The sequence below is a fragment of the Vibrio sp. D420a genome (assembly GCF_030248625.1).
Taxonomy (GTDB): Bacteria; Pseudomonadota; Gammaproteobacteria; order Enterobacterales; family Vibrionaceae; genus Vibrio; species Vibrio fortis_A.
Map to the genome: position 1 here is coordinate 1 of NZ_JAHGAN010000018.1, position 56,879 is coordinate 56,879.

Consider the following 56,879-nt stretch of genomic DNA (forward strand, 5'->3'; position numbering starts at 1 on the left):
TTGGGCTTTTTTACGTTTGAGCGATTGCATTCGGCCTTCGGTCGAAAGAGTCCCGCAAAAGGTTTGCCCGTTGTCCGCAACCAAAGCCACTCCACCATTTGTTAGAAAGCCTAGTCTTATGACTAGGCATTCGTCGTTTCTGAGGATCGGTATTCTAGTCTTGGACCAACGAGTCCTAGTGTGACCTTAGGCACTTATAAATAAGCCTTACTAGAAATTGCAGGGCTTCTTTATATCTATCAGAAACATTTGTGCTGTTAGAGAGCTTGCGGATCGCATGCGAACGCACAGCAACTCAACAGTGTTGTGATTTATTAGAAAGCCTAGTCTTGCGACTAGGTTTTTGTTGTTTCTAGGGAGAGGTATTTGGGGATTCGACTAACAAATCCCAGCCAATTAAGAACCATGTTATGTATTAAGGAGCATCTTTAGATTTAGATATAGCTGTGATTGTTGGCGTCTATACAATCTATACATATGGTAGCTCGCCATCTCTAAGCCACATATTCTAACTAGCTCTCAGCCAGACTCTCTTTCTATTTAGCGCTATACCTAATAGCTAAGCCATCGTCATTCCCTAGACTGACGAAGGAAGGAGTAGGGAATCTAAACTCCTGCAGATATATAGAGTAAATTCTAAAGATAGATTAGTCGCGTAAGAAGTAACACACCCAACAATGGCTTGGTGTTATACCAAGGGTTATTTGCTATTTATCCTTTCGATATAGGCAAAGATATCTTTTACATCCTTCTCATTTAAGACGGAACTCCAAGCGGGCATACCTTCATTACCATTTAACACGGTGTCGATGAGTTCTGCTTCACTTTCAAACCAAGAGTTCAATCCATCATAAATGTTCGAGGGCTGCTCTGGGAGCGCTTTTCCCGCAATACCATCACCATGGCCAAGATCGCCATGGCAGGACACGCAGAGACTCTTATAGGAGTTCTCACCAGCTTCTATATCTAAGTTAGCTGCGTATGTATTGAAGCCAATAAAGCTAGTAAGTAATAGGGTGGCGAACTTTGACATGATGACTCTCACTCATGGTGTAATTTGGGAATGAAGTAAGAGTACGATAGGTGGTATGAATATTATCTGAATGAAATGTACAAAAAAGCCGATGCATCTCTGCATCGGCTTTGTGGTGTTGTCATTACGTTTGTTATGCCGACTTCACTAAGCCTAAAGCCTTACGTGAAACCTCATGGGCAGCTTTGGTTAGGTTCTGTTTCTCAAGAGCATCAGACAGGTAACCATAATCTGAAACGTTGGAACGAAGCTCTAGCGCTTTTTCAAAGTGCGCTTGCGCTTCTGTCCACTTTTGCTCTCTTAGGTAGAACTGCGCTAGAGCACTGTGAGCTTCTGCGTTGCTATCATCTTTCTTCACTGCTTTTTCTAGCATAACAACCACAGGGTGGTGGTCGGCTAGGTTAAGTTCTGGAAGCAATGTGTATAGCTCGTTTGATTCGCTCTTAGCAATGTTCTCTTTGATGACGGTGAATGCTTCTGAGTCTGCCTTACGAGCAATTAACTGTTTAACAAAACAAGAGACAAGGTGTGTACTTTGTTTTTGCTTGCGAGATAGCTTATTCCAGTGACTGATAAGTCCCTCGCTACCCTGTTGCTTAGCGACATCGTGCAGTAGACCACATTGTGCTTTCTGTTCTAATGCGATTTGTTCTTCTGCTGTGATTAGCTTGCTTTTAACCAATTTTGGCGTCAGTTCAATCAGAGGCTGCCATAACTTCAGTTCAACGTAAGTTGTCTTTAATAGACCTAGAACAGCAGTGTTGCTTGGGTAAGTGCCTTTTAGAGTCGACAGAGTATCAAAAGCGGCTTCAAAGTTTCTCTCACTGATCTGCTGCTTAGCTTTAGTTAGTTCAACAGCAAGCTGAGAGTTATCTTGTTGGCTAGCAAGTTCGATGTACTTATCACGCTCATCTTTATTGCCTTGCTCATGTGCAGCTTGTGACGCTACTAGGTAGCAAAGCAGTGGCATGTCGTGGTGATTAGCCCAGCGCGTCACTTTTTTCTCTGCGCCTTTCCAATCACCTTCAAGCAGTTTAACGATACCTTCATTGGTGTAACGACGTGAACGTTTTTGCTTACGCACACTGAACCAGTTCCACGTAGTAGAACTTGCATATACCACCTTCTTAAACAGGTACTCAAGGCCAAAGAGTGCGGCCAATAGCGCGATCACAAAGATAACCAAGGTAGTCACACTCATCTCAATTGTTTTATTGGCAATAGAGATTAGAACGTAGCCTTGTTGTCCCGAGAACTGTGTACCGACAAATAGACCGGCGCCAAGGACTAAGAAAAGAAAAATCCAACGAATCATTATTTCTCCTCCTTGCTCGTCATTGTAGTGACTTCACGACGTAGACGGTCACGAATGACATCTGAAAGAGAGCTTTGAGACTCAAGCTTCACTGGATATTTTACAGTAATGTTTTGTTCGCTCAGTTGCTTGATGGCTTTCTCAAACTCGATTACCGAATTGTTGTCTTGGTTCAGGTATGCTGTTGACCACTCGTTCGCAGTTTCTAGCGCTGCGGTATAGATATCACCTTGCTCTTTGTAAACCGCGCGGATTGCTGTCTCAAGCTTACCCTTGATGTTTTCTCTTAAGTAAAAGTGTTGCTCTGGAGAAAGTAAGGGTACTACATCGCCATCACGGCTACGGAAAGTGATGAAGTTACCTGAAAAATCTTTTAATGAAGTCATCAAATTGGTTTGCCAGTCGTTGATGTCTCCAGAAACCACTTCTTTTTTCTGTTCCGGTGCTTCAGGCAAGATTGCATTTGCCAGAGGTAGAGTATCGACTTGTTGTTGCAGGCTGGTTAGGCGTAGCACTAAGCCGTCACGATCGATCAGTGGGATAGTGCGAAGCTTAGTTATATCGTTGGCCATGGATTGGCGCAGTGACACTAGGCTTGGATCGTTCAGTGCAGCAATGCGTTGGTCAGCACTTTCCATTAGCTTAGTTGCACTGACAGCGTCGTGTTCTAAGAACAACTTACGCCCTGCTAGTTTTACTAGGTAATCTGCCTCTGCAAGTAACCAATCATTTGGTCTGCGACCTTTCACGTCAGCGACAGCAAGCTGTAGGCTTTGAATGCTTTTCTCTTGTTGAGCTTGTACAACCTGTGTTTTTTGAACAGCCTGAGATGCCTCTTGAATGGTCTCTTGCTTCACAGCTTGAAGGTCTTTGTTAACTGCCGATTTGGTATTTTCCAACTGAGATTGAAGGGCTGCAATTTGCGCCGAGTATTCAGCATTTTTTTGCTGCATTTGGAAAGCGATACCGCCGCTGAAGATAATAGAAATCGCGATGGCAATTGCACCAAACTTGACGCCACGCTTGCCTTGCTTTTCAGCTTTAGTGATTAGCTCATTTTCTTCCGACGTTGTTTGAGGCTTGGTTTGTGGCTCTTCTGGTTTTGGGGCCTCTGCTTTTGTCTCTTCAGAACTTTCAGAGACAACATCATCTTGAACTACCGGCTGAGTTTCTGGACTTTTTTCAGGTTCAATATGCTCGTTATTTTTTTTGCTTGTCATGCTTATTTCCTGTTTCTAGCTAAGGCTGGAGAGCAGCCAGTAATATTGGGTTTGTCGCACTTGTCGTATTCGTAACTGTTGAATACCCAAGCTGTTGGGCTCGTTCTGCAATGCGTTGGCTCGGGACAAATAGATGTCTTGTGAAAAGCCAATTCGAATACTCATCAGGCATATTGGAGGTAAAGTACTCCAATTGCTCCTGACTGGTGATGACAATTTTTGAAATCTTTTGTTCAACCCATAGAGGGTAAGTATTGTGGTGGTTTATCGGAATATATTCTCTACGGTAGGTCTCACAATAGGAGACTTGTGCTCCCTGATTGACAAGAGATTCGCGTATTAGCTCGCGCCCACCGTTTCCACGCAGTATTAAGATCGCCTTATCTTGCACATTTCTTAGCTCTGGCAGCCTAAGAAGGTGTTCACTATCACTCACTTGTGGGTAGTTTACTTTTTGTTTACAAGCTTTGCTTAAAATGTGCGCGGTTTTTTGACCAACGCCAAGGTATAGAGCCGAACTGGGCCAACTTTGGTTACTTTGTGCAAGAATTCGTTGAGCTGAGGTCACGGCGTGTTGACTGACAGCAATGATAATATCGCTGGTTTGTAACAGGTCAGAAAGCGGTTTGGAGGGAGAGTTGTCAACGATGCGAATCAGTGGATGATGGATCGCAGCGATTCCATCATCCACGAGCTGTTGGCAAAGCGCTTGCCCTTCAAGACCAGGGCGAGTTACCAACACCGTCATGATTAGTCTTGGTCAGCGTAAAGCTTAGTTAGGATTTCACGGGCGCCATCATCAAGAAGTTGATTCGCAAGCTTAACACCTAATGCTTCTGCGTCTTTACGTGGGCCTTTGATCTCACCGCGTACCATTTTTGAGCCGTCCGGTTCGCCAACAAGTGCACGTAACCAGATGTCATCACCGTCGAGTAGTGAGTAACTACCGATTGGCACTTGACAACCGCCTTCTAGAGTTAGGTTCATTGCACGCTCACACAGTACGCGATCAGCCGTATCTTGGTGATTTAACGGCTCTAGCAGTTTGATTAATCGTTCATCATCCAAACGACATTCGATACCAACAGCGCCTTGACCAACAGCCGGAAGAGACTGCTCTGGCTCAATGAAGCTGCGGATACGTTCTTCTAGCTCTAGACGTTTTAGACCTGCGGCAGCAAGGATGATTGCGTCGTATTGGCCATCATCGAGTTTGCCTAAGCGCGTACCAACGTTCCCGCGTAGTTCTTTGATTACAAGGTCTGGGCGATATTCCATAAGTTGGCATTGACGGCGCAGACTACATGTACCAACAACGGCACCTTGAGGCAGCTCATCAATGTTGTTGTAGGTGTTAGATACGAAAGCGTCGCGTGGGTCTTCACGCTCACAGATCGTCACCAGACCCAAACCTTCAGGGAAGTCGACAGGCACATCTTTCATTGAGTGAACCGCTAGGTCAGCACGGCCTTCTAGCATCGCGACTTCAAGCTCTTTCACGAACAGGCCTTTACCGCCAACTTTCGCCAACGGCGTATCGAGAATGATGTCGCCTTTAGTAACCATGGTCACTAACTCAACTTCTAAACCAGGGTGCGCAGCTTGAAGGGCATCCCTTACAAAGTAGGCTTGCCAAAGAGCAAGTGGGCTTTTTCGAGTGGCGATACGGATTGGAGTTGATTGTGTCATGGTGATTCCGATATGAGTCTGTAATAGCCTAATCCTAACACTCTGGGCTGAAAATTCTTACTGTTAGATCATTGCGAGCTTTGATAGATAAAGGAATTTCATTACTTCACCAAAATAGTGTGATTGGTATCTCATTTGAAACATGGGCTATTATTAGAAATAGTCAATAAAGAGGACACTACCATGCCGTGGATTTAGCGTTTTTTCCTAGACGAACAAAGGTGGCAGCATCGCCAGCTTTGCTTTACCATTAAAGGTAAAAGTGTTAAATTGATCACGTTTTGTTGTTGCTTTCGTTCAGTAACTAAACAGAAGTGCATTTAATCTCAACCAAGGACTTACCTTGCAGGCATACACTCAGACTTTGATTCAGCGATTGGATAATCTAAATCAACAGCGCATTGATCGTGCGTTGGCGTTGATGGATTTGCAAAGTCAGCGCGTATTCCATCTTATCCCCGCACTGCTTCACTACAACCACCCAATGATGCCTGGTTTTTATGACCAACAAGTTCCTTTTGGAATTCGTAGCTTCACGCCTAATGAATTCCAAAAGCAATTTGTCGAAGATACTGAGCTGACGTTAGGCGGTAAGCTCGCCGAGACGGATAGCCCTGAGATCCTTGGTCTCTACACCATGGGCAGTACATCTTCTATTGGTCAAAGTACTTCGAGTGACCTTGATATCTGGGTGTGTGTATCACCGGATATGGATGGTGGTGCTCGCGATAGTTTGACCAACAAGTGTCTATTGATCACCGATTGGGCTCAGACGCTTGGCGTTGAAGCTAACTTCTTCCTGATGGATGAGCAGCGCTTCCGCTCGAACTATTCAGAAGAGATGACTGGTGATAACTGCGGCTCTTCTCAGCATCTACTACTACTGGATGAGTTCTATCGTTCTGCTGTGCGATTAGCGGGTCAACGCCTACTTTGGCAGATCATCCCTCCAGAAATGGAAGAGTGTTACGACGAATATGTGCAGGATCTTTGTAGCAAGGGTTACATCGATTGCTCTCAGTGGATTGATTTCGGCAAATTAAACCGAATTCCAGCGGAAGAGTACTTCGGCTCTAACCTGTGGCAGCTGTACAAGAGTATCGACTCTCCGTACAAATCGGTTTTAAAAGCGATCTTGTTAGAGGCTTACTCGTGGGAGTACCCACATACTCAACTTTTGAGTATCGATACTAAGCGTCGTTTCTTTGCTGATGAACCAGACCTATATGGGATGGACAGCTACTATTTGATGCTTGAGAAGGTAACTCGTTACCTTGAACGCATTAACGATGACACGCGTCTTGATCTTGTTCGCCGCTGTTTCTATCTCAAAACTCATGAGAAGTTATCGCGTGAGGCAGGAGTAGGGTCAGTCGCTTGGCGTCGTGAAGCGTTAACTGAGATGACCCAATCTTGGAATTGGGAACATGAGACCATCGTTGAGCTGGATAACCGTCGTAACTGGAAGGTTGAGCAAGTTAAAGTTGTACACCACGCCCTGTTAGATGCGTTGATGCTCAGCTATCGTAATCTGATTCAGTTTGCGCGTCGCAACGACATCACCTCGGCAATTAGCCCACAAGACATCAGCATTCTTGCTCGCAAGCTGTATGCAGCGTTTGAGGTACTACCGGGTAAAGTAACACTTCTAAACCCTCAGATTTCTCCGGATCTGCATGAGCCCGATCTGAGCTTTATTGAGGTAAGACAGGGCCAAACCAACAAAGCGGGTTGGTATCTCTATAAGCAGCCGTTGATTGCACATCGAATTCTTGGCCAACCATCGCTTGAGCACCATGAGTACTTGAGTAAGTTGGTTGCGTGGTCGTTCTTTAATGGATTGATCACTGAGTCAACACGTCTGCATTCTGTGGTTCGTGATGCACATATTGATATCGATAAGTTCTATCAGATGGTGAGCGACCTGCGTAACACCTTCTCACTGCGCAAGCGCCGTCCGAGTATGCAAGCACTAGCGAGCCCGTGTGAGATCAGCCAGTTGGCGATGTTCATTAACTTTGAGAACGACCCTACCTCAGAATTGAGTGCTCGCTCTTTAAAAGTTGATTTGAAGAGTGCGGATATCTTCAGTTTTGGTGAAGAAGGCCAGAGCCTAGTGGGCAGTGTCGATTTGGTTTACCGTAACTCCTGGCATGAAGTGAGAACGCTTCATTTCCAAGGTGAGACGGCAATGCTTGATGCATTAAAAACAGTACTGGGTAAGATGCACCAAGATGCGTTGCCACCAGAGTCGGTGGACGTGTTCTGTTACAGCAAAAACCTACGCGGCGTGATCCGCAATATGGTTTACCAGCTGCTGGCAGAGTGTATTGACCTACGCTTGAAACCGATCGAGCAAGAGAAGCGTCGTCGATTCAAAGCGATTCGTTTGGCGAACAAGATGTTTGGTCTGTTCTTCGAGCGTCGTGGCGTATCTGTGCAGATGTTAGAAAACTCGGTCGACTTCTATCGCAGCATCTCAACCAATAAGCTGAAAGGCTCGCCCTTGCTAATGCTGGATAAAGAGCAAGAGTACCAACTGCCAGAAGTGGTGGATGGCTTTGCTAGTGAAGGCTTGATTCAGTTCTTCTTTGAAGATACCGATCAGGGTTTCAATATCTACGTATTAGATGAGTCGAATCAGGTTGAGGTTTACCACCAATACAGTGGTCAGAAAGACGAGATGATTGCGAGTGTGAACTCTTTCTACACCTCTGTGAAAGATGATTCTAAGGTGGCGTCGAAGCTGATTAACTTCAATCTTCCTCAGTATTATCAGATTGTTCACCCTGATGATGGGCAATCTTACGTGGTGCCTTATCGTAATGATGCCACGCTCTCTTCGCGTAATTCTAAGATCGCTAACGTTTAGCAACAAAAAAGGAGTGACTGAGTCGCTCCTTTTTACATTGGTCGCTTTGGGGTATCCATTGATAGATTAAACCCAGTCGATCTCTTCACCGGCGTGCTTCTCACACTCAGTTTTCACCATTTCAAATAGCTCCATGCCTGTCTTTGAGCATGTCCATTTGTCTTCAATTAATTTGAAGTGAAAGCCGCCTGACTTAGAGGCTAGCCAGATCTCTTTCATCGGCTCTTGGCGGTTGATGATGATTTGACTGCGGTCTTCAAACTCTAGCGTCATCACGTTGCCAGTCACTTCATAATCGATGTCTGCCTCTGATTCATCGATCGCTTCTTCGATGTTTTGCATCTGTATATCGACTAGCTGATGAAATTCAGTATCGTTCATCCTTTCTATCCTATTGCTTTTCTTGAGTGTGGTGCGATTATAGGGGGCATTGAGTTAATAATCACGATATGCAAAATGAAAAAGTTAATTACCGCTCTGTTTATGTTGTCTGTTATTGGTCTTTCGGGCTGTGGTCAAACTGGTCCGCTCTACTTACCTGATGATGCGCAGCAAAATGAACAATCGCAATAAGTGAATCAACAATGTAGTAGCAATCGTAACGGATAAGGGATAAGAATTTTGGATTACTTCAACTATCAGGATGATGGCCAGCTTTGGGCTGAAAACGTCGCACTTTCACAACTGGCAGAGCAATACGGCACGCCACTGTACGTATATTCTCGTGCCACTCTAGAACGTCACTGGAATGCGTTCGACTCTTCTGTGGGTGAGCACCCTCACTTGGTTTGCTATGCCGTAAAAGCAAACTCTAACCTAGGTGTACTAAATACACTGGCAAGATTGGGTTCTGGCTTCGATATCGTATCTGGTGGTGAACTGGAACGTGTTATTGCAGCAGGTGGTGATCCATCTAAGGTTGTGTTCTCTGGTGTGGGTAAAACAGCTGCAGAGATGAAGCGTGCGCTTGAGTTGAAGATTAAGTGTTTTAACGTTGAATCAGAGCCTGAGCTAGAGCGCCTGAATAAAGTTGCCGGCGAGCTTGGCGTGAAGGCGCCGATTTCTCTGCGTATAAACCCAGACGTTGATGCAAACACTCACCCTTATATCTCTACAGGTCTACGCGACAACAAATTTGGTATCGCTTTTGACCGTGCACCAGCAGTTTACGCGTTTGCTCAGAAGCTAGAAAACCTAGAGATTCACGGCATTGATTGCCATATTGGTTCACAGCTAACAGACATTGAACCTTTTATCGATGCGACGGACCGTTTGTTGGCTCTGATCGACCAACTGCGTGCTGATGGTATTAATATTAAGCATCTTGATGTTGGTGGCGGCTTAGGTGTTGTCTACCGTGACGAATTACCACCTCAACCATCAGACTACGCGAAGGCGTTGTTGGCTCGACTGGATAATCATGCTGATCTAGAGCTGATTTTCGAACCTGGACGAGCGATTGCGGCTAACGCTGGTGTATTATTAACAAAAGTCGAATTCCTAAAACCGACTGAACATAAGAACTTTGCCATCATTGATGCTGCGATGAACGACTTGATGCGTCCTGCGCTATACCAAGCATGGCAAGACATTGTCCCTGTTGTTCCTCGAGAAGGTGAGGCCGTGACTTATGATTTAGTGGGTCCTATCTGTGAAACTGGTGATTTCCTAGGTAAAGATCGTGCGCTTGTTCTTGAAGAAGGCGATCTCCTAGCGGTGCGTTCTGCAGGTGCTTATGGCTTCGTGATGTCATCGAACTACAACACTCGCTCACGTGCAGCTGAAGTGATGGTTGATGGCGATAAAACTCACCTTGTTCGTCAGCGTGAAGAGCTAACGAGCTTGTGGGAACTTGAAAACATTCTTCCGGAGTAAGTTTAAGCGTTATGCACTTCCACTTTTCAAAAATGCATGGTTTGGGCAATGATTTCATGGTCGTGGACTGCATTACTCAAAACATCTTCTTCTCTCCAGACTTGATCCGCCGTTTGGCGGATCGTCATACCGGTGTTGGTTTCGACCAACTGCTGGTGGTTGAGGCTCCTTACGACCCAGAGACCGACTTCCACTATCGTATTTTTAATGCCGATGGCAGTGAAGTCGAACAGTGTGGTAACGGTGCTCGTTGTTTTGCTCGCTTCGTGCGAATGAAAGGGCTGACCAATAAGTACAGTATTAACGTGAGTACCAAGAAAGGTAAGATGGTTCTCAAGATTGAAGAGAACGATCAAATTACGGTTAACATGGGCGTGCCTGAGTTCGAACCAAGCAAGATCCCTTTCAAAGCCAAGCAGCCAGAGAAAACTTACATCCTGCGTACCGACGAACACACACTATTTTGTGGCGCGGTCAGCATGGGCAATCCTCACGTGGTGACCGTCGTCGATGATGTCGATACCGCAGATGTCGATACCATTGGCCCACTGTTGGAGTCTCATGAGCGCTTCCCTGAGCGTGTGAATGCAGGCTTTATGCAGGTAGTGACGCGTGATGAAGTTCGCCTACGTGTATACGAGCGTGGTGCGGGTGAGACACAAGCGTGTGGGAGCGGTGCTTGTGGTGCGGTTGCTGTCGGTATCACCCAAGGCCTGCTGTCTAACGACGTTAAAGTGAGTCTGCCTGGTGGCGACCTCCAGATCAGTTGGCAAGGGCCAGGTAAACCACTGTTTATGACTGGACCTGCAACACACGTCTTTGATGGTCAGCTCTCTTGCTGATCACCATGAATAATAAATAAGGATAGGTTTTGTCTTACGTAGAAGCCGATGCACTAACGGCAGAAGTGGTTGCTGAATATTTGCGTGATAACCCAGATTTCTTCCAAGATAGGAAAGAGCTGGTGGATCGCTTGGCGATTAACAATGTAGAGCAGGGTGCTGTCTCTTTGGTCGAAGTGCAGTTGAAGCGTCAGCGACAACGCATTGAAGAACTTGAAGAAGAGATCACAAGCTTAATGTCACTGGCAGCCAATAACGATAAAACCTTTTATGAGTTTATGGCACTGCAAGATCAAGTGCTGAAGTGTCGTGACTTCATGCAGGTGATTAAAGCGGTAGAGCAGAAAGCGACTGAACTTGGCTTGAAAGCGTATGTGCGTATTCTTTCTCAGAGCGGTTTCTATCAACTCAGTGATGAGGGTTACGCTAAATTCTCGTTGAACCATCTTAATGGTAAAGACGCGTACCTTGGGCGTTTGAGAAAGACTGATCGCCAAGACCTATTTGGCGAACAGCCGGCTCCTGAGCTAGGATCTTATGTAGTGTTACCATTGGCAAAACAGTCTCCGATTGGGTTGCTGGCCTTCTCTAGTGAAGATGGTGGTCACTTTCAGCCCTACATGGACACCCTTTTCTTGCGTCATTTAGCACTCGTTGTTGCTCATATGGCAGAGACCTTACCTTGGCAGATCGATAATGAGCCTAGAGCCCAACACACCTCTTCCCAATAGCCTTCAAAAACCACTTTCTCGTTTCTATGAATACCTGCGAAGCGAGAAAGGTCTGAGCCTGCACACGCAACGCAATTATAAACAGCAGCTAGAAACTATGGCAGCCCAATTGGTGACTCTAGGTCTCAAAGACTGGCAGCAAGTTGACGCTGCGTGGGTGCGCCAGTTAGCCAGTAAAGGCATGCGTGAAGGGATTAAAGCGAGCAGCTTGGCGACACGTCTCTCCTCATTGCGTAGTTTCTTTGATTTCTTGGTGCTGCGAGGCGAGATCTCGGCAAACCCAGCCAAGGGTGTATCGGCACCGCGTAAGCAGCGCCCGTTACCAAAGAACCTTGATGTCGATGAAGTGGGGCAGTTGCTTGAGGTCGATGAAAGCGATCCTTTGGCGATTCGAGATCGTGCGATGATGGAAGTGATGTACGGTGCCGGTCTGCGTCTTGCAGAATTGGTGGGCATCAACTTGAAGGACATTCAGGCGCGTCAGGGTGAGATACGAGTTATCGGTAAGGGTGACAAAGAGCGCAAGGCGCCTTTTTCTGGCCAGGCCAAAGAGTGTGTTGAGAAATGGCTCAAGGTGCGTGGTGAATTTGCCGCTCCTGGAGAGCCTGCACTGTTTGTCTCTAAGCTGGGTACGCGTATTTCTCACCGCAGTGTTCAGAAGCGTATGGAAGAGTGGGGTAAGAAGCAGGCGGTGGCCAGTCATATTAGCCCGCATAAGCTTCGTCACTCGTTTGCGACTCATGTACTGGAGTCCAGTCAGAACCTAAGGGCAGTTCAAGAACTCTTAGGGCATGAAAACATCTCAACAACCCAGATCTATACACACTTGGACTTTCAACACTTGGCACAAGCGTACGATCAGGCGCACCCAAGAGCCCGTAAAAGAAGCAAAGAATAAGAGGCATAGATGCAACTCTACCGTGGATTGAACCCGATTAAGGCGATGACGTTTGACCTAGATGACACACTTTATGATAACTGGCCTGTGATCATGAAAGTGGAAAAGGAGATGGCGAAGTGGCTGTTCAGTGAGCATCCTGTATCGTCAACTTTGTCGCTGGATGAGTGGCACCAAGTGAAGGTTCAAGTCGCGCAGGCCAATCCTGAGTTAAAGCATGATGTGACTTTATGGCGTGAAACGCAGATAAAACACGGGTTGATGCAGCTTGGCTACACAGAGGCGCAAGCGATGGCAGCGGCTAAGTCGGGTATTGAGCATGCATTGTGGTTGAGAAATCAAGTCGATGTTCCTCAAGAGACGCATCGCGTGATGCAAGCCTTGAGTGAAAAACTGCCTTTAGTCGCAATCACTAACGGTAATGTCGATCCACATAAAATTGGCTTGGGTGATTACTTTCAGCTGATATTGAAAGCTGGACCTGATGGTAGAGCCAAACCATACCCAGACATGTTTAACCAAGCGCAACAGCACCTAGGTATTCAAGCCGAACATATCTTGCATGTTGGTGATCACCTCATCAGTGATGTTTACGGAGCTAAGGTCAATGGTTATCAGGCGTGCTGGTTTAATGACAAAAACGTAAATATTCAGCAAGCATCGAAAGCTCGTGTGTTGCCTGATATCGAAATTTCACAATTACGAGATCTTATGCGACTAATTTAATCGCTACTCCAAGCTTATGTCGCATTTATCATAGGGTCTTGTTACATTAAGTTCCGTTTAAGAAGCTATTTTGGCTTTTTTAATCGGCAGCTGCTTTCATCGTATTAATATCCACTAAAGCCGTTGTCCTCTCTTAATACGATTACAACAAGGCTTGGCATGCATACCTATACTTTTCTCGTAACCTCTGAGGAATCCTTAGAATCTTATCTGCAACAAAAAGAGTGGCATGCCAATAAACAGTACCTTATTCAGTTACACTCGACACTTTCCAGCCAATCTGCGAGTCGTCTAGCCGACATCACACTTACTTATCTCAAAGACGCGACCCTAATTGGTCAGAGCGTTCAGCATATGATTCACAATAATCGTCAGGTGAGTAGTGGAAGTTTACTGATGATCAGTGAGTTTGAGGAGACGACGCTAAGTTCGACGGTTGTGCCATTTAGCGGCAAAACTGGGTTAGACGGATTAGCGCTGGTTAACGCACTGAACCTGACTGAACATAGCCAAACCGTGATCAGTATTTGTGACCAAGTCGAGGGCTGCGATTACCCAATCTATACCGGTTTTGACACACTGCCTTATTCGGTACCGGTCGCTGGTGGTTTGTGTCATGAGAATGCTTATGGCCGTTGGGTGATGTATAACGGTCAGGTCTATCAACACGCTTGTGTTGCGGTGGCACTGCATAACCCTAATTTAAAGGTGTGGTCGGGTGCTTATTCTGAGTGGAATCCGATCGGCATGAAGCTTAGGGTCACTCGTGCTGAAGGGCATCGTTTATACAGCCTCAACGATAAGCCTGCTATTGAGGTATTTAAGCATTACCTCGCCGATGGTAAAGATATTCCCTTTAGCCAGCTAATGAGCTTCCCCCTATATCGTGAATCCGGCAGAAAAAAGGGTATCTCGACTCCGCTGCGAATCAATGATGATGGCAGTATCGAGTTTGATAGCGCTTGGCAAGTTGGTGAAGAAGCTCAGTTCTGCTATAACCATCCGTCACTCACTGCAGAAAAGGTACGTCACGGCGCGGAAGTGCTGGCGATGCACCAGCCGGAGTCGGTGATGATCTACAACTGTGTTTCACGCTTAGAGTTCATTGATAGTCGTACCGAGCTGAAGCCGTTTGAGGGGGTTGTTGATGCATGTGGTGCCTACTGCATGGGTGAGTTGTATCGAACAGACACTCAGCAAGAGATCTTACACCATAGCCTGACTTATGTTGCGATGCGTGAATCTCATGAGTTGATTGAGTATAGCCGAACGGATGCTCATACCGATTCGATGGTGTCGCCTTTGCTTAATTTGGTGAGAAATGCCGTTGCTGACCTCGATCAGATGAACAGCCAGATGGAGAAGAAGCTTCATCAACAAGCGCGTCGCCTCACTGAAAGTTACCGAGTAGATTCTCGTACCGGTTTGCCAAATCGTATTGTGCTTAAGGAGCAGCTCAATAGCATCAAGAGTTCAGAGCATCTGCTTACCTTAAAGCTGACTAACTTCCACCAAGTGAATGAAAAGTATGGTTACCAAGTGGGGGATCAGCTGTTAAGAGACCTCTCTAATCATTTTATTGAACGACTTGAGAATAATGTGAAGCAAGACTCTCTTGAGCGAGTCGAACTGTTTAGCATCGGAGTTGGTGAGTGGGCGATCATTTTTGATGCGAAGGTCGAAAGTGAGCGGATTAAATACCGTTTTGCCCAGTTTGCCGATGACATCGAGCACATCAATTTTGAACCCTATGGTTTGGCGGACGTCGATTATCTCTCTGTGTCATTGTGTGGTGGCTTTGCTAGCCGCTGCGACTTTACTGAAGATAGTGGTGAAGAGATCCTACTAAAAGCCATTGAAGCACGGCGCTATGGGGTGCGTAACAATACCCATATTACTAACGCCAAAGACATTCAGGTTAGTGAAGAAGATCGTAAAGACCAGCTGGGTTGGCTCTCTTGCGTGAGTCGTGCCATTTTAAGTCAGAATATCATCACTTACACACAACCTATCGTCGCTGCTAGCAGCCATCAAGAGGTGAGCCAAGAGTGCTTAGTTCGCATTATGGACGACGGAACCATCGTACCTCCGGGTAAGTTTCTGCCTATCATTGCTGATACTCATCTCTACACGCGCTTAAGTCGCCACATGATTAAGAACACGATTGGTTATATGGCAGACAAACAGGGTGCATTCTCTATCAACTTGTCACCACAAGACCTTTTGAGCGATAAAACCTTGATGATTCTAGAGACGGCGATTCAAGGTATGAACGACCCAACTAGATTGGGTTTAGAAGTGTTAGAGTCTGAGCAGATCAAAGACTACGGGCGGATGATTGAGGTGTGTGACCACTTCAGAGCTTTAGGTGCGCGAATTATTGTTGATGACTTTGGCTCTGGTTACTCTAACATTGATGAAATCATCAAATTAGAACCTCAGATCATCAAGCTAGACGGCAGTCTGATTCGTAACATTGATAAAGACCCCAAACAGCGCAGTATCGCCGCTCAGTTGGTTAAGTTGTGCCAAGTCTTTAATGCTAAGACAGTAGCTGAGTTTGTTCACAATCAACAGGTGTGTGAACTCGCGGAAGATATGGGAATTGACTATCTCCAAGGCTACTACTTTGGCGAACCTAAACGTTTGTTCTAACAAAAAACGTTTCGATTAAAGGCCCTTAATACACAGTGTGATGTGCACACAGATCTCGAGAAATTCGCTGCATATTCTATGATTTATTAAGGAATCATCCTTTACTGAGCTCACAGATCTTACAGGATGATTGTAAGTAATACGTGCAAGGCTTATCGATAATCAGCACAATAACAAATCATTAATGCAGCGATTAATGTGGTTATGCAGTCATTTTCTCTCTTTATACATGATATAGAGCAGCTTGCAGTTGAGTTAGAGACTGTGAGTTTCGCAACCAGCGATACGCTTTTGGTACAGGTTTTCTCTTCTTTTGAGCAAGAGAGAGTAGAGGCTGCGTGTCAGATTATTCACGCGCATTTCCCTGATTGCACTTCCATCGGCTGTAGCGCTGAACATTTTATTGATAGGGGCGAGCTAAGCCATCAAGGATTGTTGGTTGTCTTTAGTTGGTTCTCTTCGACAACGATTAGCTCAGCCGTGGTTCCATATAGTGATGATTTGGTTCGCGATAGCAATAATATGCTACGCCAACTCGAATGCCACGATGGCACTCAAACGGCGATCTGTTTTGTTGATCGTCTGACGCTTGATAAAAACGACCTCTTTTATGCCTTTGAGCGTTCTGACCTCAATATTCCAATCTGTGGCGGTGCCTCTACCATCACTCCATCTGGACGCTGGGTGATGAGTAACGGGCGTTGTTATCAAGAAGCCTATGTGATGGCTGCGCTGCATAGTGAAAAGCTCGCTGTGAATCGCGGTTATTTCACTGAGTGGAACCCCATTGGCAAAACCTTCCGTGTTACTGCTGCTCAAGGTACTCATCTGATTCAACTTGATGGCGTGCCAATTCGTGAGCTTTATAACCGCTATCTTGCTGATGGCCTCGAAGTCCCTTTCGAACAACTGCACAACTTCCCGTTGATGGTTGGAGATCCAAAAAAACAGAATATCTATTTACCGATCAGGATTGCTGATAATGAGGAAATGGAATTCAGCGGCGAGTTTCAAGTCGGTGAAGAGGTGCGCTTTTGCTACGATCACCCATCACTAACCCTAGAACAAGTCAGATTGGGGGTTGAGCAGGTAGCGTTACACTCGCCTGAGTGCTTTTTTGTCTATAACTGCACCTCCCGTTTGGACTTCATTGAAGGAAACCAAGAGGTTGAGATCTTCCAGAAGCTGACCGACACTTATGGCGTTTACTGTATGGGTGAACTCTTCTATGAACAAGGCCAACAACGCTTGTTGCATCACAGCTTAACCTATATGGCACTCAGTGAAGGGGACAACGCCAATTGTCGCCAGTTAAGTAGTCAACCTGCCAGCAATATTTCACCCCTGTTTTCACTGATTCGTAATGCCTTAATGGATGTCGATGACATGAACAACAGCATGGTCAACAAGATTCAACAACAGGCGAGCGCCCTAACCGCCAGTTATCGTGTTGATCGTCGTACAGGTTTGCCTAATCGTAGTGTATTGCGTGAAAGATTGGCTCGAATGGGCGGTGCTAGCCACTTGCTGACGCTTAAGGTCACGACGTTTAGTCAGATTAATGAGAAGTACGGCTATCGCGTTGGGGACAAGCTTCTTAATGACCTGAGTGATCACTTCCAAAGCTCACTGACTCGCTTTTTTGAACAAGAGTGTCAGCTATATAGCGTGGGCATCGGTGAGTGGGCGGTAGTATTCGATAGCTTGGCAAGCGATGAGTACATACAACAACGCTTCTCTGAGTTTGCTGATGAGACCGAGCATGTGAACTTTGAGCCGATGGGGCTTCCTGATATTGATTACTTGTCAGTTTCGATTGGTGCTGGAATTGCCAGTCGCCGTGATTTTCCGACAACGTCCATTGATGATTTGTTGCTGAAGTCCATAGATGCTCGCCGCAGTGCAGTGAGTCAAAATAAGCATCTGGTTAACGCAAAGACCTTGGTTCAGCGAGAGAAGCAGCGTCAAGAGCAGCTTCGTTGGTTATCTTGTGTTAGCCGAGCTGTGATGAATCAGAATGTGGTTGCCTGTTCTCAACCGATCGTATCGGCGCACACCCACCAAGTAGAGAGCCATGAATGTTTGGTTCGAATTGAGGAAGAGGGTGAGCTGATCACTCCGGGACGCTTCTTACCGATTATTGAGGGAACTCATCTTTATACCCGCTTAAGCCGTCAGATGATTTCGCGTACCTTTGACTTTATGAGTACGAGAACCGACTCATTCAGTATAAACCTTGCACCACAAGATTTTACCAATGAGAAAACGGTGCTGCACCTTGAGCAAGCAATCAAAAGCATTAGTCATCCTCAGCGAATAGGTTTAGAGGTATTAGAAACCGAACAGATCAAAGACTATGGTCGCTTAATCGAAATCTGTAATCACTTTAGAGAGCTTGGTGTGAATATTATTGTTGATGACTTTGGCTCTGGATATTCCAATATTGATGAGATCCTCAAGCTAGAGCCTCAGGTGATTAAGCTTGATGGGAGTTTGATTCGCAATATTGATCAGGATAAGAAGCAGCGCAAGATAGCGCAGCAGTTGGTCAGCTTGTGTCAGATTCTAAATGCTAAAACCGTGGCAGAATTTGTTCACAATCAAGAGGTGTGTCGTATCGCAGAAGATATGGGAGTCGATTACCTACAAGGTTACTTCGTCGGCGAACCCACGCGTTTGTTCTGATATTCGAGCGATTGTTTCACGTGAAACGTAAAGAGCGAGTCTTGGCTCGCTCTTTTATTTTTACTTCAGGGCATGACCGCTTTTGTCAGCTTGGAATGCCTTTAGGTAGTGATGGAAGTACTGGTTTAGTTCTTGAGCTTGCTCGGTTTCACCCAATTGACTCAGTAATAGGTTTCCAACCTCACAGGTACATAAGTGCCCTGAATCTTGGTTGCGCCTTAAGGTATAGGCTGAGTCTAAGCTTGGGGTAAGGTGTACCTGTGGAATGCTCTGCAACCACGGGCTCTTATTCATCATCTTTTTAGCTTCTTGCCATGTCCCGTCAAGCACAATAAACAGGAGCTTTTGATTTTCGACTGGGTACACCTCAGTGATCTCACTGACATCAATACTTTGTTCACTTGGAAATAGCAGCAAAGCCTGAACTGTATCATCCTGGATCATCGCCATTAATTCTGCTGGTGCGCTTTTGCGTTGCCAAACATAACTTTGGCAGTTGGGTAGTGTCTGCTGCAGTAGCTTTCCAGTATTGGTATCGCGCTTGAGTTCGTTCTCATGAGTAAGCAGTGCAATGTTCACAGAGCTCTCAAGTGCGGGTATCTGTGGGCAAATGCATTGATGAGTGAAGCCACATTGCTGGCAAGCCATTCGCTTTTCCATACTAGAGCTTAACTCCTTTCTGCATTGGGGAGATCTCGTCAGCAAACAGTGTTACTTGGCTCACCTTGTCGCTGGTGATTTTAGGGGCAACGCTTGGATTAAGTGGGTAACTAACACCTGAGTACTGCAAAACATGTTGTGCTGGTGTCGCACCACCGCCACTGACGTTAAACACGAGATCTTGCCACCCGTTGTGTTGCTCTTCTCCCAAGTGAATCTTTCCTTGCACTAAGGTCACTCGGCTGTTGAAGCGCCATTGTTGTTGATGGTTTTCAAAAACAAGTAGGGTACATCCTCCAGAACCACACCAGTTCAGTTGTGCCAGCAATTCCTCTTGTCCATCACCATTGAGGTCATAGGTCAGCCAACGATATTGGGTATCGTCTGTCGAAGTGTTGTGGATCTTAAAATAGTCACGGATCGCGCGGTCGACCTTGGGATCAAGTTGATCGCTGCCATTGATTTTTTGTAGTGTAAGATCGGCTGCGGGTTTAGGCGTTGACGTCAGATCTTGTTGTTTCGCTTTGAACAACACTAAACCTCCGTCGGCTATTGGGTACACGACATTACCAACACGCTCTTTTTTCGCTGTCAGTTGGCTGCCTTCACGAGTAAAAATACGCTCTGAGATTAGATACTGCTGCTGGTGGCGCGTCATCACTACTTGAACTTGGTCAGCGTTGAGTTGCTGCCAGAATCCTTGCTCAATAATAGGGTCATCGCCGTTGCTGTATGAGTAGGTGGTGACTGCACTGTGGTCAGCATTCAACTTCAGAGTAACCGAGAAACCGGCATTCTGTGTTGAGCTGGCAAAATAGCGATCAGCCCATTCTAGAGTTGGATCTTGATTCGAGAGCGTAGCGCAGCCTTTGTGTGCCTTTTCATTGATGGTGAGATCGGCACTCCAGCCATATAGGCTATCGCTCATTGTATCGTTGCAGCGGCTCTTGGTTAGGTTCAGCTCGGCATCGTCTTGATCACTACTCAACTGATAGTTGCGTTGTTCGTTACTAATGCGGCTTGATTGAATCTTAAAAGCTTGAGGTGTCTCACCCATTTTTGAGTAGGTCACTTGGCTCTTGTCGAATTGCGCAGACCAAAAAGGCTCATTGCCAAAAGCACGCGTTGATTTGAGGGGCTGGCTGCAACGGTTAGGGTTCTCTGCTGTGAGAATATTGACTTGGTCGACAACAAAGCGAGCTGTGAAATCGGCGTTGTACCCGGTTTGACTCGGCACAGTCAGGTGGCCAATCAGTTCGCCATACATAGGTTGATAGGGTGTATTGGAGAGTCCTTGAGCTTCTAGTGCTAGTTCTGGTGACAAATCTAGCCAGTATTGTTCTTGGCTGCCGCAAGGGGTAAAGGTGCGGCTCTCATGTCCAACAATCACCTGGCCGCGCATAATAAAGGTTTGCGGTTGAATGGTACTTGGCGCATCTAGGCTAGCTGCGGGTGATTTTTCTGGTTCAGAAGTGGACTGTTGGGTTTGGCTACAACCCGTTAGAGCGATGGCTGTGAGCCACACCGCTGGGTTTTTAAGTACCTTCATGTTATATCTTCCTCGGAGCAACCGTTAATTGGATTTATTATGGCATATTGGTTATTTAAAACAGAACCCGACACCTTTTCTATTCATACTCTGCGAGCACAAAACACCTCTTGCTGGGAGGGGGTTCGTAACTACCAAGCCCGTAATATGATGCGAGATCAGGTCAAACTGGGTGATCTAGTGATGATTTACCACTCGTCATGCAAGAAAGTTGGCGTCGCTGGTATCGCTAAAGTGACGCGAGAGGCGTATCCAGATCATTTTCAGTTTGATCCAGAGAGTGACTATTACGATGCCAAATCGTCACCGGATAACCCTCGCTGGGTAATGGTCGATGTCGAGTATGTTCGAACCACCGAACGCTTGATCCCCCTAGCGACGCTAAAAGCGATGCCTGAACTTGAGAATATGCCTTTGGTAAAGCGTGGTAACCGCTTATCCATCATGCCAGTGACGGAGCAAGAGTGGCAGGCTATTCTAAGCAAAGAGGTGCTGGGTTCTCGCTAGCTTTAGAGCTTATGGGAACGTGAAGGTTCAAAAAAGGCAGCGCTAGGCTGCCTTTTTAGTTTTAGAAGAAGAGGGCGTTACAGTAGATGCTCTTCAAGATAGTGAGCCACGGCATCATCTGCGTTACTACCAATCACTTCATTGTTCGGTAGTGCTTGCATCACTTTTTCATGCGATGTGCCCATTACCAAGCCCTTACCTGCCATTGCTAACATTTCAGCATCGTTCATACCATCACCAAAAGCAATGCAGTTCTCTAGAGTAAGGTTTAGCGATTTTGCCACGGCTTCTAACGCATGGCCCTTAGAGACTTCTGCAGCCATCACTTCCAAACACCAAGGGGTAGAGAAGGCGATATTCAGTTTATCGCCAAAGGTTTCTCGCAACTTCTGCTCGAACGTCACTAGGTATTCATGATCGTGTTCTGGGTGAGTAAAGAAGACCTTAGCAATGCCGTCAGTGGGTGCTTGCTCCGCTTCAAAGCGTTTGTAGCTAAAGCCTGACTCACTATGGAACTTAGCAAGCATCTCATCTTCGCGATCCAACAACCAATCTTCGTTTTGGTACATGTGGATGAAAATGTTTGGATCTTGACGAACAATGTCGACCACAGGCTGCACAAGCTCTTGAGGTACATTCTGGCTGTACATCAGTTGGTCGTCTTGATCATGCACACGCGCGCCGTTAGAGGTGATCATATACGCTGGAATACCGGCTTGTTGACGAATACCTGCAACGTCAACGTGATGTCGACCAGTGGCAAAGATAAAGGTGAAGCCTTGCTGGTGTAACTTCTTCAACGTCTGCTTGGTAAAGTCACTCAACTTATGGTTGGGAGCGAGCAGCGTGCCATCAAGATCAGAGGCAACAATATTGATGGAATCTTTTAGTGCAGGAATCGTCATTTAACCCTCGATACAGCGTACTTGACTAATAGAGACACCAAGCAATGGCTGGTGTCCAATGTTGTAGGACAAATTGTACGTGAAATTAGCTCAACAAAAGAGGGCAAAGCTCTATTACTTGTCTTCCTCTTTACCAAATCTTTTTATCGAAAAAACGCAACAATTGAGTCTAAGGTTTGATTGCGATATTGGTCGATTTCAAACAGCACTTCATGTCTTGAACCTTGGATGCTGATCATCTCGCTGTTTGTATTCGTTTTGCGCAGTTTATTGATGAAGCTTTGTTGAGCTTGGTTACAAACGATCTGCTCGTTCCCCGCTTGAATCAACAAAAGAGGAATTTTAATTTGGCGCGTCTGTTGAATCGCTTGCTTAGCAGCCATTAACCCTTGCCACACCCAGCGCGTACTTGGACCACCAACTTGAATCTCTGGGTTGTCGTCATACAGTTTTCTGAACCATTGGTAACGAACTTTGCTCTGACTGAGTAGGTTGTTTTCAAAAGGTTTCGCGTAATACGCCTTATGTCCGGGTGCATAGGTTGGCTTGGCGTAAAGCCCCGTTAGCAGTTGTGCAACGAACATAGCGATGGGTTTGAGATACCAATCAGTATTGACGCCAAACATAGGCGCACATAAGACGACTTTTTCAAAGCGGTGATCTGGTGTTGTTTGCAGATAGCGAGTCGCGATGGTACTGCCCATTGAATGGGCGAGTAAGTAGCGTTGCTCATATTTGTCGAGTGGGAAGTGCTGGAGAATTTCACGCATATCACGGATGTAATCATCAAACTCATGAATATGACCAATGTCAGAGTCTTGCACACTGCGTTGTGAACGACCTTGACCTTGATGATCAAAAGAGTAAATGTCATAACCTTGATGGTAGAGATCGTAGAAAAGCTCTTGGTATTTTTCGCAGCACTCTATGCGCCCATTCGAGATAACAATCGCTTTGCTATGCTGTGGAGAAGTAAAGCTCGACCAGTAGAGTTTTTTCTTGCTCAATGAGGTGACGTAACCTTCATTTCGTTGTTGCCAAAAGGCTGAGATCGGGTGTTTAATCGCTTCCTCAAATTGAGGCTCTTGAGTGAAATAAGAAGGTGCGGCAGCGCTGTTTGCCATGAGAAGTTACCTGAAAGAATACTGATGAGAGCTTTATCGCTATTGATGTTATTAGATTAAAGTACTGCTAAGGAAATGCAATGGATACTCATGTTTGGCTCGCTTATGTCGTGACCGCAATTCTGTTTAGTTTAGCGCCGGGTTCCGGTACCGTGAATTCGATCAGCAATGGCCTCAGCTATGGTACTCGTAAATCATTGGCTTCTATTGCAGGCCTGCAAATTGGGTTGGCATTTCATATCTTATTGGTCGGTGCAGGGATTGGTGCGCTGGTGGCTAAATCCGCGTTTGCGTTCACATTAATTAAATGGGTAGGTGTGGTTTATCTCATCTGGCTCGGTATTCAAAAGTGGCGCGATACCTCTAGTATGGTTGCGACAGAAGAGGGTACATCGCAGTCAAGTTGGGCACTTTTGCGCAATGCGGTGTTAATTAATCTTACAAACCCGAAATCTATTGTATTTTTGGTTGCATTGTTCCCGCAATTTATAGACCCTTCACAACCCCAAGCTCCACAACTTTTGGTACTCGGTGTGACAACAGTATTCATTGATAGTGTTGTTATGTTGGGCTACACCTCATTGGCGTCACAAATGGGACGTTTTATTCGTTCAGATCGCGTAATGGGTAAGATAAATAAGATTTTTGGTGGTATGTTCATGGGTTGCGGTGCGCTGCTTGCCGCTGCTAAGGCTTAACCAATCATAGAGTTAGAAAATAGATGACCGCTACATACGTCGCTCGACAACCTATCTTTAACCGAAAAAAACATACTCTTGGTTATGAGTTGTTGTTTCGTGATGGGGACAATAACGCCTATCCAGCGCATATTGAGTCGAATAGAGCTACGTATCGTCTGATCGTCGAAAACTTTTTATCGGTGGGTCTCAACCCATCGATTCCTTCATCGCGCTGCTTCATTAATTTCCCGTATCAAAGTCTATTGCGCCGCCTTCCTCAAAGCTTGCCAAAAGACAAAGTGGTTATCGAAATCTTGGAGACCTGTCCACCGACACCTGAGCTGTTAGAGGCGGTGAAAGATCTCTATAAACAGGGTTACATGATTGCTCTGGACGACTTTACCTCGACACCAGAGTGGGAAGCCTTTCTTAAATACACGCACATTGTAAAGCTCGACATTATGCAGATGGGCTTAGATGCCGCGTGTGAATTGGTGCAAAAACATCAAGGCAAGAAATACAGCTTTCTCGCAGAGCGTGTTGAAACTGAAGAAGAATTTCAACGAGCCAAGCAGGCGGGTTTTAAGTTTTTTCAGGGCTATTTTTTCAGTAAGCCAGAGATGGTTAAGACTAAATACATCAGCCCTGAACATGTGATTGCGATGGAGTTGTTCCAAGAGGTCTGCAAGCCGAATGTCGACTTTAAGCGCGTAGAAAGCATTGTGGCAAAGGATGTCGCGCTCTCTTACAAGCTACTCCGTTTTGTGAATACCATGTCGCCACGTCTGGAAGTCAGCATCTCCTCATTTCGTCAGGCGCTAGTGTATTTAGGGCAAGACAACCTCAAGATGTTTGTGTCATTGGCGGTTGCCTCTTATGTCTCTGATAAGAAACCAAAAGAGTTATACAGCTTATCTCTACAACGTGCTCAGTTCTGTCAGCGTATGTCGCGCTATCAACCCTTTGAAGGGCATACTGAACAGGCCTTCATGATTGGGCTGTTCTCACTGTTGGATGCGTTACTCGATCTGTCGTTAGAGCACTTAGTTGAACAGTTGCCGTTATGTAAGATCATTAAGTTGGCGCTGTTGCGTCGAGAGGGGCCATATGGTCAGCTGCTGGCTCTAGAAGAGAGCTTTGAGCATGCCGATTGGCGTCAGATAGAAGAGCATTGTAATACGTTAGGACTCAGTGTTGAGCAGGTTAAAACTGAGCTCGCTGAGGCGCAACGTTGGAGCCATAGCATTACTAGTCAAACCTAGCTGTTCGAATATTAAACTTTTATGACAGTAGAAACGCACGCCTTGACGTGCGTTTTTTTATAACTAATATATACGTATATCCATATATGAGAATACAAGTATGCTTCCTCACCAGTTCTTTAAATTATTGTCCGATGAAACGCGAGTACGTTGCCTAATGATGATTGTACGCCAAGAGTGTTTATCTGTTGGTGAGCTAACTGAAGCACTGCAAGAGAGTCAGCCAAAGGTATCTCGTCACCTAGCGCAGTTGCGCTCAAACGGGATCCTAACGGACGTTCGTCAAGGGCAGTGGGTGTTCTACCGCCTGTCCAAAGATTTACCGGGTTGGATGCTAAAGTTAATTGATGACCTTATCGCATCCAACTGTTTGAAAACCGAATATCAGCAAGACATTGAGCGTTTAGAAGCGATGACTTCACGCCCTCAATGTTGCGTTTAATCGAATATTTTTAGATTCACCACTAACTGAGAGAAAAGAACATGACAGTTAAAGTAGGTATCAATGGTTTTGGCCGTATCGGCCGTCTAGCACTTCGCGCAGCTTTCGATTGGGAAGAGCTAGAGTTTGTACAAATTAACGATGTAGCTGGCGACACTGCGACACTGGCGCACCTTTTAGAGTTCGATTCAGTGCAAGGTCGTTGGAACCACGAAGTTGCGGTTGAAGGCGACGAGATGGTCATCAATGGTCAGCGTATCAAGACAACGCAAGAGCGCGACATCGATGCGATCGATTGGTCTGGCTGTGATGTGGTGATTGAAGCTACGGGTAAACACCGTAAAACTTCTTTCCTAAACAAATACCTAGAGCAAGGCGTAAAACGTGTTGTGGTTTCGGCGCCAGTGAAAGAAGACGGTATCGCAAACATCGTGGTTGGTGTGAACGACAACATCTTTGACCCAGCAGTACACAAAATTGTAACGGCAGCATCTTGTACCACTAACTGTATCGCTCCTGTGGTTAAGGTAATTAACGAGAAGCTAGGTATTGAGAACGCGTCATTCACGACGATTCACGATCTAACTAACACTCAGACTATCCTAGACGCGCCGCACAAAGACTTACGTCGTGCACGTGCATGTGGCATGAGCCTTATCCCAACCACGACAGGCTCTGCTAAGGCGATTGTTGAGATCTTCCCTGAGCTTGAAAACCGCATCAACGGCCACGCAGTTCGTGTACCACTAGCGAACGCGTCTCTGACGGACATCATCTTCGAAGTGAAGCAAGACACGACAGCAGAAGAAGTTAACGCGATGCTGAAAGAAGCATCTGAGAATGAGCTTAAAGGCATTCTTGGCTTTGAAGAGCGTTCATTGGTGTCTATCGACTACAAAGGTGACCAACGTTCTACTATCGTTGATGCACTCTCTACCATGCTGGTTGGTAAGCGTATGGTTAAGATCTACGCTTGGTACGACAACGAGATGGGCTATGCGACACGTACTGCGGAGTTAGTACGTACCGTTGGTTTAGCATAAACCTGAGCACTAAGGAGATAACACTATGACACATCCAACATGGCAACTAGACCTTGAGCAAGGCGCTCTGATTCTAACTCCATGCCCAGGTACTAAAGACGCTGATCTTGATGCATCTCTAGCGCAACTGAAAGAGCAAGGCGTTGAAGCTATCGTGACAGCGCTTGATGATGCAGAGCTTGCAAGCAAAGACGTGGCAGCACTTGGTGAGAAAACACGTGCGCTAGGCATGCAGTGGTTTCAAATCGAAATCGAAGACGATTGTGCTCCAGGTGCTGACTTTGCGGCGAAATGGTCTGCAGCAAGCCCTGAGTTGCACAAAATCGTTGATAGCGGTGCGAAAGTCGCTATGCACTGCATGGGCGGTTCAGGTCGTACCGGTCTATTCGCAGCTCACCTTTTGCTAGAGAAAGGCTGGGACCTCGACAAGATCGTTCAAGAAGTTCAAGCACTGCGTCCAGGTGCTTTCACTAAACCGATCCAAGTTGAATACATTCATGGTGTAGCGAATAGCTAATATTCATCGGTGTTAGACAAGGAGCTTTTGGTATCTGGAGTGTTAAGCTTACCGTGATCCAAAAGCTCTTTTTGTTTTGATTGCAGAGATAGCATTATGTTTTCAAATCTAAGTAAGAGTGTTCGCCAATACATGTTGGTGACTTTCAACTATTGGAACTTCACCATTACTGATGGTGCGCTTCGTATGCTGGTGGTCCTGTATTTCTACGACCTTGGTTACAGTTCTTTAGAGATCGCCTCATTGTTCCTCTTCTATGAATTCTTTGGTGTTGTAACGAACCTAGTCGGTGGTTGGTTAGGGGCGCGTCTTGGCCTCAATAAGACCATGAACATCGGCTTAGGGATGCAAGTCTTCGCTTTGGGCATGCTGGCACTGCCATCGGCCATGTTGACCATTCCTTGGGTGATGGCGGCGCAGGCGTTGTCAGGCATCGCTAAAGACCTTAATAAGATGAGTGCCAAGAGCTCAATTAAGACCTTGGTACCGGATGAGCAGCAGGGCGCACTTTATAAATGGATTGCGATTCTGACCGGATCTAAGAATGCTCTGAAAGGCGCAGGCTTCTTTATTGGTGGTTTTCTGCTTTCAACGATAGGCTTCCAATATGCAGTGCTTGTGATGGCCGCTGTGTTGACTTTAGTCTTTATCGGTAGCGTAGTGAGCTTAGAAGCGGACATGGGTAAAGCGAAAACCAAGCCTAAGTTCAAACAAATCTTCTCTAAGTCTGAATCGATCAACATCTTGTCTGCGGCGCGTATGTTCTTGTTTGGTGCTCGTGACGTGTGGTTTGTGATTGCTCTGCCAATCTATCTAGGCAGTGTATTTGGTTGGGATCACTCATGGGTGGGTGGCTTCTTGGCGGCTTGGACTATCGCTTATGGTTTTGTACAGGGCATTGCACCTAAGATTACGGGTAAGGCGCAAGGTAAAGTTCCAGATGGACACGCAGCCCTATTGTGGGCCGGCGCATTGGCGATTGTGACGGCGGGTATTGCCTACGCAGTACAAATCGGTTGGCAGCCAGAGCTTGTGATCATCGGTGGTTTGATGGTGTTTGGCGCTATCTTCGCAGTCAACTCATCACTTCACTCATACCTCATCGTGAGTTATGCGAAAGGCGATGGTGTATCGCTTGATGTGGGTTTCTACTATATGGCGAATGCAATGGGTCGCTTGATTGGCACTATCTTGTCAGGCTTAGTATTTCAAATAGGTGGCTTGTCTGCGTGTTTGTGGGTCTCGTTTGCATTCTTAGCGATAACAACGGTGATCTCTTTGCGTTTACCTAAGGTGCCGCAAACATCAGCCGCATAAGTTTCAGTCGGATTCGATAAAATCGCGATATGCTTCTCCTTTAACAATAAGCTGACTTGGTTACCATACCAGTCAGCTTTTTTGTTGCTATAGTAGAATGATTGAATATTAATCAGGCATTTACATGAAGCAGCGAATTCTCTTCTTTGACTTAGCACGATGCGTTGCAGCGGTAGCTGTGATCGCAATTCATGTGCTAGCACCGTATCGTAATGAGCTCAACATGATCCCATTCAACGAGTGGTTAACGGCAATCACGGTGAATGGCTTTAGCCGATGGGCGGTTCCGGTGTTTATTTTGATTACCGGTGCATTGATGCTCAGTGACCAACGTCCGTTTGATGCTAAGTATTACCTCAGACGACGCCTAGGTAAGGTGCTGATTCCATTTCTTGTGTGGTCGCTGTTCTATACCTATTTCTCTGGGTGGTCGGCGTTGGGGTTTGATGCCGTAGTTAGCTGGGAAGTACTGAGTAACAGCTATCATCACTATACCTATTATCACTTAGGCTTCTTCTATTACTTCATACCGCTCTATTTTGTGATCCCGTTTATGCAGATTGGGTTGCGCAAATATGGTGACCCGTTCATCTATAGCTTTACTGCTGTTTGGTTGTTCACCACATTACTGTTCTTGTTCAAAATTGATGGTCCTTGGAGTCATGAACTGTGGCTTTATACTGGCTACTTGCCACTCGGTTATATCTTGTATAAGAAACTCCCTCTTACCGCACCTGTTGTCACAGGGACTACGATATTAGGAGCCTTGGCACTGTTTACCACGGTTTATATGGTGGTTGATGCGAGTCTCGCGGCAGAGAAGTATACAGTAGGCCGCTGGCTGTCTTACAAAACACTCAATACAGTATTGGCTGCAAGTATGGTGTTTATGTTGTGTCGCTACTTTGGAGAAGGCTTATCTGACAAGTCGAATAAAGTGGTGGGCTTTATCAGTAAACACAGCTTAGGCATTTATTTGTTGCACCCAATTTTCTTATGGCCAATGAAGGAGTTTGGTTGGTATCAAGGCCATCCTGCTTGGGTGATTCCATTGTGGGTAGTGATCAGTGGGGCAGGTGCGTTATGGATGAGTTGGTTAATGGCAAAATCAGAGAAAACACGCTGGTTATTGCCATAATAATAGAAAATTAAATGCAAAAAAGATTTAGCGTTTGAGGGCAAAGTGCAAAAACTTATCACCTTGGTAGGTTAATGTACCTTTGTCCCCAGGATTGAGGGCGTGGTAGTAATGAATACCAACTTGGAACTCACGTTTTGGGCCAACCAGTCCGCGTTGAACGTAGATCCAATACTCTTGGTCTTCTTGGCCTGGCTGCGCATCAGGAAGATCAATGGATTGTTTATCGAGTACCGTAACATCCACCTTTTTTTCTGGCGCGTTCTCTCCTTGCATATGCTTTCTGTAAAAGCTAACAAAAACCCAGCCTGCTAGGGCGACAAGTACAATAATCGCAAGAAAAAGTGAATTAGGCATACAACCTCCATATAGTCCTGAGGGGTATTCTAGTCGGTCGACTGCAACGGATATGTGTTTAAAGCCGCTATTCGTGAATTGATGTAAGTTGAGCGAGTTGTTTTTCGGCTGATATCACATTTCATTTCCATTTGTGGATAACACGTTGTTATTTATTGTCTCTTTCTCACGTAAATCGTGATCAATTTGTATAAGAATAGGGTAATGCTCGACTAAAATTAAAGTGTGGAGTGGGAGGGTCAATATGACGGACATTGAAAAAGTAGTCACAAGGACTCGTAATATAGAGAAGTTATTGCGGCTTCAGTATCACGCTGAGGGAGAAGGGCTGCATGAGCTGGTCACGAGCTGTGAAGAGAGATTGCCACACGATATGGTGGTAAAACTACGCTACATTGCCACTTGTCGAAACAAGGTAGTGAATGATCATGATGCGAAATTAGAGGATCATCATCAGTTCATTATGATGTGTAATGATTGTGAGAAAGAGCTAACCCCAAGAAGCGGGCGCTTTATTTGGCGTGTTGCCATTCTTTTAATGATGGTAATGACTTTGGCTGCGGCCGGGTTTTATTATGCCAACTGGGATGTGCTGACGTTGCATCTATTCTCAAAGTAACAGATTTAGATAAAAGAAAAGGGACGCCACGGCGTCCCTTTTCTCTTTTTTGGGTACTTGATTAGTACATCATCGGTAGTGTCATAAGGCCAACAACTACCGCGATCATTACAAGTCCTTGCTTTTGCGAAGATGAAATCATAACACTACTCCTAAATCTGGTTAACTATCGCTATGTGATTAAGAATAGCACCACTTTAGGCTTTAGATCAAGAATTAGTTTTGAAACCTCTAAAAAAACAAGAAAACTTCAGTGTTAGGGGTGTTATTTGCGAAGTTTACGCTTGTTTTTGTGTTGGTTTAATTTTGTTCCTTGTGGTTTTTGTTTGTTCTTTTTTTGTTTAAGTGATTGTTTTTATTGGTTTAATTAATGTAATCATAGTTGTTAAAACTTGTTAAAGTGTATTAATGGGTGTTGAGGGGTTAGGGGGGGGCGCAATGCGTATTATGAAGGTTATTTTGAGTTTTATACTATGGTGTTGTAGTGAGGCAGCTTACTTATCATGCAAGTGAGTTCCTTATCTAGATATTGTGTGAGAGTTTTTATTGGAAATGAGATCCTGAAGTTTTCAGGTGTTTAAAGTTAACGTTTTTGTATCTAACTTGTTGTTTTTAAATGTTTATAAGTTTTTGTTTTAGAGTGTTGTATTGTGGATATGGAGTGTTTTTGGCGCTTTGGGGGATGGCCGTATTTATAAAAGTAGGGGTTAGTTCTTTCAAACTGGATCTGAGGTGTACTTTTGTAGGTATTGAACGATAAAAGCACCAAATAGGTGGGTTGCTATCATCAGCTTGAGTATTTCACTTCATTTTGAGTATCGATCACATTTTTAGTGGAAGCGTAAGCAAGATCCAATTTTGAGGGGCTAGCGCTTTACATCACTATTGAGGTGCCTAGACTGGCGACGATTTGAGGTAATAGGGTAGATGTTATGTGGAGTTGGTTAGCGGTTTCGTTATCTGGTATCGGAGCGATAGCAGGAGCTAAGCATGGGCATGTTACTCAAACCTTAATCTACAAAGTATTCACTTTTGTACTTTTAGCTACAATTGCATTAAGCCAGTCTGAGATTACCACTTACAGCTATTGGATTGTCGGTGGCTTGGTTGTGTCTGCACTGGCGGATATTCTGCATACTCTCTCCAAGAGAAAGCCGCTGCACTTTATCTGTTTCCTAGTAGCACAACTCTGTTATAGCAAAGCGTTTTGGCTGCAACTTTCTGGGCAAGTGGTCTGGTGGCTGTTCGCCCTGTTGCTCGCGGCTTGCGTAGTGGCCTTTTTCTTATTGTTACCTCGTCTTGATAAGTTGGTATTTCCCGTTGTGATTATGGGAATAGTGCTTATCCAATTAGCATGGGCGTCGGGTGAGGTATGGTTGCTTGACCCACACATGTCACATGGTATTGGCTTCATCGGTTGTTGTGTGTTGTTGCTTTCTGCTTTGGCCTACGCATTGAATTGCTATCGAAGCCCGATCAAAGGGGCTTACATGTGGGTGACAGGCAGCTACTTCCTAGCTCATTCTCTCATCGTGGCGTCACTAACCCTTTAGTCGATAACTGCTCTGAGGCTGCGTTATATCAAAGTGCGCTAACAGCAATTCGTTATGCTTGGCGAGATATGACAGACAGGGGAACCTCTAATGACGACTGAAATCCATGCTCACAATGTACTGAACCTATTGAATGAACAAGCTCTAACGCGTGAAGAGTTAGCGGAAAAACTAGCACAAGAATATGGCTCAGAAGCCCGTTTCCACACTTGTAAGCTAAGTGGCTTAGACCTAGATGCATTGCTGACGTTCTTTGTGAAAATGGAGAAGGTGGTGCTAGAGGGTGATAAGCTGAGAACCAATATGGCACGAGTATGTAGCCACTAATTCGATTGTTTTGGGAAGTGGATTACTGCTTCCCTTTAAATCAAACATTTAACACATAATCCTCCCCACTGGGTTCGAAAAGCCGGATTGAGGCTGCTATACTCCGCGCACCTTCGCTTTTCAGGACTTACTCATGGAAATCCTATCTGCAGCTACCATGCTGTTTCTTATTATGGACCCGTTAGGCAACTTGCCGATCGTGCTCTCCATACTTAAACATATCGATCCAAAGCGACGCCGAATTGTTTTGATTCGTGAGCTTATGTTCGCGTTGATTATCCTTTTATTGTTCTTGTTTGCCGGTCAGAGCATTCTGAACTTTTTGCACGTTCAGCCAGAAACCTTAAGTATTTCAGGCGGTATTATCCTGTTTATCATCGCGATTAAGATGATTTTCCCAAGTGCTGGGAGTATCACTGGATTAGCGGCGGGTGAAGAGCCATTTATTGTACCTATGGCGATACCGATGATTGCGGGGCCATCGGTGATTGCAGCCTTGATTCTGCTATCGACTCAGCACCCAGGTAATATGCTGGAGCTATCTGCGGCAGTCTTACTGGCTTGGGGCGCAACTTTCTTTATCTTGATGTTTAATGGTTTCTTCCTGCGTATCCTCGGAGAGCGAGGCCTTAAAGCGGTAGAGCGATTGATGGGTCTATTGCTTATTATGATATCAACGCAGATGTTCCTCGATGGTATCAAAGCTTACATGCTCTCTTAGAGTCCGTTTGCTGACGAACAATATTAAAAAAGCCGCTCAAATGAGCGGCTTTTTTTACATCATGTATTTGCGTCGGATATCGAGCAGAGCAAAGATACCGAAGATTAGAATTGACCACTTCTCCCAGCGCGTCATTGAAATCTTATCGCCAAATGCACCTATGAAGATCAGCATTTGTAGACCGTGCATGAAGAACAAAAATGCCGTCATGATATACAGGGCAATAGCTGCGTTTCCTGGGAATGGATGGAAAATATTTACGATGAGAACAAACCAAACGAAAGCAATAGCCGCTTTGGCTACGGGAATCAGTACATTCATTATTTAAATCCTATTCTGCATTGGTTCTATGGAAAAGGCGGTAACTGGACTGCCCAGTCGTTTTATCACGATAGAGCTCCCAGTTCTCAGGCATGCCTTCCAGCTTAAGTTCTTTTTCAGTTTCGACATACACAACCGCATCTTCAGCCAACCAACCGTTAGATTCGAGTAGGTTGACTGTCTCAGCAAGAAGGCCTTTACGGAAAGGTGGATCCAAGAAAACCACATCATACGGTGTCCCCGGTTTACTGAGGTAAGAGATAGCGTCGATATTCTCTACCTTAATGTTATCGGCCTTCAGTTCTTTAGCGTTGTCTGAAAGCTGTTTAGCCGCCTTTTGGTTCATCTCTAAAAGCGTCACCATCTTCGCTTGGCGAGACGCTGCTTCAAAACCGAGCCCGCCAGAGCCTGCAAATACATCCAGACACGTCGCATTTGGGATATCTTGAGCCACCCAGTTAAAGAGTGTCTCTTTTACTCGGTCAATGGTTGGGCGTAATCCCTCTAAGTCGTGAACTGGGAGTTTTCGACCTCTCCATGAGCCACTGATGATTCTAACAAAGCCTCCAGATGGCTTTTTTTGTGATGTGTTTTGCTGGCGACGTCTTACCATAGATTTTTTGACCGCTAATAAAGTGATACTATATCGAGCCCAATTTAATTTGGTTCGAGTATTAAATAAATTTTGCAATGACAAAGTGTATCAAGCAAACAGCAAGCATATCACTGCTTTGTCATTTTTCTTTACTATTCGTGTCTACAAGTTTGTATTGTAGAACAATAGCAAAGAGTCGACGTGCATTAAGTCAATACAGTTAATTAGTAGATCTAGGAAACTCCTCTGATGGCGGAAAAAAAGAAGCGCGGATTATTATCGTGGCTTGGCTTTGGTGAAGAAGAACAGAGCCCACAAACGCAGACTGACTCTAAAGTAGAGCAGCAAACGGAAGAGCAGCCTCAAGCTGAGGTTGAGCAACCGGTAGAAAAGGAAGAATCTGCACAAGAGGCGGAGTTACAAGAAGAGCTTGAACAGCCAAGTGCTGAGGTTCAACCTGAACAAGCAGAAGCAGAAGCAGAAGCAGAAGCAGAAGCAGAAGCAGAAGCAGAGGTAGAGCCTGAAGTGGTTGCAGAAGAGCCACAAGTTGAAGAAGTTCAAGAGAAACCGACAGAGAGCTTCTTTGCGCGCTTGAAGCGTAGCCTAAGCCGCACTAAAGCCAACATTGGCGCGGGCTTCTTTGGCTTGTTTAAAGGCAAGCAAATTGATGAAGATCTATTCGAAGAGCTTGAAGAACAACTGTTGATTGCTGACGTAGGCATGAACACAACAGTAAAAATCATTGATAACCTAACAGAAAAAGCATCTCGCAATGACCTGAAAGATGGTGAAGCCCTGTATGGTCTATTGAAAGAAGAGATGGCTGATATCTTAAGCCAAGTGGAACAGCCTCTAGAGGTGGATACCACTAAAACGCCTTACGTCATCCTAATGGTAGGTGTAAATGGTGTAGGTAAAACAACGACCATTGGTAAGCTTGCGAAGCAGTTCCAGAATGAAGGTAAGAAAGTGATGCTGGCGGCGGGTGATACCTTCCGTGCTGCAGCGGTTGAGCAGCTTCAAGTATGGGGTAAACGCAACGACGTTCCTGTTATTGCTCAGCACACTGGCGCTGATAGTGCATCGGTTATCTATGATGCGATTGAAGCTGCTAAGGCTCGTGGTGTGGATGTGGTTATCGCGGATACAGCGGGTCGTCTACAGAACAAGAGCAACTTAATGGAAGAGCTGCGTAAAATTGTTCGTGTAATGAAGAAGATTGATGACTCAGCACCACATGAAATCATGCTAACGTTAGATGCAGGTACTGGTCAGAACGCAATCAGCCAAGCGAAATTGTTCAGTGAAGTAGCGCCAGTTACCGGCATTACTCTGACTAAGCTAGATGGTACTGCAAAAGGCGGTGTGATTTTCTCTATTGCTGATCAGTTCCAGATTCCAATTCGCTTTATCGGTGTTGGCGAAGGCATTGACGATCTGCGTCCATTCGAGTCAAAAGACTTTATTGAAGCGTTGTTTAGCCGCGAAGAGTAATTTGGGTAGCAATTTGGTTTGTGTTTAACCTGCTACCTTTTTAAATTTGATAAGAGTGATCGTAAGAGGAATTTTCGGTGATCAAATTTCAGCAAGTGAGCAAGGCCTACCGAGGTGGACGCCAAGCATTACAAAAAGTGGACTTTCATCTTAAGCGAGGTGAAATGGCTTTTTTGGGTGGTCATTCCGGTGCGGGTAAAAGTACACTGCTGAAATTGATCTGTGCGATCGAGCGCCCGACCGACGGGCGCGTTTGGTTCAACGATCACGACATTACTCGAATTCCGAGTAAAGATATTCCCTTCTTGCGCCGTAACATCGGTATTGTCTTTCAAGACCACCGTTTGTTAATGGATCGCTCTATTTACGACAATGTAGCTCTACCAATGCGTATCGAGTCGATTTCTGAAAATGAAATCAAGCGACGCGTTGGTGCTGCATTGGATAAAACGGGCCTTTTAGACAAAGCGCGCTGTTTACCAAGCCAGCTGTCCGGTGGTGAGCAGCAACGTGTGGGTATTGCACGCGCTGTAGTGAATCGACCAACCTTACTCTTGGCCGATGAGCCGACCGGTAACCTAGACCCAGAATTATCGAACCGAGTTTTAAGACTGTTCGAAGAGTTTAATCGAGCAGGAGTGACCATCCTTTTAGCTACGCATGATGTGGGGTTAGTAAACACTCGCCCACAATATCGTCATTTCGAGTTAAACCAAGGCTTCTTAAGTGAGGTAGAAGACTATGGCCGTTAATAAACGTCTTAAAAAGGCGAAACCAAAGCGCGCCAACAATCGTGCGGCAAGTGATGGCTTTTTAGTGGTTCACTGGAAGCAGGCGAAGTCTTCTCTATCTGAATTGTGGCAGCGCCCACTGGGAAATTTACTGACTTTAGCCGTAATCTCTATGGCATTGGCGATGCCAGCGTGTTTGTACCTACTGGGTAAAAACGTGGGTGAGGCTGCACAAGATGTGGCAAGCCCTTCTCAGGTTAGCGCCTATATAGAAGAGGGTATCCCTGAACCTAGAGTGATGGTGATGAAGGATGAGATTGAAAGCTGGCCACAAGTGGATCTAGTGGAATACATCTCACCACAACAGGGACTTGCAGACCTTAGCCAGTACTCAGGTTTCAATGATGCACTGACGATTCTTGATGATTACTCACTACCAGGTGTATTGATCATCACACCGAGCGTTGAAACAGACACGGAAATTAAAGCACTGGCTAACCAAGTCAAAGAACAACCCTCGGTGACTGACGTTCGCCTTGATGAAGATTGGTTAGCAAGACTCGATGCGATTAAGGCACTGGCTACTGTCATCGTAGTGACATTAACCTTCCTTATGCTGGGAGCGGTATTTCTAATTATTGGTAATACCTTGCGCTTTAATGTGCTTGCTCACAAAGAAGAGATCCAAACCATGAAGCTAATCGGGGCGACCGATAGTTTCATCCTACGCCCTTATCTGTATACAGGTATGTGGTTTGGCGTATTGGGCTCTATCAGTGCGTGGATCATGACCGCATTGATTACTGTATTACTCAACAGTGCAGTGGACGATTTAGCGCAGTTATACGACAGTCATTTCCGCTTAATTGGCTTAAGCTGGGATGAATCTTTGCTGCTTTTGATTGTTGGAACCTTGCTTGGTAGCGTGGCAGCAAAACTTTCTGCCCAAAGACACCTAAAAGAAATTGAACCTGTTTAGGTGAATTGAGTCATATTTAGACGAGAAATAGACACATGTTAGTCAGTTTTCGCCTTGTATAGACGAATTGATTATGCATAATTACTTCCCCCTTCTTGAATCCTGTTCATTTTAGGTTCAAGATTAGCGGGTTCTAATAGAAAGACTACTCCAGATCAGAGATTGATGAGGAACCGAATGGCAAACCAAGCGTATCAAATGGCTTTAGTCACACAAGATAGCCTAGACAGCTATATCCGCTCAGCAAACAGCTACCCAATGCTAACTGCTGAAGAGGAGCGTGGACTTGCAGAGCGATTACATTACAAAGGTGAGATCGAAGCTGCGAAAGGCTTGATCCTTTCACACCTACGATTCGTGGTTCATGTAGCGAGAGGTTACTCTGGTTACGGCCTGCCTATGGCTGACCTTGTTCAAGAAGGTAATATTGGTCTAATGAAGGCGGTAAAACGCTTTAACCCTGAAGTTGGGGTAAGACTGGTATCTTTCGCTGTTCACTGGATCAAAGCTGAAATCCATGAGTACGTACTTCGTAACTGGCGTATCGTTAAGATTGCGACGACGAAAGCGCAGCGTAAGCTGTTCTTCAATCTGCGTAAATCTAAGAAGCGTCTAGGTTGGTTCAACAACGGTGAAGTTGAAACTGTTGCTCGCGAGTTAGGTGTAGAGCCTTCTGAAGTTCGTGAAATGGAATCTCGTCTTGCGGCGCAAGATGCGACCTTTGAAGCACCTATGGACGACGATGACGGCGGTTCAGCTTACACAGCACCTGTTTACTACCTAGAAGACAAAGCGTCAGACGTAGCTGAAACGGTTGAAGCAGCAAACTGGGAAACCCATACCAATAACCGTCTTGGCCATGCACTAGCAAGCCTAGATGACCGCAGCCAGCACATTGTGCGCTCTCGTTGGTTAGATGACGATAAAGCCACGCTGCAAGATCTCGCTGAAACCTATAACATCTCAGCAGAGCGTGTTCGTCAGCTAGAAAAGAATGCAATGAAGAAGCTAAAGCAAGCTGTCGGCGACTTCTAAGCCCACACACAATTTTTTGAAAAGGCCGAGATCGAGAGATCTCGGCCTTTTTGTTTGGATCGCATTTTAGTGTCTTCGCGATCGAAACTTTCAAGTCGAGATTGTGGATAACTCTGTGAGGAGTTTCTTTGTCAGTTGTCAAAAAGCAGGGTGTAGTAAGGCTTGCAGGCGGTTTTGTAGATGGGGATAGTTTCAAGTTAACCCACAGATAGATCAGGATCATTACTACATCTTGTGGATCCATTTCTCTTAAAACACTTTATTCACGCAATTCACAGATTTATCCACATATGGTGTAAAAGTGATCGCTGGTGGATAACCTTATTAAGTCGGTGTAAATGTTAGCCTTGGGATAGGTTACAATGGCATCAAAGTAAATCAGTACAAGAGAAAGTCATGGACCAGTTTAAACATATTGATGTGCAAGGTGCTCAAACACTCATTGAGCAGAGCGACGCACGCCTAGTAGATATCCGCGATCCACAGTCATTTGCCGTTGCGCACCCAGAAAGTGCGTATCATTTGACGAATGACACCATGGTGGCGTTTATGGATGAGGTAGAATTTGAACAGCCTATCCTTGTGATGTGTTATCACGGCATTAGTAGCCAAGGTGCGGCGCAGTATCTAGTCAACCAAGGCTTTGAAGACGTATATAGTGTTGATGGAGGCTTTGAAGCTTGGCATCGTGCTCAGCTCCCTGTCGTGACAGGCTAGTTTGCTTCCTTAGACAAATTTAAGCAGGAAACTCCAATGGTAAGATTGATGGTATTGAATAATGCGCGTGTTGCGCAGGCCTTCATTGACTATATGGCGTCGCGTCATATTTCGATTCAGATGTCTCCAGAAGGTGAAGGACGTGTCGCGCTGTGGCTGATTGATGCTCAACATCAAGTGGAGACAGAAGCGGAGCTCAACCGTTTTCTGTCTGAACCGAACCACAAGCGTTATCAAGCTGCTTCCTGGGATGTTGCTGAAACGCGTAAAAGCCAGTTTCATTACCATACTCCGAGCTTTCTAAGCATGATTAAGGCTAAAGCGGGCCCCGTTACACTCAGCATTATGCTGTTGTGTGTGGTGATTTTTGCTCTGCAGCAACTTGGCTTCAATCAGCAGATCTTTCAAATACTGCATTTTCCGGCTCTGGATGGGCAACAGTGGCAATTGTGGCGCTGGCTTAGCCATGCGGTGCTTCATTTCTCCGTTATGCACATAGCCTTTAATATTCTGTGGTGGTGGCAGCTTGGCGGTGATATTGAGAAGAAGCTAGGTGGTCTGAAGCTACTGCAGATTTTCGCTCTATCATCGGCGCTGTCTGGCGCAGGGCAATATTGGGTCGAGGGTGCTAACTTTGGCGGGTTATCTGGAGTTGTGTACGCGCTAGTTGGTTATCTGTGGGTTGTGAGCACTAAGGCTCCTCAATTAGGACTAACCATACCGAGACAGATCGTCGGCTTCATGCTGATCTGGTTAGTGCTTGGTTACATGCAACCGTCTATGGCGATTGCTAACACCGCACACCTAGCGGGTTTGATTGCCGGTGTCGGTATCGGCTGGATTGATTCAATGAAATCAAAGTCTATCGCTTAGCGATATTGGTGGTGAGTTTTCTGTGAAAACGAAAAAGCGGCTCGATGAAGCCGCTTTTTTTATCTCGATTTGGTCATCGCCTTATTGGTACAGGTACTTAGTAAATAAGAGGTCGGCAATGATGGTTTTGCCTGTTTCTGGCAATAGGATCTCATTAAGTCGATCAACTAAGGTTTTACGCAAGTCTTCGCGACCAGAAAGCGACTTAATGGTCTCTTCATTCTGTTTACCAAGGAGCTCAATCACGGCATCGCGAATAAGGGGCTGGTGAAGCTCAATGGCTGGGAGGTCAGTTGAGTTGGCAACCATAATGTCGATGCGCACTTGAATGTAACCCAGCTTCTTACCTTTAGTATAAAAGTTAGTAGTGAGATCCGGTTCTAGCGTGAAGTACGCCAGCTTGGGTGCAGATTCCTCCTCCGCCAATGAAGGCAAAGAAAAAAGTAGGGTGATTGCTAGAAATATTTGGGCTACATAACGTTTGTGCATATTTGTGACTTTTCTTTAGTTTAATCGCGATATTCGAAACGCGTTTGTCTTGTTACAATGAGCGGTCTAAATCTAAATACGTTTATAACACAGCTTGCGGCTAAAACAGCTCGGAAGTTGATGCTTTATTGTACGTGTAAAGTCACCTATTGAATACCAGTATGAATCAGCCAATATCGCTGTATCTTAATTCGTTAATGAATGTAGATTGGCAAAATACAGAAAAATTTGATTTTCCGAATCAAACCATCAAAGGGTGGTTAATGGAGCAAGGCTCGTTATCTCGTCGTTTGGGTGAGTGCTGTGAGCACTTATCGGTCGAGTTACTTCATAATCAAGTCGTGGAACGCTCAACACTACAACACGACGAAGAGACTTTGCTTTCATCATCAGATTGCTTACTTCGTAAGGTTATTCTGAAGGGAGACGGTGAGCCTTGGGTACTTGGCCGCACGTTAATTCCACGCCTTACCTTGGATGATCAACACTCAGATCTGTCTCAGCAGGGCAATGTACCACTCGGGTTGACGGTGTTTAGCGCAGAAAACGTTAAGCGTGATGCACTGCAAGTCGGTTGGGTTATGGTAGGCGAAGAGCGCCTGCTTGCTCGTCGTTCGCGTTTATGGATGAACCATAAGCCAATGTTAGTGGCGGAACTTTTTTTACCAACTTCACCCATTTACTCTAAGGAGAGTGTGTAAATGCTGGCCACAAAAGCGAAAGCGTATTGGCAGTTAACGCGAATGGATCGCCCGATTGGAACCTTATTACTGTTGTGGCCAACCTTATGGGCGCTAGTGATTGCAGCCAATGGCTTACCAGATTTATCGGTATTAGTGGTATTCGTGTTGGGTGTGGTGTTAATGCGCTCGGCAGGATGTGTGATTAACGATTTTGCCGATCGCAAAGTTGATGGCCACGTAAAACGCACTAAGCAACGACCTTTACCTTCGGGAGCGGTATCCAGTAAAGAAGCGGTAGCTCTGTTTTTGGTGCTAGCCATTGTCTCTTTTCTGCTGGTGTTAACCATGAACACGCTGACCATTCAGTTGTCGTTTATTGGTGTGGGCTTAGCGTTTATCTATCCTTTCATGAAACGCTTTACTCATCTGCCACAACTATTTCTGGGTTTGGCCTTCAGCTGGGCGATTCCTATGGCGTGGGCTGCACAAACTAATGAACTACCGGGTGTTGTGTGGTTCGTATTTGCCATCAACGCACTATGGACCATTGCTTATGATACTCAGTATGCGATGGTTGACCGAGACGATGACCTTAAGATTGGCATCAAGTCGACCGCGATTCTGTTTGGCCGCCAAGATAAGCTAGTAATTGGTGTGCTGCAGTTAATTACTTTGGCGATGTTGATTGCGCTTGGTATGCACTATCAACTGGGCGGGAGCTTCTACTGGAGCCTGCTGGTTGTCGGTGGATTGTTTGTATATCAGCAGCACCTAATTCGCCACCGAGATCGAGACCTCTGCTTCCAAGCCTTTTTAAACAACAACTATGTTGGAATGGCAGTGACCGCAGGCTTACTTATCGCATTCTGGTAAAAAAACATCACATATAAAAAAGGCACCCAATGGGTGCCTTTTCTGTTTTTAAGCGAGTTATTCTGCTTGGTGAATACTCTCTTCGATCGTCAAGCGAACTTCAGGGTAAAGCATCGAGTAAAGCAATTTAGCGAAAACAGCGGTCTTCTCTAAATCGCAGTTACCGTCGCTATCTAAGTACGCTTGTTGTTTTAGCGTTGCGAACATTGAAGCAAATACGCCCTTGTCGAAAAACTCTGGAGCATTAATGCCGTGCAGGCGACCTAGACGCTGCGCGATATCTTGACTCTTCTGCTCAAGCTCTGATTTATCGAGGTCTGGATTCTCTGCCAGAAGGTTCAATGCGATCGAGTAACGCTGCAGTGTTTCAGAGATAGTACGGCCCAACAGCATCAGCGGTTGGCTGTTAGATTGGTTGATCGTGACTTCGTTGTCTTTCACCATGATCATACCCTGGCGTTCCAGCTCAGAGATAATGTTGGCGACAACTTCCTCTAACTTATCCTCTGGGTAGCTAAGGAACAGCTCCTTCTTAAGGAACGGGTAGATGATCGCCACATTCTTCTGGATGTCTGTAATCGACAGCTCTCGTTGACGAATCAGCATCTGCGCGACCAATGATGGCAGTGCGAATAGATGGATGATGTTGTTACGGTAGTAAGTCATCAGGATCGATTGGTGACGGTCGAGCGAAATGATGTCGCCCATAGTGTCTGACTCGATCAAGAACTTATTCAGAGCTTCAGCGTGTTTCACTAAATCTTCAGCACTGTCTTTCGGTACTGTGAATGTCTCAGAGTAAGGCACATTCTTCAATAGCGATAGGTAGCAATCAATCTGTGATACCAGTGAGTCACGGGATAGTGCACGTTGACGCGAAGCAAGCAGAGCGGTTGCACACAGAGTCAGTGCGTTGGTTGCTGCTGCATCATTAATGTTTGTCATCATCTTGATCGCAAGATCGTTCACAACTGGTGTCATCCATTGTGGCTTGCTAGTGCCAATCGGATCGATGTCTTTAGTCCATTCTGGAGAGTGCTCATTCAGGTATTGGTTTAGCTGAATTGGTTCACCAAAGTTAACGTAGCCCTTACCAAAGTTGCGTAGCTTGCGAATAGTACGAAGCACCAAGCCAGCGTTCTCTTTCTCTTTACGTTTACCACGCAGCTCTTTAGCGTAAGTGGCTACTTCCATTACGTGCTCGTAGCCGATGTAAACAGGCACTAGGGTCACTGGACGGTTCATACCACGCAGCATCGCCTGAATGGTCATCGCTAGCATGCCGGTTTTTGCTTGTAGCAAACGACCTGTACGAGAGCGACCACCCTCACTGAAGTACTCTACCGAATAACCTTTTGCGAATAGCTCGGCTAGATACTCACGGAAAATGGTTGAGTACAGCTTGTTGCCTTTAAAGCTACGACGAATGAAGAAAGCACCACCGTGACGGAAGATTGGGCCTGCAGGGAAGAAGTTCAGGTTAATACCCGCTGCAATATGCGGAGGAACCATACCTTCGTGGTACAGCACATAAGAGAGCAGTAGGTAGTCCATGTGGCTACGGTGACAAGGTACATAAACAATCTCGTGACCGTCTTGTGCCAGTTTGCGAACCGTAGATGCATTGTTGATGTGCAGGCCTTGGTAAAGTTTATTCCACAACCAACCCAAGATTTTCTCACCGCGTTTGATCAGAGAGTAAGAGAAGTTAGCTGCAATCTCATCCATGATGTCTTGCGCTTCTTTGCTCGCTTTCTCAATCGAGATGTTTTTCGACTTCGCTTCGTCTTCTATCGCTTTTTTGATCGCTTCTGATTTCAGTAGGCGGTCGAACAACGCTTGGCGGCTTGGAAGATTCGGGCCAGACGCCGCTAGCTTTTGGCGCGAGAAGTGGATACGTGCTACGCGTGCCAGCTTGTGTGCAATGGTGCTGTCAGTGCCGTGAGAGTTCGCCATGTAGCGCAGTGATACCACTGGGCTGAAACGAACTAAACAATCACGACCAGCTAGAAGAACCGCTCTTGATTTCTCTAGACCATTCATCGCTTGTAGATAAGGTTTTTGGGTATTTTCTTTACCCGGCTTACGTCCCCACAACACGGTTGCTGGGATAACTTGAACGTCTAGCTCTGAATCAGACTCATGAAGCTGAAGTAGCTCGGTGAACACGGCGATCGATGAGCTTGGTACGTGGTCATCATCTTGAACTAGGGTTTTGCGCGACGCGATAAACACGTAGCGTTGCAGTGATTTACCATTAATCTCAAGTGGGCTCAGTGGATCAGGAAGCCCAAGCTCTAATGCATGTTTTTGTAGAGTTAGGAGATCGACACTCGAGCGGAAAGGTAACGCATATACAATTGGTTTGCCTAAATCAATGTTCAAATCTTCAATAGGGTTTGAAGGAATGGATGTACCTTTTACCAATACGGATAAAGGAAGCTTCATCATTGAACGTGAAAAAGATTGTCCAGAAGACATATAGGTTCACTGCCTCAGTAGTTTTTTGTCATGCTCAAGCGTATCTCTATTTTTAATTAGTGATTTAAAATAGGGATAGGCCTAGGCGTAAATTTAATCGATGCAAGAATACCAGAAACTGGTCTAACCTTTTAATGGAATTAGTCATAATGGCGTTAAGTTTGCGGAAAATCATTCATCGACTGATTGAGTATAGGTTTAATCGTCACCAATTTTTAAAGCCTTTGATTAAAACAACGACTTAGCTGACTGTTTATAAAGTTATAAAAAGTAGCCCGTTGTTTAAAAATGAACTAAAAACAACCAATTGCTTTGCTTTTGTTCAGTTACTGGATATACTCACAGTCAACTGTATAAAAAGACAGGTGACTCATGAAGCCGTTAACGCCCCGCCAACAACAAGTCTTCGACCTGATTAAAAACAAGATCGAAGAGTCCGGTATGCCACCGACACGTGCTGAAATCGCGCGTGAATTAGGCTTTCGCTCTGCTAATGCTGCAGAGGAACATTTAAAAGCTCTAGCTCGAAAAGAAGCTATTGAGATCATTCCGGGTGCGTCTCGTGGTATTCGCATCTTGCTTGATGACGCTGCCAACGACGAAGAAGGTCTACCTTTGATCGGTCAAGTGGCAGCGGGTGAGCCTATCCTTGCTCAAGAGCATGTAGAAACGCATTACCAAGTGGACCCTGGTATGTTTAAGCCACAAGCAGATTTCTTACTGCGTGTTAATGGCGAAAGTATGAAAGACATCGGTATTATGGATGGCGATCTACTGGCTGTGCACAAAACGCAAGATGTACGCGACGGTCAGGTTGTGGTAGCACGTGTCGACGATGATGTAACGGTTAAGCGTCTAGAGCGTAAAGGCTCAACGGTACTACTACATGCTGAAAACGAAGAGTTTTCTCCAATCCAAGTGGATCTAGAGACCCAGCACTTAGCCATTGAAGGTTTAGCGGTTGGTATCATTCGCAACACAGATTGGATGTAATATCACACAATGAGTTATTGATATTTATTCTCAATAACTTGTTATTGTAATTGATATTCATTATCATCTTCCTTGTCGAGCTACAAGGAAGATGAACATGTCGAATCAAAACAAACCTCAGTCAACACTGCTTTCCTCAAAGCGCAGCGCTGCCCGTAAGCCGATGGCGCAGCAAGACATGGCTCATTCTGAATTTCATGTTCCTAGCAATCTTATCCAACCTCTTTGGTTTCGCAGTCGAGAAAGCCTCGCTGACGATGGCCTCGTTTACGATCCAATTGCAGCGCAAGCGTGTACCCGCTGTCGTCTTGCACCGGAGTGTTTAACGGGAGAGCTCGACCAGCAACAGCTTCTGTACGCGACACTGACTCAGCTTTGTGACAACCAGATTCAACAGTACCTATCTCATAACCCTGAGGCGTGGATCATTAACGTTGGGGCAGGGCTTGATACACGTTTCTACCGTTTAGATAACGGCCGTTGTCATTGGGTTGAATTGGATGTCACTGAAAACTTGGTGTGGCGCCAGCGTTTATTCCATAAAAATGAACGTTATCGCTTAGAGTGTGGTTCAGTGAATGATCTGACTTGGCTTGATGAACTGAATATCCCAGAGCAGGCGCCAGTGATGATTGTTTGTGAGCATGCACTGCTCGATTGCGATGAACAAACCACTGCGCACTTTATTCAAGCGCTAAGCCGTCAATTTACTCATGCACATGCCTGTTTAGTTCTTGCGGGGGATAAGACCTCAAGCAAGCTTGGTCAAAAGCTAGGTTCTGGCGAATACGCGCACGGTTTAGCTTCTCCTGTTGATAGCGTGTTGAATTGGCTACCATGGACTCAATGGGTCAAAGCCTTCTCACCTTTGGATCAACAATGTAACCGCTGGAAGCTATGGCAAAGAATGTTGAGTAAGTTGACTCAATACAAGAAGCGACTGGCTCCACAACTTATCGTGATGAAGTGGTAGAGGTATTCTTCTTCCCACTCTCTATCAAGCTCCAGTCATAAAATAGTGAATCTCTACCCCCTAGGTTAAACTATCACCTCAAATCAAAGAGGTGATCGTGAAGCTATTTCTCCCCCAATCTATTGTTCAAACTTTAACGAATTTATCGGTTCACCAGCGAGTACTAATGCTCGCCATACCTATGGTTCTCTCCAATATAACCGTCCCACTGCTTGGTTTGGTTGATGCAGCTGTTATCGGTCACCTAGAGCATGCTTGGTATCTGGGTGGTGTCGCACTCGGTGGCACCATGATCAGTGTGACCTTTTGGCTGCTTGGTTTTTTACGAATGTCGACGACAGGCTTGGCGGCGCAATCTTATGGAGCCAGCGATAATCAGCAATTAGGTTTGGTGTTCGTACAGGGCATTACCATGAGCTTGGGTTTTGCTGCCTTGTTTTTACTGCTGCACAGCATGATCGCTGAAGTGGTGTTTTCTTTAAGTAGCGCCAGCGATCAGGTGAAGTTTTATGGTGAGCAGTATTTTTCGATTCGTGCTTGGAGTGCTCCTGCAGCCCTGAGTAATTTTGTGATTCTTGGCTGGCTGCTTGGAACACAAAATGCCAAAGCGCCGATGTGGATGGTGATCATCACTAATGTCACTAATATCGTTTTTGATGTGGTGTTTGTAATTGGATTTGGTTGGCAAGTTGAAGGGGCCGCTTATGCTTCGGTACTTGCTGATTATATGGGACTGTTGTTTGGCTTGATATGTGTGGCACGTGTTTGGTCGAAGAGGCAGTTGCCAGCAATCTTGTCCTTGGTGAAACAGACCACTCAAGGGCTTTCTCGTTTCGTAAAACTTAATCGCGATATCTTTTTACGTTCTCTGTGCTTGCAAGCCACTTTTACTTTTATGACTTTCCAAGGCGCAAGTTTTGGCGATGATGTGGTTGCTGCCAACGCGGTACTGATGAGTTTCTTGATGATCATCTCTTATGGGATGGACGGTTTTGCCTATGCGATGGAGGCGATGGTAGGAAAGGCCATTGGTGCTAAAGATAAGCAAGAGTTGAATCAGTCTCTCGTAGGTACTTTTTTCTGGAGCTTAATCATTTGTCTTGGCCTGACTGCGGTGTTCATGATGCTAGGTAGCAACATGGTCAATATGATCACAACCATACCTGAGGTAAAAGCGCAGGCGATGATTTACTTACCTTGGCTCGTCGCAATGCCTTTGGTGTCGATGTGGTGTTTCTTATTAGACGGTATTTTTATCGGCGCGACCAAGGGACAAGAGATGCGCAATAGCATGTTTGTTGCGACCTGCACTTTCTTCCTTATCTTCTTTTTAGCCTCATCGTTTGAGAACCATGCACTATGGTTTGCGATGATTTGTTTCATGGGAATGCGTGGAATTGGGCTAGCGGTATTGTTTATTAGACAGTGGAAAAGGAATGAGTTCTTGGCTTAGTGTACAGATAGATAAGCATTTAGAATACCATGATCTAATTACTATCTGAGTGTTGTTAAGTCTTTGATTTAAAATGAAACAGCAAGCGTGTGTGCTTGCTGTTTTAGTATTTGGCCTGTAGGTGGTCAAATGCTCCTAAGGCGGTACAGCCTACTTAGAATAAACGATTCAAACCGTTAAGCGCTGCAACACGATAAGCTTCTGCCATGGTCGGATAGTTGAAGGTCGTATTCACGAAATACTCGATGGTATTCGCTTCGCCTTTCTGCTCCATAATCGCTTGGCCGATGTGAATGATTTCTGCAGCACGCTCACCAAACACATGGATGCCCAATATTTCCTTAGTTTCACGATGGAATAGAATCTTTAAGCTACCGATGTCTTTACCTGCAATTTGTGCACGGGCTAGGTGTTTGAATGAAGAGCGTCCCACTTCGTAAGGTACTTTGGCTGCAGTAAGCTCTTGCTCGGTTTTACCAACAGAGCTGATCTCTGGAATGGTGTAGATGCCGGTTGGGATATCTTCAATCAGGTGGCTTTCTGCTTCGCCTTTGACAATTGCTTGCGCTACAAATCGACCTTGGTCGTATGCGGCACTCGCTAGGCTAGGGTAGCCAATCACATCACCCACCGCATATACGTGGCTGACACTGGTTTGGTAGTTGGCGTTGACCGAAACTTGGCCACGTGAGTCCGCTTCCAAGCCAACCGCTCCAAGGTTGAGTTTGTCGGTATTACCCGTTCGGCCATTTGCATAAAGCAGACAGTCAGCACGCATCTTCTTGCCTGATTCTAAGTGGATGATGACTCCATCGTCTGTACCCTCAATTCGCTCAAACGTTTCATCGTTGCGAATTACGACACCGCTATTCCAGAAGTGATAAGAGAGCGCATCAGACGTTTCATTGTCTAGGAATGACAATAGTCGGTCTCGAGTATTGATAAGGTCTGTCTTTACTCCCAATCCGCGGAAGATAGATGCGTACTCACAACCTATAACACCAGCACCGTAAATGATGATGTGTTGCGGGTCGTGTTTTAGTGACAGGATTGAGTCGCTGTCGTAAATACGCTCATGTAGGAAGTCGACGTTTTCAGGTTGGTAAGGTCTTGAGCCTGTCGCAATAACAAACTTATCTGCGGAGTAGAGCTCTTCTGTACCGTCACTTTGCATTACAGAAACCGTGTTGCTATCAATGAAGCGCGCAGTACCAAAGACTAATGTACATTGATTGCGATCGTAGAAACCTTGGCGAAGTCGCGTTTGCTTGTCGATTACAGATTTAGCGTGACCAAGAATGTCGGAGAAGGTGGCGTGGAGGCTTTTATTGTTTTGGCAAAAGAGTGGGTTGTTATTGAATTCGATAATACGACTAACCGCGTGTCGTAGTGCCTTCGATGGGATGGTACCCCAGTGAGTACATCCGCCGCCTACGCTACTTTCTTTTTCAATGATGGCTACATTCAACCCGGCTTTGGTTAATCCCATCGCTGCCCCTTCACCGCCGGGGCCACTACCAATCACGATCACATCAAAGTGGTTCGAATGCGACATAGAAATCTTCCTTGTTATATTTGTTTAACATTGCTTTAGCGAGATTTTAACTGATTCCGTTATTTGGTACATGAAAAGGGCATCAGAGAGTCGAGCTGATCACGCAGTGTTAAAGAAAAAGTCATATTTGGTATGTTGTATGTCTCCAAATTACAGCTCCGCGATTGAAATTTTGTTCTCGAACGTATTTACTTCGGTACGTGAACAAAGAGGGGTGTCTGATGTCATATAAAGCGAGAATTCCTTATAAAATAGAGTGATTCGCGTTATATTTACCTGAGTATTAGGCATGCCTGTTTAGGCTGTAAAAGAAGAAATTGATAAAGTATGAAACCAATGGGAATTCGCGCACAGCAAAAAGAAAAAACTCGTCGAAGCTTAATCGATGCTGCGTTCAGTCAGTTGAGTGCTGACCGTAGTTTTTCAAACCTGAGCTTAAGAGAGGTTGCTCGCGAAGCCGGCATTGCCCCAACTTCTTTCTATCGTCACTTCAAAGACATGGATGAACTCGGTTTGACCATGGTTGATGAAGGTGGCTTGTTACTGCGTCAGTTGATGCGTCAAGCAAGGCAACGAATCGTAAAAGAAGGCAGTGTTATCCGCACCTCGGTTGAAACCTTTATGGAGTTCATCGAAAGCAGCCCAAACGTATTCAGACTGTTATTGCGCGAACGTTCAGGAACCTCATTTGAGTTTCGAACAGCCGTCGCAAGAGAAATGCAGCACTTTGTTGCGGAAATGACGGAATATCTAATAGGTACGGGGATGACTCGTGAAGAGGCTTTTACCCAAGCAGAAGCATCAGTCACCTTGGTATTTAGTTCCGGCGCAGAAGCTTTGGATTTAAATAGCCGTGAGCGAGATGAACTTGCTGAGCGGTTGATTATGCAATTGCGAATGATAGCCAAAGGGGCTTATTGGTATCGCAAAGAACGTGAACGTAACCGACTAAAAGGCGGGATTGAATAATGTCGAATGAAAAGAATACTGTGAACCGCGGTTCAGAAAGAAAAACACTGGTACTGGCTCTTGTTGCGGGTGTCTGTGGTGACGCATTGTTATCTTGGGTAACGATGAGCGAAGTTGGTTTCTCTATTTTCCCTCTTATTGCGCTAGTACTGGCTGTTCAAGCTCTGTACCAAGAGTACCTAGCAAACCCAGTATCTGAAGATATCCCACTAGTTGGCCTAGCGTGTTTCTTCGTTGGTGCATTTGGCCACTCGGCATTTGTGAAAGCACAACACCCAGAAGCTGGCTCTAACTTCTTTGCTATCATCGTGGCAATGCTGCTACTCGCATGGGTAGGTAAGAAACTAGGATTTATGTCTAAGTCAGCGTAACTTCAACTGAATAGACAATAAAAAACGAGCCGCGTGGCTCGTTTTTTTTGATTTGAAGAACCGATCGTTAAGGTCGGTTCTTTTGTATCTATTGTTTCTATTTAGCTTTGCGCTCTAAGAACACACCAGCTTCCATGTGGTGGGTGTATGGGAACTGATCGAACAGGGCAAAACGCGTGATGTTGTGAGTTTCGCTCAGAATGTCTAAGTTCTCTTTTAATGTGTCTGGGTTACAAGAGATGTACATGATGCGTTCATAGCCTTGTACCATTTTACACGTATCAACATCCATACCTGATCGCGGAGGATCAACAAAGATCGTGTTGCAGTTGTAGCTCTTTAGGTCGACATTAGCTTGTTTTAGACGACGGAACTCGCGCTTACCTTCCATTGCTTCAGTAAAATCCTCAGCCGACATACGAATTATCTGAACGTTGTCGATGTTGTTTGCTGCAATATTGTATTGCGCAGAGTCTACCGATGGCTTAGCCAGCTCAGTTGCGAGTACTCGTTCGAAGTTTTGTGCCAGCGCTAAAGAGAAGTTGCCGTTACCACAGTACAGCTCAAGCAGGTCACCTTTACTTTCTTGAGTACAGTCTACCGCCCACTCCAGCATTTTTTCCGCAATCTTACCGTTAGGCTGTGTGAAGCTATTCTCTACTTGTTGGTAAATGTAGCTGTCGCCATTCACGTTAAGCTTTTCAATTACGTAGTCTTGGTCTAGCACAATCTTCATCTTACGTGCACGGCCAATTAGGTTTAGGTTGAAACCTTCGTCATTAAGTTGCTGCTTAAGTGCTTTTGCGTTTTCAATCCACTCTTCATCAAGTTGACGGTGGTATAGAAGCGATACAAGTACTTCACCACTTAGGGTTGAAAGGAAGTCGACTTGGAACAGTTTGTGACGCAGGGACGGGTTACCCTTCATTGCTTCCATTAGTAGTGGCATTAGGTCATTGATAAGACGGCTTGCTGCTGGAAACTGATCAACGCGGTATTTCTCTTTGGTTTCTTGATTGAACATCACATAGTACATGTCATCACCCTCATGCCACACGCGGAATTCTGCACGCATGCGGTAGTGCTGTTCTGGTGACTCATACACTTCTAAATCAGGCACATTGTATTGTGAGAACATCTCAGTCAGACGCTCGGTCTTTTCTGCCAGTTGTTCTTGGTAGCGTTGCGGGTTTACATCTAAAGTCGCCATTGTTATGCCTTTTGCTGTGGTGCGTTCAAATCAAGAGCGCAGATTTTATTCAATCACAGCCTCTTGTCCAGTGTTGAGAGCCATTACCTGTAAATTGGCAATGAAAACTATAGCTTATAACTATCTTAGACTAGACAAATTATCCATAGGACAATAGTATCCTTCACAAGCTGGTGCCATTTAGATGTATAGATGGCTGAAAAGGGAATCTGGTGTAAATCCAGAACTGACGCGCAGCGGTAAAAGAGAACGAGTATTCACCAAGACACTGCATATAGGATTATGTGGGAAGTCGAATATTAGGTAACCACTAGGTTGAGCTCTTGAGTCCGAATACCTGCCAGCAGCTAAGTCACAATATTTGGCTTGGTAGGAATTTACGCGATTTAGGATCATAATATGAACAAGTCCCTTTTAGCGATAGCTGTAGCGTCGCTGCTTTCACCTATCTCCAATTTACACGCCCAAGAAGCCTCTGCCGATGAAACCATGGTGGTGACGGCGAACCGTTTTGAGCAGTCTGCAGCTTCAACGCTAGCCGATGTCGAAGTGGTAACTCGTCAAGATTTTCAGAGAACACAAGCTAAAACAATTCCTGATGTACTACGTCGACTGACTGGGATTCAAATAACGCAAAATGGCGGTAGAGGTCAGCTAGCTTCTATATTTGTTCGTGGTACAAGCTCTGATCAGGTGCTGGTTTTAGTCGATGGGGTTCGATTTGCTAGAGCAGCAAAAGGGGCGGTTGACTTCAACCAAATTCCTTTAAGTTACGTTCAACGTATCGAGTATGTTCGAGGTGCTCGAGCGTCTCTATATGGTTCGGAAGCAATCGGTGGTGTAATTAACATCATTACTATTGCACGTGCTACGGAAGAATCAACAACGTTGAGTGCGGGCTTGGGTAGCTTAGATTACCAAGAGTTGAGTTTAGCATCAGGTGTTGCAACATCTGAAAATGGCCAGCTAAATCTAGCAATTAGCCATGAAAGTGATGAAGGATACAACGTTAAACCTGTTCTTGGTGTTAATGATGGTGACCGACATGGTTTTGAAACATTAAATGGCTTGATCGGTTATACCCACGACTTAAATGAGCAGTTCAGCGTTTTTGGAAATGTTCGCGCTTACGAAAACATCTATCAGTATGACAACACATTCAGTGGAACACGTAGTTACATGGAGTCTGAAAAGGACGACTTATCAGTATCTATTGGTGGTGCTTACCAAGGAACTAAGCTGCGTTCAGAAGTGCAAGCTACTGTTCAAAGCCAAGACTCATGGAATTACGAGTATGGAAAAAGCAAAACGTCAGGCACCCAAGATGAACTTGAACAAACTAATGTTCAATGGATTAACAGTTATCAACTAAACAAAAATGTGGTTCTTGCTGGTGGCGCAGATTGGCGTGATGAATCTTACGTTGATAAGAATGCGAACAAAACTTTCGACCGTTCTAACTTAGCTTTATTTGGCTTGTCTTCAGTAACTTTAGAGTCAGCAACTCTAGAAGCTAGTGCTAGGGTTGATGATAATGAAGAGTTTGGAACTGAGACTACCTACAACCTAGGTGCTGGTTATCAGTTTATTCCTGAGTTTGGTATTAAAACATCTTATGGTACCGCGTTTAAAGCGCCGAACCTTTACCAACAGTATGACCCTTCATACGGAACTCAAGATCTTAAGCCTGAAGAATCTGATGCGATTGAGCTAGGTTTCTATGGGGTAGTGAAGGACGTATATTGGACATTGACGGGATATGATTACAAGATAACGAACCTAATTGACTATCATCCAACAACTTACAAGTATATTAACGTTGATGGCGAGACTCACATTCAAGGTATCGAACTTACTGCTGAGTTTGACACAGGTATAATTCAACACCAATTGAGTGCGGATTATAAAGATGCCGAGGGTGATGATGGTAAACAATTACAACGTAGAGCAAAAGAGTTATACAAGTGGAATGCGCTTGTAGCCTTCGATGTTGTTGATTGGTCGATAAGCTATCAATATGTTGGAAAACGACCTGATGTTAATTATGGAACATGGCCTTACAGTGATGTAACTCTACCGTCTTACTCATTGATTGATACAGCCGTTAGCTATTATGCAAATGAGAATACAACAATCAGTGCTCGTGTAGATAACTTATTCAATGAAGAGTATGAAACTGCTCTAGGTTACCCAGCAGCTGAAAGAGCGTATTACCTTAACTTGGCATACCAATTCTAATTACCTAAACCGCCTTCGGGCGGTTTTTTCTTATCGATAGATATCCAATATGAAAAAGAAAGTCATCATCAGTTGGTCTTCTGGTAAAGACTCTACGTTAACTCTCGAACGCCTACTGGAGAGTCCGGACTATGAAGTAGTTGGCCTATACACAACTTATGTCGGCGACGAGGTCCCTTTTCAAGCAACCCCAAGAGAAGTTGTCGCAATGCAGGCGGAACTGCTCGGTTTGCCTATCATCATGATTGAGCTGCCGGAAGTGTTCCCATCAAACGAGATTTATCAGAGAACCATTGTCAATGCACTGAAGCAATCGAGTTTAGCCATTGATGCGGTCGCATTTGGCGACATGTTCTGTAATGGCATTGCTGACTATCGTCGAAGCTATATTGAACCTGCTGGCTGGGAGTGTGTATTCCCACTGCTTGGAGAAGAGAGCAGTAAACTGGCCGATGAGATAATAGAGAGAGGCATCGAAACCTTCTTAGTGACTATCGATACTGATGCTTTGTCAGCCGAGTATTGTGGGCAAGTTTATACAAAATCGTTGGTAGAGAACCTGCCCAACGGTGTTGACCCTTGCGGAGAGGATGGAGAGTTCCACACATTAGTAACTAAAGCACCGTCATTTGATGGGGCAATAAAGGTTTCGTTGCTTGAAGTCGATAGAGGAGAACGTTTCGTTCATCAACGTTACTTGGCTAACATAAGCCGTGACTAAGTTGGCGAATAATAAGTGAAGGGGTATGATTGCTGCGAACTTTCTTATAGGTAGATGCAGTGTTGGGCGAGCAACAAAAAAACATACTGGTATTTGATTCGGGAGTCGGAGGCTTATCTGTCTATAAAGAGATAAACAAACTACTACCGAACCATAACTATATCTATGCTTTCGATAATGAAGCCTATCCCTATGGTGAATTGGAACAGCAGGTACTGATAGATCGAGTTGAGCAGATTGTCGCTAGTTTTATTCGAAGCCACTCTATCGATATCGTGGTGATTGCATGTAATACCGCAAGCACCATCGTTCTTCCAACCTTGCGTGCTATTAATACGATTCCAATTGTTGGTGTCGTTCCGGCGATCAAGCCTGCATCTCTTATGGCAAACAAAGCGGTTGGTCTGATTGCCACGCCTGCAACGATTACTCGTCAATATACTCATGATCTGATCAAAAGCTTTTCTAGTGATAAGCACGTTGAACTATTGGGTTCGACAAAGCTGGTGGATATGGCAGAAGAGAAATTACGTGGGGAGCTCGTTAACCTCGAAGAGTTAGCTCAAATTCTCAGTCCAATGATGAATCTTGTAGATGTCGCTGTATTAGGGTGTACGCATTTCCCATTAATAAAAGAAGAGATCCAGAGCGTAATGGGAGCGGATGTCATGCTAGTGGACTCAGGCAATGCAATCGCCAAACGTGTCCAAAGCCTATTAGCAGTCGAAAGTGAAGATAAAGTGGTGGGAATAAGAGAGGTATATTGTAGTGCACCTCTAAGAAAAGAAAGTGCACTCAATAGAACATTAAAAGAAATGGGTTTTATGCCTGTTCAGATCCGTCCGCTTCAGGGTGCTTAGGGTCATTTGCGATACGTACCTTCAATGTACGCTGCATATAGTCTTTATCATTTAAGCTAGCAATGGCGTTATTGACATCGTTGCTAGCCATCACCACGAAACCAAATCCTCTTCTTTTACCAGTGCGCTTATCTTTCATTAGTCTTACGGCAAATACTTCACCGTGTTCAGAGAAAAGTTCGCGAACATGTGATTCGTTGGCTTTGTATGGAAGGTTACCCACGTATAGGGTTTGAGTTGAAGCTTTAGGTTCTGAATCTGATTTTGTGTCTGAGCCTGAAAGGTTAAGAATAAAAGCTGAAGCCAAGACACCGAGAACGAAAGTAATTGCAGGCGATATATCAACCTGTGAAAACACAATGCCGCCTAATACAGCCAGTGCGACAATTAACAACATCGATTTTTTTGAATTCATATCGGATTACTACATATTAATAAACGAAATAGACGCATCTACTATTAACAAAATAGACACATGAATCTTACGTTCATGGTTTGTATTTTTCCAATGTATTGCTGTGATGCGTCTCAAATGTTTAGTTTTTATTCAAAATAAGCGCTTTTGATGGCTTTTTAGTCGAACGAAATTTTTATTTAAAAAAGCCCTTGCGCTCCATTCGAATCTCTCTATAATGCCGCCTCACCGACACGGAGTGAGACGAAAGTCACACACTGAAATCGGTAGAGAAAAAAGAGTTTGAAAATAACCCTTGACTCTCAAAACGGTGCGAGTATAGTACGCACCCCTAGCGATTGAGATATAAATCACAAAACGCTAGAAGCTCTTTAAAAATTAGAACCTATCAATCTGTGTGGGCACTCGTTGATGAATATCAAAATAGAAACTTCGGTTTCAACTTGATTTCAATGAACTGAGTGACCAATTCGAATCGTAAGATTCGGCACAGTCAATTCAACATTACTATGTAATGTAATCAGTATTCATTGAGTCGACAAAATCTTAAATTGAAGAGTTTGATCATGGCTCAGATTGAACGCTGGC

Annotated in this window: 55 protein-coding genes and 1 riboswitch; of the genes, 37 read left to right on the top strand and 18 right to left on the bottom strand. The window is 45.2% G+C overall.

Annotation, left to right across the window (positions count from 1 at the left end; translation table 11 throughout):
* Positions 1-700: 700 nt before the first annotated feature.
* The 5 genes from KI743_RS13440 to hemC all read right to left on the bottom strand — a co-directional run bounded on the left by KI743_RS13440 (position 701) and on the right by hemC (position 5,257).
* Positions 701-1,033: a cytochrome c gene (locus KI743_RS13440; RefSeq protein WP_285466802.1), complete on the bottom strand. Its 333-nt coding sequence runs from the start codon at positions 1,031-1,033 to the stop codon at positions 701-703.
* 133 nt (positions 1,034-1,166) lie between these two features.
* Positions 1,167-2,348, bottom strand: a complete 1,182-nt coding sequence (locus KI743_RS13445) for a heme biosynthesis protein HemY (protein ID WP_285466803.1) — start codon at positions 2,346-2,348, stop codon at positions 1,167-1,169.
* Complete coding sequence (locus KI743_RS13450; protein WP_285466804.1) at positions 2,348-3,568, bottom strand: uroporphyrinogen-III C-methyltransferase; 1,221 nt, start codon at positions 3,566-3,568, stop codon at positions 2,348-2,350. Before KI743_RS13450 ends, KI743_RS13445 begins: the two co-directional genes overlap by 1 nt.
* 19 nt (positions 3,569-3,587) lie before the next feature.
* Positions 3,588-4,316 (bottom strand): uroporphyrinogen-III synthase, encoded by a 729-nt coding sequence (locus KI743_RS13455; protein WP_285466805.1) that lies wholly within the window; start codon positions 4,314-4,316, stop codon positions 3,588-3,590.
* Between the two features lie 2 nt (positions 4,317-4,318).
* Positions 4,319-5,257 carry a hydroxymethylbilane synthase gene (gene hemC / locus KI743_RS13460; RefSeq protein WP_032553343.1) on the bottom strand — a complete coding sequence of 313 codons (939 nt, stop codon included), beginning with the start codon at positions 5,255-5,257 and terminating at the stop codon, positions 4,319-4,321.
* 343 nt (positions 5,258-5,600) lie between these two features.
* Between hemC and KI743_RS13465 the strand changes: the two genes are divergently transcribed.
* Positions 5,601-8,129, top strand: coding sequence for a class I adenylate cyclase (locus KI743_RS13465; protein ID WP_285466806.1), 2,529 nt, complete (start codon positions 5,601-5,603; stop codon positions 8,127-8,129).
* A gap of 66 nt (positions 8,130-8,195) precedes the next feature.
* On the opposite strand, the gene cyaY is transcribed toward KI743_RS13465, so the two are convergent.
* Positions 8,196-8,510, bottom strand: a complete 315-nt coding sequence (cyaY, locus tag KI743_RS13470; protein WP_032553345.1) for an iron donor protein CyaY — start codon at positions 8,508-8,510, stop codon at positions 8,196-8,198.
* Between cyaY and KI743_RS13475 the strand changes: the two genes are divergently transcribed.
* The 8 genes from KI743_RS13475 (at position 8,490) to KI743_RS13510 (ending at position 18,541) form a co-directional block, all read left to right on the top strand.
* Complete coding sequence (locus KI743_RS13475) at positions 8,490-8,702, top strand: lipoprotein (RefSeq protein WP_084181926.1); 213 nt, start codon at positions 8,490-8,492, stop codon at positions 8,700-8,702. The genes cyaY and KI743_RS13475 overlap by 21 nt on opposite strands.
* A gap of 48 nt (positions 8,703-8,750) precedes the next feature.
* The gene (lysA, locus tag KI743_RS13480; protein WP_032553347.1) at positions 8,751-10,004 is read left to right on the top strand and encodes a diaminopimelate decarboxylase; all 1,254 of its coding nucleotides are present in this window, start codon (positions 8,751-8,753) and stop codon (positions 10,002-10,004) included.
* An 11-nt stretch (positions 10,005-10,015) separates the two neighbouring features.
* Entirely contained in the window at positions 10,016-10,846 is an 831-nt protein-coding gene (dapF, locus tag KI743_RS13485; protein WP_032553348.1) for a diaminopimelate epimerase, read from the top strand.
* 29 nt (positions 10,847-10,875) lie between these two features.
* The gene (locus KI743_RS13490) at positions 10,876-11,577 is read left to right on the top strand and encodes a DUF484 family protein (RefSeq protein ID WP_150873386.1); all 702 of its coding nucleotides are present in this window, start codon (positions 10,876-10,878) and stop codon (positions 11,575-11,577) included.
* A complete protein-coding gene (gene xerC / locus KI743_RS13495) occupies positions 11,543-12,475 on the top strand; it encodes a tyrosine recombinase XerC (protein WP_150897451.1) in 933 nt (310 codons plus the stop codon). Before KI743_RS13490 ends, xerC begins: the two co-directional genes overlap by 35 nt.
* Positions 12,476-12,484: 9 nt before the next feature.
* Positions 12,485-13,201 (top strand): 5-amino-6-(5-phospho-D-ribitylamino)uracil phosphatase YigB, encoded by a 717-nt coding sequence (yigB, locus tag KI743_RS13500; protein WP_285466807.1) that lies wholly within the window; start codon positions 12,485-12,487, stop codon positions 13,199-13,201.
* A 159-nt stretch (positions 13,202-13,360) separates the two neighbouring features.
* The gene (locus tag KI743_RS13505) at positions 13,361-15,856 is read left to right on the top strand and encodes an EAL domain-containing protein (protein ID WP_285466808.1); all 2,496 of its coding nucleotides are present in this window, start codon (positions 13,361-13,363) and stop codon (positions 15,854-15,856) included.
* Positions 15,857-16,060: 204 nt separating this feature from the next.
* Positions 16,061-18,541 (top strand): EAL domain-containing protein, encoded by a 2,481-nt coding sequence (locus tag KI743_RS13510; RefSeq protein ID WP_285466809.1) that lies wholly within the window; start codon positions 16,061-16,063, stop codon positions 18,539-18,541.
* Positions 18,542-18,601: 60 nt separating this feature from the next.
* On the opposite strand, the gene KI743_RS13515 is transcribed toward KI743_RS13510, so the two are convergent.
* Entirely contained in the window at positions 18,602-19,201 is a 600-nt protein-coding gene (locus tag KI743_RS13515) for a tRNA-uridine aminocarboxypropyltransferase (protein WP_285466810.1), read from the bottom strand.
* Between the two features lies 1 nt (position 19,202).
* Entirely contained in the window at positions 19,203-20,750 is a 1,548-nt protein-coding gene (locus KI743_RS13520; RefSeq protein ID WP_285466811.1) for a COG3650 family protein, read from the bottom strand.
* Between the two features lie 39 nt (positions 20,751-20,789).
* On the opposite strand from KI743_RS13520, the gene KI743_RS13525 reads away from it, so the two are divergent.
* Positions 20,790-21,257, top strand: coding sequence for an EVE domain-containing protein (locus tag KI743_RS13525; protein WP_150897445.1), 468 nt, complete (start codon positions 20,790-20,792; stop codon positions 21,255-21,257).
* 77 nt (positions 21,258-21,334) lie between these two features.
* Here the strand turns inward: KI743_RS13525 and KI743_RS13530 are convergent, their stop codons facing one another.
* Both KI743_RS13530 and KI743_RS13535 read right to left on the bottom strand, forming a co-directional pair.
* On the bottom strand, positions 21,335-22,162 hold the full coding sequence (locus KI743_RS13530) for a Cof-type HAD-IIB family hydrolase (RefSeq protein WP_285466815.1): 828 nt from the start codon (positions 22,160-22,162) through the stop codon (positions 21,335-21,337).
* Positions 22,163-22,305: 143 nt separating this feature from the next.
* Entirely contained in the window at positions 22,306-23,286 is a 981-nt protein-coding gene (locus KI743_RS13535) for an alpha/beta fold hydrolase (RefSeq protein ID WP_285466816.1), read from the bottom strand.
* An 80-nt stretch (positions 23,287-23,366) separates the two neighbouring features.
* Between KI743_RS13535 and rhtB the strand changes: the two genes are divergently transcribed.
* From rhtB to KI743_RS13570, 7 genes are all read left to right on the top strand, one after another.
* Positions 23,367-23,984 carry a homoserine/homoserine lactone efflux protein gene (rhtB, locus tag KI743_RS13540; RefSeq protein WP_285466817.1) on the top strand — a complete coding sequence of 206 codons (618 nt, stop codon included), beginning with the start codon at positions 23,367-23,369 and terminating at the stop codon, positions 23,982-23,984.
* 23 nt (positions 23,985-24,007) lie between these two features.
* A complete protein-coding gene (locus tag KI743_RS13545; protein WP_285466818.1) occupies positions 24,008-25,228 on the top strand; it encodes an EAL and HDOD domain-containing protein in 1,221 nt (406 codons plus the stop codon).
* 100 nt (positions 25,229-25,328) lie between these two features.
* The gene (locus KI743_RS13550) at positions 25,329-25,670 is read left to right on the top strand and encodes a helix-turn-helix transcriptional regulator (RefSeq protein ID WP_150897441.1); all 342 of its coding nucleotides are present in this window, start codon (positions 25,329-25,331) and stop codon (positions 25,668-25,670) included.
* 41 nt (positions 25,671-25,711) lie between these two features.
* Positions 25,712-26,713 (top strand): ArsJ-associated glyceraldehyde-3-phosphate dehydrogenase, encoded by a 1,002-nt coding sequence (locus KI743_RS13555; RefSeq protein WP_285466819.1) that lies wholly within the window; start codon positions 25,712-25,714, stop codon positions 26,711-26,713.
* 25 nt (positions 26,714-26,738) lie between these two features.
* A complete protein-coding gene (locus KI743_RS13560; protein ID WP_285466820.1) occupies positions 26,739-27,230 on the top strand; it encodes a cyclin-dependent kinase inhibitor 3 family protein in 492 nt (163 codons plus the stop codon).
* Positions 27,231-27,326: 96 nt separating this feature from the next.
* Positions 27,327-28,547: an organoarsenical effux MFS transporter ArsJ gene (gene arsJ / locus KI743_RS13565; protein WP_285466821.1), complete on the top strand. Its 1,221-nt coding sequence runs from the start codon at positions 27,327-27,329 to the stop codon at positions 28,545-28,547.
* A gap of 124 nt (positions 28,548-28,671) precedes the next feature.
* Positions 28,672-29,685, top strand: a complete 1,014-nt coding sequence (locus KI743_RS13570) for an acyltransferase (protein ID WP_285466822.1) — start codon at positions 28,672-28,674, stop codon at positions 29,683-29,685.
* 27 nt (positions 29,686-29,712) lie between these two features.
* Here KI743_RS13570 and KI743_RS13575 read toward each other — a convergent pair whose 3' ends face one another.
* Positions 29,713-30,042, bottom strand: coding sequence for a DUF2500 domain-containing protein (locus KI743_RS13575; protein WP_032553371.1), 330 nt, complete (start codon positions 30,040-30,042; stop codon positions 29,713-29,715).
* A gap of 244 nt (positions 30,043-30,286) precedes the next feature.
* Here KI743_RS13575 and KI743_RS13580 point away from each other — a divergent pair, with 244 nt between their 5' ends.
* From KI743_RS13580 to KI743_RS13595, 4 genes are all read left to right on the top strand, one after another.
* Entirely contained in the window at positions 30,287-30,661 is a 375-nt protein-coding gene (locus tag KI743_RS13580) for a hypothetical protein (RefSeq protein WP_032553372.1), read from the top strand.
* A gap of 932 nt (positions 30,662-31,593) precedes the next feature.
* On the top strand, positions 31,594-32,214 hold the full coding sequence (locus KI743_RS13585) for a lysoplasmalogenase (RefSeq protein ID WP_285466823.1): 621 nt from the start codon (positions 31,594-31,596) through the stop codon (positions 32,212-32,214).
* 90 nt (positions 32,215-32,304) lie between these two features.
* Positions 32,305-32,541, top strand: coding sequence for a YecH family metal-binding protein (locus tag KI743_RS13590; protein ID WP_032553375.1), 237 nt, complete (start codon positions 32,305-32,307; stop codon positions 32,539-32,541).
* Between the two features lie 133 nt (positions 32,542-32,674).
* Entirely contained in the window at positions 32,675-33,262 is a 588-nt protein-coding gene (locus KI743_RS13595) for a YhgN family NAAT transporter (protein WP_032553376.1), read from the top strand.
* Between the two features lie 54 nt (positions 33,263-33,316).
* On the opposite strand, the gene KI743_RS13600 is transcribed toward KI743_RS13595, so the two are convergent.
* Both KI743_RS13600 and rsmD read right to left on the bottom strand, forming a co-directional pair.
* On the bottom strand, positions 33,317-33,583 hold the full coding sequence (locus KI743_RS13600) for a DUF1145 domain-containing protein (RefSeq protein WP_032553377.1): 267 nt from the start codon (positions 33,581-33,583) through the stop codon (positions 33,317-33,319).
* 10 nt (positions 33,584-33,593) lie between these two features.
* Positions 33,594-34,196 carry a 16S rRNA (guanine(966)-N(2))-methyltransferase RsmD gene (rsmD, locus tag KI743_RS13605; protein WP_150873371.1) on the bottom strand — a complete coding sequence of 201 codons (603 nt, stop codon included), beginning with the start codon at positions 34,194-34,196 and terminating at the stop codon, positions 33,594-33,596.
* A gap of 231 nt (positions 34,197-34,427) precedes the next feature.
* Between rsmD and ftsY the strand changes: the two genes are divergently transcribed.
* The 6 genes from ftsY (at position 34,428) to glpG (ending at position 40,007) form a co-directional block, all read left to right on the top strand.
* Positions 34,428-35,672, top strand: a complete 1,245-nt coding sequence (ftsY, locus tag KI743_RS13610) for a signal recognition particle-docking protein FtsY (protein ID WP_285466824.1) — start codon at positions 34,428-34,430, stop codon at positions 35,670-35,672.
* Positions 35,673-35,749: 77 nt separating this feature from the next.
* Positions 35,750-36,424: a cell division ATP-binding protein FtsE gene (gene ftsE / locus KI743_RS13615; RefSeq protein ID WP_032553381.1), complete on the top strand. Its 675-nt coding sequence runs from the start codon at positions 35,750-35,752 to the stop codon at positions 36,422-36,424.
* Entirely contained in the window at positions 36,414-37,382 is a 969-nt protein-coding gene (gene ftsX / locus KI743_RS13620; RefSeq protein WP_150873369.1) for a permease-like cell division protein FtsX, read from the top strand. Before ftsE ends, ftsX begins: the two co-directional genes overlap by 11 nt.
* A gap of 177 nt (positions 37,383-37,559) precedes the next feature.
* Positions 37,560-38,417, top strand: a complete 858-nt coding sequence (gene rpoH, locus KI743_RS13625) for an RNA polymerase sigma factor RpoH (RefSeq protein WP_032553383.1) — start codon at positions 37,560-37,562, stop codon at positions 38,415-38,417.
* Between the two features lie 396 nt (positions 38,418-38,813).
* Entirely contained in the window at positions 38,814-39,134 is a 321-nt protein-coding gene (gene glpE, locus KI743_RS13630; RefSeq protein ID WP_032553384.1) for a thiosulfate sulfurtransferase GlpE, read from the top strand.
* A gap of 36 nt (positions 39,135-39,170) precedes the next feature.
* Positions 39,171-40,007: a rhomboid family intramembrane serine protease GlpG gene (glpG, locus tag KI743_RS13635; RefSeq protein WP_285466825.1), complete on the top strand. Its 837-nt coding sequence runs from the start codon at positions 39,171-39,173 to the stop codon at positions 40,005-40,007.
* Positions 40,008-40,088: 81 nt separating this feature from the next.
* Here the strand turns inward: glpG and KI743_RS13640 are convergent, their stop codons facing one another.
* The gene (locus KI743_RS13640; protein WP_032553386.1) at positions 40,089-40,496 is read right to left on the bottom strand and encodes a flagellar basal body-associated protein FliL; all 408 of its coding nucleotides are present in this window, start codon (positions 40,494-40,496) and stop codon (positions 40,089-40,091) included.
* Positions 40,497-40,657: 161 nt separating this feature from the next.
* On the opposite strand from KI743_RS13640, the gene KI743_RS13645 reads away from it, so the two are divergent.
* Entirely contained in the window at positions 40,658-41,197 is a 540-nt protein-coding gene (locus KI743_RS13645) for a chorismate lyase (protein ID WP_191907646.1), read from the top strand.
* Entirely contained in the window at positions 41,198-42,052 is an 855-nt protein-coding gene (ubiA, locus tag KI743_RS13650) for a 4-hydroxybenzoate octaprenyltransferase (RefSeq protein ID WP_032553388.1), read from the top strand.
* A 57-nt stretch (positions 42,053-42,109) separates the two neighbouring features.
* Here ubiA and plsB read toward each other — a convergent pair whose 3' ends face one another.
* Complete coding sequence (plsB, locus tag KI743_RS13655; protein WP_285466827.1) at positions 42,110-44,533, bottom strand: glycerol-3-phosphate 1-O-acyltransferase PlsB; 2,424 nt, start codon at positions 44,531-44,533, stop codon at positions 42,110-42,112.
* A gap of 372 nt (positions 44,534-44,905) precedes the next feature.
* Between plsB and lexA the strand changes: the two genes are divergently transcribed.
* The 3 genes from lexA (at position 44,906) to dinF (ending at position 47,952) form a co-directional block, all read left to right on the top strand.
* Positions 44,906-45,526: a transcriptional repressor LexA gene (lexA, locus tag KI743_RS13660; protein WP_032553391.1), complete on the top strand. Its 621-nt coding sequence runs from the start codon at positions 44,906-44,908 to the stop codon at positions 45,524-45,526.
* A 97-nt stretch (positions 45,527-45,623) separates the two neighbouring features.
* On the top strand, positions 45,624-46,499 hold the full coding sequence (locus tag KI743_RS13665; RefSeq protein ID WP_285466829.1) for a class I SAM-dependent methyltransferase: 876 nt from the start codon (positions 45,624-45,626) through the stop codon (positions 46,497-46,499).
* Between the two features lie 97 nt (positions 46,500-46,596).
* Positions 46,597-47,952 (top strand): MATE family efflux transporter DinF, encoded by a 1,356-nt coding sequence (gene dinF / locus KI743_RS13670; protein WP_285466831.1) that lies wholly within the window; start codon positions 46,597-46,599, stop codon positions 47,950-47,952.
* A 154-nt stretch (positions 47,953-48,106) separates the two neighbouring features.
* Here the strand turns inward: dinF and sthA are convergent, their stop codons facing one another.
* Entirely contained in the window at positions 48,107-49,507 is a 1,401-nt protein-coding gene (gene sthA / locus KI743_RS13675; RefSeq protein WP_032553396.1) for a Si-specific NAD(P)(+) transhydrogenase, read from the bottom strand.
* Positions 49,508-49,834: 327 nt separating this feature from the next.
* Here sthA and fabR point away from each other — a divergent pair, with 327 nt between their 5' ends.
* Both fabR and KI743_RS13685 read left to right on the top strand, forming a co-directional pair.
* Positions 49,835-50,476: an HTH-type transcriptional repressor FabR gene (gene fabR, locus KI743_RS13680; RefSeq protein ID WP_032553397.1), complete on the top strand. Its 642-nt coding sequence runs from the start codon at positions 49,835-49,837 to the stop codon at positions 50,474-50,476.
* Positions 50,476-50,847, top strand: coding sequence for a YijD family membrane protein (locus KI743_RS13685; protein ID WP_032553398.1), 372 nt, complete (start codon positions 50,476-50,478; stop codon positions 50,845-50,847). Before fabR ends, KI743_RS13685 begins: the two co-directional genes overlap by 1 nt.
* 97 nt (positions 50,848-50,944) lie before the next feature.
* Here the strand turns inward: KI743_RS13685 and trmA are convergent, their stop codons facing one another.
* Positions 50,945-52,057 carry a tRNA (uridine(54)-C5)-methyltransferase TrmA gene (gene trmA, locus KI743_RS13690; RefSeq protein WP_285466834.1) on the bottom strand — a complete coding sequence of 371 codons (1,113 nt, stop codon included), beginning with the start codon at positions 52,055-52,057 and terminating at the stop codon, positions 50,945-50,947.
* Positions 52,058-52,211: 154 nt separating this feature from the next.
* Positions 52,212-52,417, top strand: a riboswitch (cobalamin riboswitch).
* 39 nt (positions 52,418-52,456) lie between these two features.
* On the opposite strand from trmA, the gene btuB reads away from it, so the two are divergent.
* Genes btuB through murI form a run of 3 tightly spaced genes read left to right on the top strand, consistent with a single transcriptional unit; the run spans position 52,457 to position 55,876 of the window.
* Positions 52,457-54,295, top strand: coding sequence for a TonB-dependent vitamin B12 receptor (gene btuB / locus KI743_RS13695; protein WP_285466836.1), 1,839 nt, complete (start codon positions 52,457-52,459; stop codon positions 54,293-54,295).
* A gap of 49 nt (positions 54,296-54,344) precedes the next feature.
* Positions 54,345-55,016: an adenine nucleotide alpha hydrolase gene (locus tag KI743_RS13700; protein WP_285466838.1), complete on the top strand. Its 672-nt coding sequence runs from the start codon at positions 54,345-54,347 to the stop codon at positions 55,014-55,016.
* A gap of 59 nt (positions 55,017-55,075) precedes the next feature.
* Positions 55,076-55,876 carry a glutamate racemase gene (murI, locus tag KI743_RS13705; RefSeq protein WP_285466840.1) on the top strand — a complete coding sequence of 267 codons (801 nt, stop codon included), beginning with the start codon at positions 55,076-55,078 and terminating at the stop codon, positions 55,874-55,876.
* Here murI and KI743_RS13710 read toward each other — a convergent pair.
* Positions 55,839-56,291 (bottom strand): RNA-binding protein, encoded by a 453-nt coding sequence (locus KI743_RS13710; protein WP_032553404.1) that lies wholly within the window; start codon positions 56,289-56,291, stop codon positions 55,839-55,841. The two genes, murI and KI743_RS13710, sit on opposite strands and share 38 nt — an antisense overlap.
* Positions 56,292-56,879: the final 588 nt, after the last annotated feature.

Excerpts from the sequence above, each read along its gene's own strand:
- KI743_RS13575 (WP_032553371.1), bottom strand. The coding sequence starts at position 30,042 with ATGCCTAATTCACTTTTTCTTGCGATTATTGTACTTGTCGCCCTAGCA.
- ftsX (WP_150873369.1), top strand. The coding sequence starts at position 36,414 with ATGGCCGTTAATAAACGTCTTAAAAAGGCGAAACCAAAGCGCGCCAAC.
- KI743_RS13590 (WP_032553375.1), top strand. The coding sequence starts at position 32,305 with ATGACGACTGAAATCCATGCTCACAATGTACTGAACCTATTGAATGAA.
- KI743_RS13545 (WP_285466818.1), top strand. The coding sequence starts at position 24,008 with ATGACCGCTACATACGTCGCTCGACAACCTATCTTTAACCGAAAAAAA.
- KI743_RS13555 (WP_285466819.1), top strand. The coding sequence starts at position 25,712 with ATGACAGTTAAAGTAGGTATCAATGGTTTTGGCCGTATCGGCCGTCTA.
- KI743_RS13560 (WP_285466820.1), top strand. The coding sequence starts at position 26,739 with ATGACACATCCAACATGGCAACTAGACCTTGAGCAAGGCGCTCTGATT.
- rhtB (WP_285466817.1), top strand. The coding sequence starts at position 23,367 with ATGGATACTCATGTTTGGCTCGCTTATGTCGTGACCGCAATTCTGTTT.
- KI743_RS13445 (WP_285466803.1), bottom strand. The coding sequence starts at position 2,348 with ATGATTCGTTGGATTTTTCTTTTCTTAGTCCTTGGCGCCGGTCTATTT.
- KI743_RS13450 (WP_285466804.1), bottom strand. The coding sequence starts at position 3,568 with ATGACAAGCAAAAAAAATAACGAGCATATTGAACCTGAAAAAAGTCCA.
- arsJ (WP_285466821.1), top strand. The coding sequence starts at position 27,327 with ATGTTTTCAAATCTAAGTAAGAGTGTTCGCCAATACATGTTGGTGACT.
- glpE (WP_032553384.1), top strand. The coding sequence starts at position 38,814 with ATGGACCAGTTTAAACATATTGATGTGCAAGGTGCTCAAACACTCATT.
- glpG (WP_285466825.1), top strand. The coding sequence starts at position 39,171 with ATGGTAAGATTGATGGTATTGAATAATGCGCGTGTTGCGCAGGCCTTC.
- hemC (WP_032553343.1), bottom strand. The coding sequence starts at position 5,257 with ATGACACAATCAACTCCAATCCGTATCGCCACTCGAAAAAGCCCACTT.
- KI743_RS13440 (WP_285466802.1), bottom strand. The coding sequence starts at position 1,033 with ATGTCAAAGTTCGCCACCCTATTACTTACTAGCTTTATTGGCTTCAAT.
- dapF (WP_032553348.1), top strand. The coding sequence starts at position 10,016 with ATGCACTTCCACTTTTCAAAAATGCATGGTTTGGGCAATGATTTCATG.
- KI743_RS13515 (WP_285466810.1), bottom strand. The coding sequence starts at position 19,201 with ATGGAAAAGCGAATGGCTTGCCAGCAATGTGGCTTCACTCATCAATGC.
- yigB (WP_285466807.1), top strand. The coding sequence starts at position 12,485 with ATGCAACTCTACCGTGGATTGAACCCGATTAAGGCGATGACGTTTGAC.
- KI743_RS13640 (WP_032553386.1), bottom strand. The coding sequence starts at position 40,496 with ATGCACAAACGTTATGTAGCCCAAATATTTCTAGCAATCACCCTACTT.
- KI743_RS13710 (WP_032553404.1), bottom strand. The coding sequence starts at position 56,291 with ATGAATTCAAAAAAATCGATGTTGTTAATTGTCGCACTGGCTGTATTA.
- KI743_RS13525 (WP_150897445.1), top strand. The coding sequence starts at position 20,790 with ATGGCATATTGGTTATTTAAAACAGAACCCGACACCTTTTCTATTCAT.
- KI743_RS13570 (WP_285466822.1), top strand. The coding sequence starts at position 28,672 with ATGAAGCAGCGAATTCTCTTCTTTGACTTAGCACGATGCGTTGCAGCG.
- xerC (WP_150897451.1), top strand. The coding sequence starts at position 11,543 with ATGAGCCTAGAGCCCAACACACCTCTTCCCAATAGCCTTCAAAAACCA.
- KI743_RS13550 (WP_150897441.1), top strand. The coding sequence starts at position 25,329 with ATGCTTCCTCACCAGTTCTTTAAATTATTGTCCGATGAAACGCGAGTA.
- ftsY (WP_285466824.1), top strand. The coding sequence starts at position 34,428 with ATGGCGGAAAAAAAGAAGCGCGGATTATTATCGTGGCTTGGCTTTGGT.
- KI743_RS13595 (WP_032553376.1), top strand. The coding sequence starts at position 32,675 with ATGGAAATCCTATCTGCAGCTACCATGCTGTTTCTTATTATGGACCCG.
- plsB (WP_285466827.1), bottom strand. The coding sequence starts at position 44,533 with ATGTCTTCTGGACAATCTTTTTCACGTTCAATGATGAAGCTTCCTTTA.
- KI743_RS13665 (WP_285466829.1), top strand. The coding sequence starts at position 45,624 with ATGTCGAATCAAAACAAACCTCAGTCAACACTGCTTTCCTCAAAGCGC.
- lexA (WP_032553391.1), top strand. The coding sequence starts at position 44,906 with ATGAAGCCGTTAACGCCCCGCCAACAACAAGTCTTCGACCTGATTAAA.
- KI743_RS13580 (WP_032553372.1), top strand. The coding sequence starts at position 30,287 with ATGACGGACATTGAAAAAGTAGTCACAAGGACTCGTAATATAGAGAAG.
- ubiA (WP_032553388.1), top strand. The coding sequence starts at position 41,198 with ATGCTGGCCACAAAAGCGAAAGCGTATTGGCAGTTAACGCGAATGGAT.
- KI743_RS13530 (WP_285466815.1), bottom strand. The coding sequence starts at position 22,162 with ATGACGATTCCTGCACTAAAAGATTCCATCAATATTGTTGCCTCTGAT.
- KI743_RS13585 (WP_285466823.1), top strand. The coding sequence starts at position 31,594 with ATGTGGAGTTGGTTAGCGGTTTCGTTATCTGGTATCGGAGCGATAGCA.
- KI743_RS13645 (WP_191907646.1), top strand. The coding sequence starts at position 40,658 with ATGAATCAGCCAATATCGCTGTATCTTAATTCGTTAATGAATGTAGAT.
- KI743_RS13700 (WP_285466838.1), top strand. The coding sequence starts at position 54,345 with ATGAAAAAGAAAGTCATCATCAGTTGGTCTTCTGGTAAAGACTCTACG.
- fabR (WP_032553397.1), top strand. The coding sequence starts at position 49,835 with ATGAAACCAATGGGAATTCGCGCACAGCAAAAAGAAAAAACTCGTCGA.
- KI743_RS13685 (WP_032553398.1), top strand. The coding sequence starts at position 50,476 with ATGTCGAATGAAAAGAATACTGTGAACCGCGGTTCAGAAAGAAAAACA.
- KI743_RS13600 (WP_032553377.1), bottom strand. The coding sequence starts at position 33,583 with ATGAATGTACTGATTCCCGTAGCCAAAGCGGCTATTGCTTTCGTTTGG.
- rsmD (WP_150873371.1), bottom strand. The coding sequence starts at position 34,196 with ATGGTAAGACGTCGCCAGCAAAACACATCACAAAAAAAGCCATCTGGA.
- KI743_RS13520 (WP_285466811.1), bottom strand. The coding sequence starts at position 20,750 with ATGAAGGTACTTAAAAACCCAGCGGTGTGGCTCACAGCCATCGCTCTA.
- cyaY (WP_032553345.1), bottom strand. The coding sequence starts at position 8,510 with ATGAACGATACTGAATTTCATCAGCTAGTCGATATACAGATGCAAAAC.
- rpoH (WP_032553383.1), top strand. The coding sequence starts at position 37,560 with ATGGCAAACCAAGCGTATCAAATGGCTTTAGTCACACAAGATAGCCTA.
- KI743_RS13510 (WP_285466809.1), top strand. The coding sequence starts at position 16,061 with ATGCAGTCATTTTCTCTCTTTATACATGATATAGAGCAGCTTGCAGTT.
- sthA (WP_032553396.1), bottom strand. The coding sequence starts at position 49,507 with ATGTCGCATTCGAACCACTTTGATGTGATCGTGATTGGTAGTGGCCCC.
- KI743_RS13455 (WP_285466805.1), bottom strand. The coding sequence starts at position 4,316 with ATGACGGTGTTGGTAACTCGCCCTGGTCTTGAAGGGCAAGCGCTTTGC.
- KI743_RS13505 (WP_285466808.1), top strand. The coding sequence starts at position 13,361 with ATGCATACCTATACTTTTCTCGTAACCTCTGAGGAATCCTTAGAATCT.
- btuB (WP_285466836.1), top strand. The coding sequence starts at position 52,457 with ATGAACAAGTCCCTTTTAGCGATAGCTGTAGCGTCGCTGCTTTCACCT.
- KI743_RS13535 (WP_285466816.1), bottom strand. The coding sequence starts at position 23,286 with ATGGCAAACAGCGCTGCCGCACCTTCTTATTTCACTCAAGAGCCTCAA.
- trmA (WP_285466834.1), bottom strand. The coding sequence starts at position 52,057 with ATGGCGACTTTAGATGTAAACCCGCAACGCTACCAAGAACAACTGGCA.
- KI743_RS13475 (WP_084181926.1), top strand. The coding sequence starts at position 8,490 with ATGAAATTCAGTATCGTTCATCCTTTCTATCCTATTGCTTTTCTTGAG.